Genomic DNA, 56,159 nt, shown 5'->3' on the forward strand with positions numbered 1-56,159 from the left:
CTTGCCTTCCGGCAACGCAATACGCACACCGTCTTCGAGCACGAGCGCCGTGCCGCGCGCGTCGCTCATCACCGTGCCCTCGGCGAAGTTCATCGAAGGCGAGCCGAGGAAGCTCGCCACGAACAGATTGCCCGGTTTGTCGTAGAGGTCGAGCGGGCGGCCGATCTGCTCGATGCGCCCCGCGTTCATCACGACGATGCGGTCGGCCATCGTCATCGCCTCGATCTGGTCGTGCGTGACGTACACCACCGTGTTGCGCAGACGCTGATGCAGCGCCTTGATCTCGGTGCGCATCTGCACGCGCAGCTTGGCGTCGAGGTTGGAAAGCGGCTCGTCGAAGAGGAACAGCGCGGGCTCGCGCACCACGGCGCGGCCCATGGCGACGCGCTGGCGCTGGCCGCCCGAGAGTGCGCGCGGCAGGCGCTCCAGGTAGCTCGACAGATTGAGCATTTTCGCGGCGGCTTCGATGCGCGGCTTGAACCCGTCCTCGCGCTCCTTGCGGATGCGCGGACCGAACGCGATGTTGTCGTACACCGACAGATGCGGGTAGAGCGCGTAGCTCTGGAACACCATCGAGATGTTGCGCTGCTGCGGCGGCAGCGCGTTGGCGCGCGTGCCGCCGATGGTGAGGTCGCCGCCGGAGATGTCTTCGAGGCCGGCGATCATGCGCATCACCGTGGTCTTGCCGCAACCCGAGGGGCCGACGAGCACGACGAATTCGCCGTCTTCGATGTCGAGGTCGACGCCGTGCACGACCTGGGTGTCGCCATAGCGCTTGTAGATGCCGTTCAGTTGTACCGCTGCCATGCTGTCCTCGTTTGCGTGAAGTCTTTTCAGGTCGCTCAGGTCAATGCGCCGCGCGCGCCTCAGAACGGATCGAGCGTCAGTTCGTTCGCCATCATCCGGTTGCCCGCCATGAGGCCCGCGTCCACGGGCAGCGCCACGCCCGTGATCACGCGCGCCTGCGGCGAGGCGAGAAACTGCACGGCGTCGGCGATGTCCTCGGGCGTGGCCACGTCGCCAAGCGGATACCACTTGCTTAGTTCTTCGAAGATCTTCGGATGCTGCTCGACACGCGCGCGCCACGCGGGCGTCTTCACCGTGCCGGGGCAAACGATGTTCGCGCGTATGCCGTGCGGGCCCAGCTCCATGGCGAGCGCCTTCGTGTAGCTCACGAGGCCCGCCTTCGCCGCGCTGTACGCGGGGTGGCCGAGCGCCGACAGGCCGTTCACCGAGCCGATCAGCACGAGCGCGCCGCGCCGGCGCTCGATCATCGAGGCGCGCACGGCTTCGACCGTGTAGTAGGTCCCGTTCAGGTTCAGGTCGATGTCGCGCCGCCAGCTCGCGGCGTCGGTATGCGCGAGCGTCGTGCCGAGCGCGCCGCCCGCGTTCGCCACGGCAACGTCCACCGGGCCGCGCGCCGCCACGCCGCGCTCTACGGCTGCGGTCACTGCGGACTGATCGCTCACGTCGGCGGCAAGCGGTTCGAGGCGCGCGGCACCCGCTTCGCCGAATTCGGCCGCGAGCTGTTGCACGCCCGCCGCGTCGCGGTCGAGCGCGAGCACCGTGTCGCCCGCTTCCAGAAACCGTTTGCACAGCGCGCGGCCTATGCCGCCGCTCGCGCCCGTCACCAGCACCACCCGGCTCATGTCGACTCTCCGTGCGGCCCGCCAGTCTTGCCGGAGAGCCTGAAAATTTCCTACATACGAATGACTAACCGTGGTCCGTATGCGGGTTTATACCGAGCGCGCCGCGCTGCTGCAGCGCATGAATTTCCCCTGTTTTACAGCATGTTATGCAAATTTCTGCGCTCGAAACAATATCGAGTTTACCAGGTGACAACGCTTTTTTCATCCTGTAGGATTTTTTCAAACAACGCAACCCAGCAGCCGGGTCAAGGCGGCGGCACTAGTGGAAAAAGCGCAGGAACAACCACCAAGGAGAAAGAGAATGTCGTTTCAGGCACGTGCAACCACCATGCTCGGCAAGCTCGCCGTCGCGCTAGCGTTCGCCGGCATCACCGCCGCGGCGCACGCCGATACGGTCCGCGTGACCGTCGCCCACTACAGCGACGCCACCGCCCCGTACTTCGAGAAAATGGCCAAGCAGTTCGAGGCCGCCAATCCCGGCATCACGATCAAGATCGAAGACGTGAACTGGGACTCGCTGCAACAGAAGCTGCAAACGGACATCTCCGGCGGCGCCAACGCCGACCTCGCGATCATCGGCACGCGGTGGCTGCTCGACTTCGTGAAGGACGACATTGCCGAGCCGCTCGACCCGTACATGGACGCGAACTTCAAGGGCCGCTTCATCGGTCCGTTCCTGGCCCCGGGTCAAATCAACGGCAAGACCTACGGCCTGCCGATCGCCGCTTCGGCGCGCGCGCTGTACTACAACAAGGACATGCTCGCTTCGGTTGGCTATCCGCAAGGCCCGAAGACCTGGAACGACGTGATCGACGCCTCGAAGAAACTGAAGGCGAAGGGCATTGCGGGCTTCGGTCTGCAAGGCAAGGAAATCGAAACCGACGTGTATTTCTACTACGCGCTGTGGACGCACGGCGGCGAAGTGGTGGGCAAGGACGGCAAGGCGGCATTCAACTCGCCGGCTGGCGTGAAGGCCGCGACGCTCTACAAGAGCATGATCGACGAAGGTCTCACGCAGCCGGGCGTGACGGGCTACAGCCGTGAAGACGTGCAGAACCTCTTCAAGCAGGGCCGCGTGGCAATGATGATCTCGGCGCCGTTCCTCGCCAAGCAGTTGCAGAAGGAAGCACCGAACATCAAGTACGGCATCGACCCGATCCCGGTAGCCACGACGCCCGCCACCTACGCGGTGACCGACTCGATCATGATGTTCAAGAACTCCAAGGTGAAGAAGAGCGCCTGGAAGTTCCTGGACTTCCTGTTCACGAAGGAACCGCGCGTGCAGTTCACGAGCACGGAAGGCTTCCTGCCGACCACCAAGGCTGAAGCGAGCGACCCGGCTTTCCAGAATCCGGACACGCAAGCCTTCATCGCGCTGCTGCCGCATGCGAAGTTCGCGCCGACCGTGACGGGCTGGGAAGACACCGCCAAGGCCGTGACCAACGCGATGCAGTCGGTCTACCTCGGCAAGGCCAAGCCGGCCGATGCGCTGAACCAGGCGGCCACCGAAGCGAACAAGTCGCTCGGCAAGTAAGTCTGGCAAACAAGCCTTGATGGCAACCCCGGCGCGCCCGAACTTTCCGGCGCGCGCCGGAGCGCCTCAGAACCGACGTTTCGAAGCACTGACGATTCGACATGACTACGGGTCCCCTGAAGCCCTCGCCCGCCACAGCACCGGCCGGCGATGCCCCCGACCGATCACGCGCACGAACCCGCATGAGCCGACAACCCCGCGCCGTTTCCGCGCCCCGCGCGCCCTGGCTCCTGATCGTGCCGAGTCTCGTGCTCGCGCTCTTCATCATCAGCTATCCGATCTTCAACATCGTGTATCAGTCGCTGCACGATGTGTCGCGCTTCGGGCAGATTCGCGACTTCAGCGGCCTGCAGAACTTCTATAACGTGTTCGGCGACCCGGTGTTCATGAGCGCCCTGAGGAACACGCTGATCTGGACATTCTTCGTCGTGGTGGGGACGGTCGGGATTTCCGTGCCGGTCGCGCTCGTGCTCAATCAGGACTTTTACGGCCGCGGCATTGCGCGCACGATCGTCATGCTGCCGTGGTCCGTCTCGCTCACGATGACGGCCGTGGTCTGGCGCTGGGCGTTCAACGACGACTACGGCATGGTCAACGTCACGCTGCAACGCCTCGGCCTCGTTTCCGGGCCGATCCACTGGCTCGCGACGCCCGAGTATGCGTTCCCTGTCGAGATCTGCGTGGGCATACTCGTCTCGATCCCCTTCACGACCACGATCCTGCTGGGCGGCCTTTCCTCGGTGCCGGGCGATATCTACGAAGCCGCGCGCATCGACGGCGCAAGCGCCTGGCAGCAGTTCCGCCAGCTCACGCTGCCGCTGCTCAAGCCGTTCATCAACATGGCGGTCCTGCTGAACGTGATCTACGTGTTCAACTCGTTCCCGATCATCTGGGTGATGACGCAAGGCGGCCCCGACGACAGCACGCATATTCTCGTTACGTACCTTTACGAACTCGGCTTCCGGTTAGGACGACCTGGCGAAGCTGCCGCCGTCTCGCTCATCATGCTCGTCATCCTGTTCGCCTTCTCGGTGGTCTACCTGCGCCTGCAGGCAAAACGCGGCAGCGCCGAAGGAGACCTGGCATGAACCGCAAGCTCAAACGCTCGATCTGGTGCTGGCTCGCGCTCTCGCCGCTCGTCGTGGCCGTGCTGTTCCCGTTCGCGGTGATGTTCTTCACCTCGTTCAAGCCGGCTTCGGAAGTGTTCGTGTTCCCGGCGCGCTGGCTGCCCATGCAGTGGCGCTGGCAAAACTACGTCGACATGTGGCAGGCCGCGAACTTCGGCGTCGCGCTGCGCAACAGCATCGTGGTGAGCTGTCTTTCCACGGCGCTCGCGCTCGCCGTGAGCCTGCCGGCCGCCTACGCGCTCGCGCGCTTTCCGTTCCGCGGGCGCGGCCTGTACCGCCAGTTCCTGCTCGTCACGCAGATGCTCTCGCCCATCCTGCTCGTGGTCGGCCTGTTCCGGCTCGCCGCGATGATTCCGTACGGCGACGGCAATCTCGTCGATTCGAAGATCGGCGTGATCGTCTCTTATGCGGCGTTCAATATCGCGTTCGCCGTGTGGATGCTGTCGTCGTATTTCCAGACTGTGCCGCGCGATCTCGAAGAATCGGCGTGGCTCGAAGGCTGCAGCCGCACGGGCGCCGTGTTCCGCGTGTTCCTGCCGCTCGCGGTGCCGGCCGTGGTGGTCACGGCGATCTTCACGTTCATCAGCGCGTGGAATGAGTTCGCCGTGGTCTACACGCTGATCCGCTCGCCCGAAAACAAGACGCTCACGGTGCAGGTCACCGACATGGTGGCCGGCAAATACACAGTGGAATGGCAACTCGTCATGGCGGCGACGCTCGCGGCCACGCTGCCGGTGTCCGTGGTGTTCGCCTGGCTGCAGCGCTACATGGTGAAGGGGCTCGCGCTAGGCGCGGTGAAGTAACAGGAAGTCTCGCGCCTACTTGCCCAGCTCATGGCCGATCACGCCGCCGGCCACGGCACCGCCCACGGTGCCGACCGCGCTGCCGTTGGTGGCCCGGTTGCCGATATAGCCGCCCGCGGCGGCGCCGCCCAGCGTGCAGGCTCCCGTGCCCGCTGCGGTGAGCACGACGGTGATGACGAGTGAGGCGCGCGCGGCGCTTAAGCGTCGTAGCCAGTTCATCGCCGATTCTCCTGATCGATGGTCCTGGCTTTCATGCCAGCAAGCATCGTGCCGCGCCGGCTTTCAGCCGTGGTGCAGGTGCAGCAGGATCAGCGTGAGCGTGACGAGCGAACCGAGCGTGGAATGCAAAATGGTGCGCGAAGTGACGTGCGCCTCGCGCCGGTAGTACTCGGCGAGCATGAACGGGCCGGTGCCCGTGGGCAGCGCCGCGAGCAACACCGCGATCTCCACGAGCTGGTCAGACAGCCCGAATACGCGATCGGCCAGCCACCACGTGAGCAGCGGCTGCGCGACGAGCTTGCAGAGCGTGAGCCACCACGACGACTCACGCGGCGCCTCGCCGCTCCCGCGGCGTTCGGCGAGAAAGAGCCCGAGGCTGACGAGCGCACACGGGCTCGCCGCGCCGCCCAGCAGCTTGAGGAACGTTTCCGCGCTGGCAGGCAGCGTGACATGCGCGGCCGAAACGACCGCCCCCAGCGCCGGCGCGACCAGCAGCGGATTGCGCAGGAGCGAGCGCACGACCTTGATGGCGAGCCGGTGCGGACGCCGCTCGCTTTGCAGTCCCGTTTCGATCAGCACGATGGCGATGGCGAACAGCACACAGACCACGAGGATCGTCGCGATGGTCGTGGGCGTGAGGCTCGACGGCCCGAAGGCGATCATGCACAGCGGGAAGCCCACGTAGCCGGTATTCGGATACGCGGCAGCAAGCCCGTCGATGCTCGCATCCGCAAGCGGGCGGCCGAGGAACACGCGCGCGCCCACCACGGCGACGAACACGGCGAGCCCGGCAAGACCGAATGCAGCAACGAACGCCGGCTGATAAAGCTCGTGCCACGTTGCATGCGCAAGGATATCGAAGAGCAGCGCGGGAAGCGCGAGCCACACGACGAAGCGGTTCAGCTCGGAAGCCGCAGCGGGGCCGAGGACATTCGTGCGACGGCAGGCGAAGCCCGCGAAAATGAGGCCGAAAACCGGCAGGAGAATGGAAACGGCAGAAAGCATCGGGATTCGTGAATGCAAAGCGCGCGGGAGTGCCGCGCGCCAGGGTCAAACGGAAGACGAACCGTTCCGCTAATCCATCGCCGCGTGACTCGTATCGACGGTGGCGGCGCTCGGGCCGGTGCGGATCAGAAAGAGCAGCGGAATCACGAGCAGCGTCGCCACGAACATCATCTTGAAGTCGTTCAGATACGCGATCATCTGGGCTTGCTGCGTGATCGACTGGTTGAGCAAGGCGAGATCGTACCGCGAACCGCTTTCGAGCATCTGCTGAACCGCCGGATTGAACGGCGTGATGTTTGCGGCGAGGTCCGAGTGCGCGACCTGCGCACCGCGCGTGACGAAAGTCTGCACGATCGAAATGCCGATACTGCTGCCGATGTTGCGCATGAGGCTATAGGTGGCCGTGCCATCCGCGCGCAGTTGCGGTGTCAGCGTCGAGAACGTCAGCGCGGAAAGCGGCACGAACACGAAGCCGAGGCCAAAGCCCTGCACCACGCCCGGCCACACGATATCCGAGGGCGACAGCACGAGCGTGTACTGCATCATCTGCCAGAGCGCGTAGGCGGAGATCACGAAACCGAACAGCAGCATGATGCGCGCGTCCACGCGTTTCAATATGCGTCCCGCTATCAGCATGGCGACCATGGTGCCCGCGCCGCTCGGCGCAGTCACGAGCCCGGTGGTCGCGACCGGATAGCCCATGAGGTTCTGCAGCATGGGCGGCAGCAGCGCGCGCGTGGCGTAGAGCACCGCGCCGATCACGAAGATGAAGAGCGTGCCCGTGGCGAAGTTGCGGTCCTTGAGCAACTGGTAGCGAAAGAACGTGCCGGGCCCCGAAGTGGCCGTATGCACGACGAAGAACGCAAAGGCAATGACCGCCACCAGCGCTTCGATGCGGATCTCCAGCGAGCCGAACCAGTCGAGCTGCTCGCCGCGGTCGAGCAAGGCCTGCAGCGCGCCGATGGCGAGCGCAAGCGTGGCGAAGCCGAACACGTCGAAGCGCTGCGTGCGGCCGGGCACGCGCGCGGGCATGAAGGTCGAGACGCCAAAGAACGCAAACAGGCCCACCGGCACGTTGATGAAGAACACCCAACGCCAGTTGTAGCTGTCCGTGAGCCAGCCGCCCAGCGTCGGCCCGAGCACGGGGCCGACCATCACGCCCATGCCCCACACGGCCATGGCCTGCCCCTGGCGCTCGCGCGGATTGATGTCGAGAAGAATGGACTGCGAGAGCGGCACGAGCGACGCGCCGAACACGCCCTGCAGCAGCCGCGAAGCGACGATCTCGCCGAGCGTTTCGGAAAGCCCGCACAGCGCCGAGGCCACGGTGAAGCCCGCAATCGCCACGCCAAGCAGCCGCTTGACGCCGTAGCGGTCGGCGAGCCAGCCCGTGAGCGGCGTGGCAATGGCGGCCGCGACGATATACGAGGTGAGCACCCAGGTGATCTCGTCCTGGGAGGCAGACAGCGTGCCCTGCATGTGCGGCAGCGCGACATTGGCGATCGTGCTGTCCAGCGTCTGCATCAGCGTGGCGAGCATGATCGAGAGCGTGATCATGCCGCGATTGAGCGGGGCTTCCTTGCCAGCGTCTGCCCGATGCTGCGCGGCGGCGCCGTCCTGCATGACTGCGGTCATCGTGCGATTAGCGTGATTGGGGGGGCGGAGCGCGTCAAATTAATAAGCCTGCTTATTATACGACTCGCACCCGCCGACGCAATCGGTATCGCCAGGCAGGGGACGCTCGTGAGAAGGCGCGAGCCGTGCGCCCGTATAATCGCGCGATGACTACCGACCTCGAAAAGCGCTTTGGCTTCCTGGTCGTCGACGTGGGCCGGCTCTATGGCAAACGTTACGACGAGCTTGCGAAGTCGTCGCTCGAACTCACGCGCGCGCAGTGCCGCATGATCGCGTACCTCGCGCACTACGGCGACATGAACCAGGCGCGCCTCGCCGAACTGCTGGAAGTGGCGCCCATTTCCGCAGGGCGGCTGCTCGAGCGCATGGAAGAAGGCGGCTGGGTCGTGCGCACGCCCAACCCGGACGACCGCCGCGAATTGCTGGTGAGCCTGACGCCCAGGGCGGCAGGCGTGCTCACGGGCGCACGCCGCGTGGGCGACGAAGTCCAGGCGGAAGCCCTGGCGGGCTTCACGCCTGAAGAAGCCGAGCAGTTCGGCACGATGCTTCAGCGGGTGCGCGCCAATCTCGGCGCGCTGGTGGAACGGTAACCCGCAGCGATAGCTCGCGTTATCGCAGCCGCACGAGCGTGGACTTGAGTTCCGTGTACTTCTCGAGCGCGTGCAAAGACTTGTCGCGACCGTTGCCGGATTCCTTGAAGCCGCCGAACGGGAAGTTCATGTCCCCGCCTTCGTCGTAGCAGTTCACCCACACCGTGCCCGCGCGCAGCCTGCGCGAAATCTCATGCGCGTGCGTGAGGTTCGCGGTCCAGACGGCCGCCGCGAGCCCATAGTCACTGTCGTTGGCAATGCGCACCGCTTCGTCGATCGTGCTGAACGTGATGACCGACAGCACCGGCCCGAAGATCTCCTCGCGTGCGATCTTCGTGTCGTGATGCGTATCGAACACCGTGGGCTCCACGTAGAAGCCGCCACCCTCGGCATTGACGCGTTCGCCGCCGGTCAGCAGCTTCGAGTCCTTGCGGCCGGCCTCGATATAGCCAAGCACCCGCTCCAGCTGAATCTTGTCGATGATCGCGCCCATCGACACCTCCGGATCGAGAGGATTGCCAGGCTTATAGGCCTTCGCGGCCTCGACGAGCTTCGCAAGGAATACGTCCTTGATCTCGTGATGGACCAGCAGACGCGAACCCGCCGTACACATTTCGCCCATGTTGTAGAAGATCGCGCCCGCCGCCGCGCGCGCCGCACGGTCGAGATCCGGGCAGTCGTGCAGCACGATGTTGGGCGACTTGCCGCCCAGCTCGAGCCACACGCGTTTGAGGTTCGACTGGCCCGCGTACTGCATGATCTGCTTGCCCACGTTCGTCGAGCCCGTGAACGCGATGCAGTCCACGTCGCGATGCAGGCCGAGCAGCTTGCCGGGCTCTCCGCCACCGGGCAGCACGTTGAACACGCCCGCCGGAATGCCGGCCTCGTGTGCGAGTTGCGCCACGCGAATGGCCGTGAGCGGCGACTTCTCCGAAGGCTTGAGCACAACGCTGTTGCCCGCCGCGAGCGCGGGTCCGAACTTCCACGAGGCCATCAGGATCGGGAAATTCCACGGCACGACGGCAGCGACCACGCCAATGGGCTCGCGCGTGACGAGGCCCACGAGATGATGATCGGCGGGCACGACTTCGCCGCCCACCTTGTCGATGGCTTCCGCGAACCATTCCACGCAATAAGCTGCGCCCGGCACATCCACGGTCGTCGTGTCGCCAATGGGCTTGCCTGCGTCGAGCGTTTCGAGCAGCGCGAGTTCGTCGAGATGCTCGCGCATGAGCGCGGCCCAGCGCAGCAGAACGGCCTTGCGCGCACGCGGATTCAGGCCGGCCCAAACCCCTTCGTCGAACGCGCGCCGAGCGGCGCCCACCGCGGCATCGACATCGGCTGCGCCGCAATCGGCCACGCTGGCGAGCACGCGGCCGTCGATCGGGCTCACGCAATCGAACGTGCGGCCCGAATACGCATCGCGATACGCGCCGTCGATGAATGCGCGGCCTTCGATCGAAAGCGTCGCGGCCTTGTCCTGCCAGTAAGTGAAAGTTTTCTTTTCCATCAGGATGCCTCAATGATTTGCGATCCACCTCGCATGCCGCAATGCGGCATCAGGTGAAACGGGTTCGCGCGATCAGGGAGTCAGAAGGTGGGCGGCGAATTGGCCGACACCACTTCGCAGACTTCGTTCGCGCTGGGATTGCGAAACCGGTGCGGGAAGCGGCTTTCGAAGTAGTAACTGTCTCCGGGGTCGAGCAGCCAGGTCGTGCCGTCTACGGTCAGCTCGAGTTGTCCGGCGACCACCACGCCGCCTTCGTGCCCCGCGTGCGCCAGCATTTCAGGGCCGGTATCGGCAAGCGGCTGATAGACCTCGCGCATGATGCCCATGTTGCGATCTTTCACATTCGCGCCGGCCAGATAGAACTCGATCGACGCGTTGCCGAGGTTCGGCATTTCGCCGCGCCGCGACACGACTTCTGTCCCTTCGGTCAGGTCGAATGTGAAGAATTCGGCGAGGCTCATCGGAATGCATTCGAGCAGTTTCTTGAGCGAGCCCACAGAGGGACTGACGCGACTTTGCTCGATCAGCGAGATCGCACCATTGGTCACGCCTGCGCGCTTGGCGAGTTCGCGCTGCGACAAGCCATAGCGTTTGCGGACATAGCGCAGGCGCGTGGCGACTTCGGATGACACAGAGGCGGACTCGGACACGATGAAGGACCGTTGGCAGTGAGCGCGCGTAGACAGGGCGCGGTGGACGTGTTGAATATTCTAATCAGTTTGCTTTATTTTGCGTCAGTACAAACCCCTGTAAGTTATTCGAAATATAAGTGCAGGAGCCGATATTTCGCACAGCGTGCTATTTCACAAGGCTCTCGGGGAAAGTGCTGACATCAAAAACTTGAAAAAATAATTGACGCCCTTTTTGACTCGTATATGCTGAACTACAGGTCGAACACAACATCGTTTCTGCCGCATTGCAACGCAAAAAGCGCGTTTTATGCGAGAAACATAGCGAGTCGGCTCAGTTTGGAAAGCAATACATCGATGTCGTTCAATGTTTAATGCATTACTCAAATTGGCGACCTTGAATGCTTGAACCAAACGCCTTTTTCAACGCAACCAGTCGAGTGTTATTGTGAGAGTCCGTGGCCCTCTGGTGAGGTGGGATCGTAGTCATGCGAGGTGTCTTCGCAGTGACTGCACCGCCATCGCCGACGGCAGTAGCGGCAGGCTTGCCTCTCGCCTGTTCCTGTCCGTCTTCACGATCCTTTCCCGCCGCTCTGTGCGGCGTCACAACTCGGTCTCCGCACGCGCCTTCATTGCCGTCCACACGGACGAAGTCGCGTCGCTTCTGCCCTAGCGCCTCTCCCTCCCGCGCCGTTCGTTTTCTTCGCCGTCGTTGGTTCGCGAAGTGTCCTGTCGCGCCTTCGCGATATGGCTGCGCACGCCTGAACACCGTCGCGCCTCACAACGGCAAGAAACGAACCGCCTACATGATCTCCACGCGCAGCGCCATCCGTTAGCGCCGCCGCGCGGAGCACACAGGGTTTGTAGTTTTGCGTCCCGCAAGGCTGCAAGGTCATGTCACGCCCGTAGCGCCGACACCTGGCGCACGGGCAAGCAAGCGAATCATTAGTCATGCGAACCAGACCAGTAGTTGGCGTTACTGCCGACCGCACGATGATGGGACCGCACGCGTCACATGTTGCCGGTGAGAAGTACATCGCCGCGGCTGTGGATGGAGCAGGCGCGCTCGCATTCGTGCTGCCCGCCCTGGGCGAGCGGCAGGCGGCGGCCGACATTCTCGAAGCCGTGGACGGACTGCTTTTCACGGGCAGCTATTCGAACGTCGAGCCGCATCGTTATGGCGGCGCGGCGAGCGAGAGCGGCACGCTGCACGACCCCGCTCGCGACGCCACCACGCTGCCGCTCATGCGCGCCGCGATCGAGGCCGGCGTGCCGGTGCTCGCCATCTGCCGCGGCTTCCAGGAGATGAACGTGGTGTTCGGCGGCACGCTCCATCAGCAGGTGCACAACGTTGCGCGCTACGACGACCATCGCGAGAACAAGGACGATCCGCTCGACACGCAATACGGTCCGGCGCATGCGTTGAAGCTCGTGGAAGGCGGTGTGCTGCAACAGCTTGCGGGCGGCGCGCGCGAAGCCCGCGTGAATTCGCTGCACGGTCAGGGCATCGAACGGCTGGGCGCGGGCCTCGTGGCCGAGGCATTCGCACCCGACGGCCTTATCGAAGCCGTGAGCGTCGCGAACGCACCCGGTTTTGCACTTGGCGTGCAGTGGCACCCCGAATGGAAGTACGCCGACGACGCACTGTCCACCGCCATCTTCCGCGCGTTCGGCGAAGCCTGCCGCAACCACATGCTGGCCCGAATACCGGGCGGGGCCGGACTCGACGTGGCGCATGCGCCGCGCGCCGCCCACGCCTGATGCCGGCCCATACAGAACAGAGAGAAAGATCATGCATGAAATCGACGAATTCCTGAAAAAGCATCACATCACCGAAATCGAAGCCATCATCCCCGACATGGCGGGCATTGCGCGCGGCAAAATCATCCCGCGCAGCAAGTTCGAATCGGGCGAGTCCATGCGCTTGCCGCAAGCCGTGATGATCCAGACCGTGACCGGCGACTATCCCGAAGACGGCAGCCTCACGGGCGTCACCGATCCCGACATGGTGTGCGTGCCCGACCCGTCCACGATTCGCATCATTCCGTGGGCCGTCGATCCCACCGCACAGGTGATCCACGACTGCGTGCACTTCGACGGCTCGCCCGTCGAAATTTCGCCGCGCCGCGTGCTGCGCCGCGTGCTCGAACTCTACGAGGCCAAGGGCTGGAAGCCCGTCATTGCGCCGGAGCTCGAGTTCTATCTCGTCGACATGAACAAGGATCCGGACATTCCGCTCACGCCGCCGATCGGTCGAACGGGCCGTCCCGAAACGGGCCGCCAGGCGTACTCGATCGAAGCGGTGAACGAGTTCGATCCGCTGTTCGAAGACATCTACGAGTACTGCGATATCCAGGACCTCGAAGTCGACACGCTCATTCACGAAGTGGGCGCGGCGCAGATGGAGATCAACTTCCTGCACGGCGATCCGCTCAATCTTGCCGACCGCGTGTTTCTCTTCAAGCGCACGGTGCGCGAGGCGGCGCTGCGCCACCACATGTACGCCACCTTCATGGCGAAGCCCATGGAGAACGAGCCAGGCTCGGCCATGCACATCCATCAGAGCCTCGTCTCGGCGGAAAGTGGCCAGAACCTCTTCACGGGTTCGGACGGCAAGCCGACGGACATGTTCTACGCGTATATCGCGGGACAGCAGAAGTACACGCCCGCACTGATGCCGATCTTCGCGCCGTACATCAACTCGTATCGTCGCCTTTCGCGCTTCATGGCAGCGCCGATCAACGTGGCATGGGGCTACGACAACCGCACGGTGGGCTTCCGCGTGCCGTACTCGTCGCCGGCCGCGCGCCGTGTGGAAAACCGCATTCCGGGCGTGGACACTAATCCGTACCTCGCGATCGCCGCGACGCTCGCCGCCGGCTACCTCGGCATGACGCAGCACCTCAAGCCCACGGAACCGCTCGTGAGTGACGGCTATTCGCTGCCCTACCAGTTGCCCCGCAACCTGGAAGAAGGCCTCACGTTGATGAGCGCAAGCGAACCGCTCATGGGCATCCTCGGCGAGAAGTTCGTGCGCGCCTACCTCGCGCTCAAGGAAACCGAATACGAAGCGTATTTCCGCGTGATCAGCTCGTGGGAACGCAAGCACCTGCTGCTGCACGTGTAAACGAAAGGAGACACAGCAATGAGCTATCGAATCGACGCCCCCGCCAGCGCGCTGCAGGAAGTGCCGACGACGCTACGCGCGCAATCCAGCCGAACGACGCGCTCGACGAGCGAGTACCGCGCGCTCGACGCCGCGCATCACATTCACCCGTTTTCGGACATGGGCTCGCTCAACAAGACGGGCAGCCGCGTGATCGTGAAGGCGAAAGGCGTGTACCTGTGGGACTCGGAAGGCAACCAGATCATCGACGGCATGGCCGGGCTCTGGTGCGTGAACGTAGGCTATGGCCGCAAGGAACTGGCCGACGCCGCCTACGAGCAAATGCAGGAACTGCCGTTCTACAACACGTTCTTCAAGACCACGCATCCGCCGGTCATCGAATTGTCGGCGCTGCTCGCACAGCTTTCGCCCGAGCCGTTCAACCACTTCTTCTATTGCAACAGCGGCTCCGAAGGCAACGACACGGTGCTGCGCATCGTGCATCAGTACTGGCTCACGCAAGGCAAGTCCTCGAAGAAGGTCGTCATCTCGCGGCGGAATGCGTATCACGGCTCGACCATTGCGGGCGGCACGCTGGGCGGCATGGGCTACATGCACGAGCAGATGCCCTCGAAGGTCGAGAACATCGTGCACATCGACCAGCCGTACTTCTATGGCGAAGCGCAAGGCAACATGTCGCCCGAAGAATTCGGCCTCGCACGTGCACAACAGCTCGAAGCGAAGATTCTCGAAGTGGGCGCGGAAAACGTGGCCGCCTTCATCGGCGAGCCATTCCAGGGCGCGGGCGGCGTGATCTTCCCGCCCTCGACCTACTGGCCGGAAATCCAGCGCATCTGCCGCAAGTACGACATCCTGCTCTGCGCCGACGAAGTGATCGGCGGCTTCGGCCGCACCGGCGAATGGTTCGCGCATCAGCACTTCGGCTTCGAGCCCGATCTCATCACGATGGCCAAGGGCCTCACGAGCGGCTATGTGCCGATGGGCGCAGTGGGCATTCACGACCGCATTGCGAAGGCGCTCATCGAGAACGGCGAGTTCAATCACGGCCTCACGTACTCGGGGCATCCGGTCGCCGCCGCCGTAGCCGTGGCGAACCTCAAGCTGCTGCGCGACGAAGGCATCGTCACGCGCGTGAAGAACGACACCGGCCCGTACTTCCAGCAACGCCTGCGCGAGACGTTCGCCAATCATCCGATCATCGGCGACATCTCGGGCGCGGGTCTCGTGGCGGGCCTGCAGCTCGCCGAGGACCCGAAGGCGCGCAAGCGCTTCGCGAATGGCGGCGAGGTGGGCACGCTGTGCCGCGACTTCTGCTTCAACGGCAATCTCATCATGCGCGCCACGGGCGACCGCATGCTGCTCTCGCCGCCGCTCGTCGTCACGCGCGGCGAGATCGATGAAATCGTGTCGAAGGCGAAGAAGGCCGTCGACGCAACTGCGCAACAACTGGGTCTCTCTTAACGCGACTTGTCCACGGCGGGCGGCGCAACGGGGTGCTGGGCCTCCCGCCGATCTTCATCTTCAGGGGAAAGCAACATGAGTGTTAGTCATCTTCGTCATGCGGTCGCGATCGCGGCCCTCGCAGCGTGTGCCGGCCTCACGGCCCTTCCCAGCGCGCCAGCGCACGCGGCCGACGGCGATCTGAACGTCTACAACTGGTCCGACTACATTGCGAAAGACACGATCCCGAATTTCGAAAAAGAAGCGGGCATCAAGGTCAAGTACGATAACTACGACAGCGACGACACGCTGCAGGCCAAGCTGCTGGCCGGCAGCTCGGGCTACGACATCGTCGTGCCCACCTCGAATTACATGGCCAAGCAGATTCAGGCCGGCGTCTACCAGAAGCTCGACAAGTCGAAAATCCCCAACCTCGCGAACCTCGATCCCGTGCTCATGCACATGATTGCCGACGCCGACCCAGGCAATCAGTACGGCGTACCCTGGGCGTTCGGCACCGACGGCATCGGCTACAACAAGCAGGCAGTGGAGAAGGCGCTCGGTCCGAACGCGCCGGTCGACAGCTGGGCACTCGTGCTCGATCCGCAAAATCTCTCCAAGCTCAAGGGCTGCGGCGTGTCGTTCCTCGACCAGGCCGTGGACGTGTTTGCCGCGACGCTGCAATACATGCACAAGGACCCCAACAGCACGAACCCGGCGGACTATCAGGCCGCATTCGAAGTGCTGAAGAAAGTCCGCCCGTACATCACCCAGTTCAATTCGTCGGGCTATATCAACGACCTCGTGAACAACGATATCTGCGTGGCCGTGGCATGGTCGGGCGACGTCGGCATCGCGCACCGCCGCGCCGAGGAAGCCAAGCGCTCGTACGACGTCAAGTTCTCGAACGTGAAGGAAGGCGGCCTGCTGTGGTTCGACGTGATGGTCATACCCAAGGACGCACCGCACCCCGAAAACGCGATGAAGTGGATCAACTACATCTCGGATCCGAAGGTCAACGCGCAGATCACCAACGAAGTGTTCTACCCGACGGCGAACAAGGCCGCGCGCCAGTTCGTCACGCCGGCAGTGGCGCAGGACGCGACGGTGTACCCGTCGGAAGACGTGCTCAGGAAGATGACGCTGATGAAGCCGATGCCGGCCGACATCCTGCGCCTCGAAAACCGTCTGTGGGCCCAGTTGAAGACCGGCCACTGACACGCTGATTCCCCCCTGAAGGAAACAAGAAGGAGACGACGCGGAAGAGGGATCGCTCGACCCCTCTCCGCCTGAAGTGCGCAATTCCGAAGTCAGGCCGCGCAGCGCCGCCCCCCGTTATTGACGACGCGCGCGAGCCTTTCCCGAGCTCCGTTCGCAGTACTAAGTCGCGAGTCGCGCCAGCGCCCCGTGCGGGCCGGCTCGCGCCTGAAAAACGTGTACTGCGATCAGAAAGGAACCAAGGTCAGATCATGAATTCGACGTCCAAAGTCAACGCCCCAGAAGCTTCGCGCGCCAACGCGACCCCGGCCAGGAACGATGCGTTCGTTCGTATCGAAAACGTCGTCAAGAAGTTCGGCGACAGCACCGCCGTGGACAACGTGAACCTGAACATCGCCAAGAACGAGCTGTTTGCGCTGCTCGGCAGCTCGGGCTGCGGCAAGTCCACCCTGCTGCGCATGCTCGCGGGCCTCGAAACGGCCACCTCGGGCCGCATCTTCGTCGATGGCGAAGACCTCGCGTCGCTGCCGCCGTACCGCCGCCCCGTCAACATGATGTTCCAGTCGTATGCGCTCTTCCCGCACATGAGCGTGGAGTCGAACGTCGCGTTCGGTCTCAAGCAGGAAGGCGTGCCGAAGAACGAAATTCGCGAGCGCGTGGCCGACGCGCTCAACCTCGTGCAGATGGGCCGTTACGCGAAGCGCAAACCCCATCAGCTTTCGGGCGGCCAGCAGCAGCGCGTGGCGCTTGCGCGCTCGCTCGTGAAGCGCCCCAAGCTCCTGCTGCTCGACGAACCGATGTCGGCGCTCGACAAAAAGATCCGCCAGAAGACCCAGCTCGAACTGGTGAACATCATCGAGAAAGTCGATGTCACCTGTGTGATGGTCACGCACGATCAGGAAGAGGCGATGACCATGGCCAACCGCCTCGCCGTGATGAGCGAAGGCCGCATCGTGCAGATCGGCTCGCCCGGCGAAGTCTACGAGTTCCCCAACAGCCGCTTCTCGGCCGAGTTCATCGGCTCGACCAACCTGTTCGAGGGCAAGGTCGTCGAGGACGAACCCGATCACATCTTCGTGGAAAGCGAAGACCTCGAAACGCGCATGTACGTGAGCCACGGCGTCAGCGGCCCGCTCGGCATGCCCGTGGGCATTTCGGTGCGGCCGGAGCGCGTGCGCGTGACGCGCGAGAAACCAGGCACGCCGCACAACTGGGCGCGCGGCGTGGTCACGGATGTCGCCTACATGGGCAGCTATTCGCTCTATCACGTGCGCCTGCCGGGCGGCAAGGTGGTCGTCTCGAACCTCTCCAGCTCGCACCTCATGAACGAGGGTGCGCCCGCCTGGAACGACGATGTCTACGTGTCCTGGTCGCCGGCCAGCGGCGTCGTGCTCACGCAGTAAGGAGACCTCCATCATGAGTACCACTATTCCCGCCACGCCCGGCTCCGGCCGGGCAGCCGCAGACGCTCGCCGGGGCGCGCTCGCGCGCTTCTTCTCCCGCTTCGTGCCTTCGGGCCGCACCGCCGTGATCGGCGTGCCGTTCATCTGGCTCACGCTGTTCTTCGCGCTGCCCTTCGTGCTCGTGCTGAAGATCAGCTTCGCCGACCAGGTGATGGCTGTACCGCCCTACTCGAATCTCGTCGAGATGAAGGACGGCGTGGTGCACTTCGCGCTGCAACTCGGGCACTATGCGTTCCTGCTGCAGGACAGCCTGTACATCGCCACGTACATCAGCTCGCTGAAGATGGCGGCAGTCTCGACGATCTTCTGCCTCTTGATCGGCTACCCCATTGCGTACTACATCGCGCGCTCGAACCCGGCCACACGCAACCTGCTCATGATGGCCGTGATGCTGCCGTTCTGGACGTCGTTCCTGATCCGCGTGTACGCGTGGATCGGCATTCTCAAGGACGACGGCCTGCTCAACCACGCGCTGATGGCCATCGGCCTGATCCACACGCCGCTGCGCCTCTATCACAGCGACGCGGGCGTCTACATCGGCATGGTCTATTCGTACCTGCCCTTCATGGTGATGCCGCTCTATGCGCACCTCGTGAAGATGGACCTCACGCTGCTCGAAGCCGCCTACGACCTCGGCGCGAAGCCCTGGGTGGCGTTCACGCGGATCACGCTGCCGCTCTCGAAGAACGGAATCATCGCGGGCAGCCTGCTCGTGTTCATTCCCGCCGTGGGCGAGTACGTGATTCCCGAACTGCTCGGCGGTGCCGACACGCTCATGATCGGTCGCGTGATGTGGGACGAGTTCTTCAACAACATGGACTGGCCGATGGCCTCCGCCGTCACCGTCGCGATGGTGCTGCTGCTGCTCGTGCCGATGGCTCTCTTCCAGCACAACCAGGTCAAGGAACTGGAGGACCGCAAATGATCAAGCCTAATCGCGCACTCTCCGCAGGGGTGCTCACGCTCGGCATGCTGTTCCTGTATATCCCGATCGTCAGCCTCGTGGTGTATTCGTTCAATGAGTCCAAGCTCGTCACTGTATGGTCGGGCTTCTCGCTGAAGTGGTACGCCGCCCTGCTGCAGGACGACGAACTGCTCAGCGCCGCGTGGCTGTCGCTGAAAATCGGTCTGATGACGGCGTTCGCCTCTGTCGCGATCGGCACATGGGCCGGCTACGTGCTCGCCCGCATGGGCCGCTTCAGGGGCTTCGCGTTCTTCGCGGGCATGATCAACGCGCCGCTCGTGATTCCCGAGGTCATTCAAGGCATCTCGCTGCTGCTCCTCTTCGTCGCAATGGAGCAGCTCCTCGGCTGGCCAAAGGGCCGTGGCGTACTGACCATGTGGATCGGCCACGTGATGCTGTGCGTGTCCTATGTCGCGATCATCGTGCAGTCGCGCGTGAAGGAGATGAACAAGTCGCTCGAGGAAGCCGCGCTCGATCTCGGCGCCACGCCGCTCAAGGTGTTCTTCGTCATCACGCTGCCGCTCATCTCGCAGGCCCTGCTCTCGGGCTGGCTCCTCTCGTTCACGCTTTCGATCGATGACCTCGTGCTTTCCGCGTTCCTCTCCGGGCCGGGCTCGACCACGCTGCCGCTCGTCGTGTTCTCGCGCGTGCGCCTCGGGCTGAACCCGGAGATGAACGCGCTCGCCACGCTCTTCATCAGCGCGGTGACGATCGGCGTGATCGCCGTGAACCAGCTGATGAGCGCGCGCGAGAAGAAGCGCATGCGCGACATGCAACTCGCCTTCGTCCAGCCCGATGCCGCCGAAGCCATCACGCCAACCGCCGCCCCTGCCGGCGCGGTGGGTGCGCCGATCGGACGGCGCGCGGCGTGACGAGCAATCCATAAGAAGCCATATGCGACCCGTGCGGGTGGCGGCGCGCGCCGCCCGCCGCGCCCCAACCACACGCCGAAGTATCTGCAATAACGACCAACAAGGAGAATTCCAATGAAGAAGAAGTTAATCTGTCTGCTGGTGGCCGGGGCGTTGCCAGGGCTCGCTTTTGCCGACTCGACCAGCGAACAGATCAAGGCCCTGCAGGAACAGCTCAACGCCCTGCAAAAAGAGGTCAAGTCCCTGAAGACCGAACTGGCGCAGTCGAAGAGCACCGGCAAGGTGGTAGCCGCAGCACCCGTGACACCCGTAGCCGCAGCAGCGCCGGTCGACATCAGCTCGCCCGATTACGGCAAGGCGCAGGCGAACCTGACCAACGACCAGGTCGATGCGATGAAGCAGCAGATCGCGAACCAGCAGCTCAAGGTCGATTCGCTCACCGACGCCGCCAACACCGGTCCGCTCGCGGGCCTGTCGATCACCGGCTACATCGACCCGACGTACATCTACAACCGTGCACCGGGCACCTCGTCGTTCCTGTTCGCGAACCACACGGGTTCGTATAACTACTTCAACAGCACGTTCGGCGATGTCTATCTCGACATCAAGAAGACCTTCGGCGTGGGCCCGATGGCGCCTTCGGCCGAAATCACGCTCATGCCGAACCGCGGCAATGGCATCACGCTGCTGCAGAACGAGCACGGCGAGATCGGCAACAACATCCTGAACACGGCAGTCGTTACCGTGCCGGTGACTTCCACGGGCACGTTCGTCGCCGGCCTCATGCCGAGTTTTGGCGGCTACGAGGTGCAGCAGTCCAACCAGATGCTCACGCTCACGCATAACCTGCTCTACGACTTCTCCGATCCGGGCAGCTACGTGGGTATCGGCTGGAACTACACACCGGGCGGCAGCCAGTGGGCGTTCAAGTTCATGATCGGCAACGAGCAGTACCGCACCAACGGCGCGGTCGTGCAGACGGGCCAGAATGCGCTGGGAGACCCGATCACCACGAGCAACAGGATCCCGACGTTTACGGCACGTGCCGACTACACGTGGTCCAGCGCACTCGATATTGGCGGCTCGTTCAACATCGGCCGCCAGACGCTGCCGAGCGCGTTCGATTCGACGACGGGTCAGGCCGTGTACGGTGTGGGTGGCCAGGCATCGAGCTCGGGCGGCTACTTCTTCTTCGGCGAAGTGGACGCAAGCTACACGCTAGCGGACATCCAGTACAACGCCGAAGTCGATTACGGCCAGCAGCAGCGCGCGGCATTCAACGGCGGCAACGCGCAGTGGTACGGCTTCTCGCTGCTCGCGCACCGCAAGTTCTTCGCGCCAGTGGTGGGCCGCATGGGCGTGACCGCACGCTACGACCTGCTCGCGAACGGCAAGAACGGCGGCGGCGGCGGCGGTATCGTGCTCAACTCGAACGGCATGGATACGGCCAACGGCTTCGGCATTGGTGCGGACTGCCTGGCGAACTCGAAGGCCGGCGGCGGCTTCGGCTTCGAGTGCAAGGGCGCGACACGCCAGGACGTGGCGCTCGACCTGCTGTTCTTCCCGACGCAGCAGATCCAGGTGAAGGTGGAATATCGCCACGACTGGGCCACGCAGCGCGTTTTCCTGAACAGCGACGGCTCGTACAGCAAGAGCAACGACTTGCTGGGCGCGCAGTTCATCTACTCGTTCTGATGAAGTCGCGGCGGGCGCCGGCCTCGTGCTGCCGCCCGCCGTTTCCTGATTCGCTTTCCCTATGCTCAAATTCGCCAACCAGCCTCATGCCCCGTCCTGGTACGCGGCCACCGCCAACGAGACCACCGCGCACCCGGTGCTCGAAGGGGCGCTCGATGCCGATGTCTGCGTGGTCGGCGCCGGCCTCACGGGCGTTTCGGCTGCGCTGAATCTCGCCGAACGCGGCCACCGCGTCGCGCTCGTGGAAGCCTCGCGCGTGGGGTGGGCCGCAAGCGGGCGAAACGGCGGACAGTTGATCGGCGGTTTTGCCTGCGATATCGACACGTTCGCGCAGTTCATGCCCGAAGCCGAGGTCCAGCAGATCTGGGACATGGGTCTGGAAACGCTCGACATCGTGAAGCGGCGCGTCAAGCAGCACAACATCGACTGCGCGCTCACGGCAGGTTATTTCACCGCCGCGAACAAGGCACGCGACGTCGATGCGCTCAAACGCTGGCGCGACGAGGCGGCGCAGCGCTTCGGCTACGACCGCTTCCAGTACGTGGACGGCGACGGGGTGAGCCGCTACGTGGCGTCGTCGCGCTATCCGGGCGGCCTCTACGATCCCGATAGCGGGCATCTGCATCCGCTCAACTACACACTCGGGTTGGCGCGCGCGGCAGTCATTGCAGGCGCGCGCGTGTACGAAAACAGCCCCGTCACGCGACTGCGCGAAGAGAACGGCGCGCACGTGGTCGAGACCGCGCGCGGCAACGTGCGTGCGAAATTCGTCGTGCTCGCCTGCAATACGTTTCTGGGCGATCTTGCACCGGCGCTCGCACGCAAGATCATGCCCGTCGGCACCTATGTGATCGCCACCGAAAAGCTCGGCGCCGAACGCATGAAAACGCTGATGCCCGCGCAGGCTGCCGTATGCGACAGCCGCTTCGTGCTCGACTACTTCCGTCCCGCTGCGGACACGCGCCTGCTCTGGGGCGGCAAGGTGAGCTATTCCACCTTCGCGCCGCCCAATCTGGGCGAAGCCATGCGCCGCGACATGCTGAAGACGTTTCCGCAACTCACCGATGTGAAGGTGGACTACGCGTGGGGCGGGTACGTGGATATCACGATGAACCGCGCGCCGCACTTCGGCCGCCTCTCGCCCACGGTGTATTTTGCGCAGGGCTTCTCGGGCCACGGCGTGAACGTCACGGGACTCGCGGGCACGCTGATCGCCGAGGCAATCCACGGCCAGGCCGCGCGCTTCGACCTGTTCGGCAAGATCCGTCACCGCGATTTCCCCGGCGGCGCTACACTGCGAACCCCTGCCCTCGTGCTCGCGATGGCGTGGTATCGAATGAAGGACCTGCTTTGATGACACTCGACCTCGACGCCCAGGCGGACGCCCTCGCCCGCCACTCGTACTACGAAGCCACCGCGACGCGCCCCGCCGCCGACGACCCCGTGCTCGAAGGCACGCTCGACGCCGACGTGTGCGTGATCGGCGCGGGCTTCGCCGGGCTCTCGGTCGCGCTCGAGTGCCGCGCACGCGGCCTTTCGGTCGTGGTGCTCGACGCCCATCGTCCCGGCTGGGGCGCCTCGGGCCGCAATGGCGGGCAGACGCTCGTGGGCTTCGCGAAAGACGAAGTGCTCGAAAAGCAGCTCGGCGCGCAGGGCATACGCGCGGCGTGGGCGCTCTCCATCGAAGGCGTGAACCTCGTGCGCGAGCGCATTGCGCGCTATGGCATCGATTGCGACTTCACGCCGGGTTATCTGACCGTCGCAACGAAAACGAAGCGCGTGCCCGATCTACGCGCGTGGATGGACGCCGCACGCACGCGCTGGGGCTACGATCGACTCGAATGGCTCGACACCGACGCCACGCGCGCACGGGTGGCGTCGCAGCGCTACATCGCGGGCGTCTACGATCCGGTCTCGGGGCATCTGCATCCGCTCAAGTACTGTCTTGGCCTCGCCGCCGCCGCGCGTCGCGAAGGCGCGCAACTCTTCGCGCATTCGCGTGCGCTCGAAGTCGTGCGCGGCGCCCGGCCCGTCGTCAGAACGGCACACGGCGAAGTACGCTGCCGCTTCGTGGTGTCGTGCTGCAACGCCGCGCCGGGTGGCGTGCTGCCCGGCAGCGTGGCCGCGCGCATCGCGCCCATCGCCTCGTACATCATCGCGACAGAGCCGTTAGGCCGCGAGCTGGCCGACTCGTTGATCGCACAACGTTCCGCCGTGTGCGACAACAACTTCTTTCTCGACTACTTCCGTGTCTCGGCCGACCACCGCATGCTGTTCGGCGGCCGCGCCGACTCGACCGGCGCCGCGCCCGAACGCCTTACAGCGGCCATGCAGACGCGCATGAGCGATACCTTCCCGCAGCTCGCGGGCGCGCGCGTGGAATACGCGTGGGGCGGCTTCGTCGATGTCACGCGCAACCGCGCGCCCGACTTCGGCGCGATCGACCCGAATTATTACTATGTGCAAGGCTTTTCGGGGCACGGTGTGGCGCTCACGGGCATGGCAGGGCGTCTCGTTGCGCAGGCCATCGTCGGCGAGCGCGCTTCGTTCGATCTGTTCGCGCAGCTGCGGCACGCGCGCTTCCCCGGCGGCCCCGCGTGGCGGCGGCCCGCGCTCGAAATCGGCATGCTCTACCACCGCGTGATGGAAATGTTCTAACGCGGCACGCCCTGCACGTTCTGCCGGCCTGTTATACCCTTGCGAAAGTCCGCCGCCCTCGCGCGGCGCACGCACTTCCTCTGCTTGAAACGCCTATTCGCAAGGAGCACCAGCAATGGATTACGTCAGGTTCGGCTCGACAGGGCTGCAGGTTTCGCGTCTTTGTCTCGGTTGCATGACCTACGGCGTGGCCGAGCGCGGCACGCACCCGTGGACGCTCGGCGAGGACGCCAGCCGCCCGCTCATCCGCCAGGCGCTCGACGCCGGCATCAACTTCTTCGACACCGCGAACACCTACTCGGACGGTACCTCGGAAGAAATCGTCGGGCGCGCGCTGCGCGACTTCGTCAAGCGCGACGACATCGTGCTCGCCACGAAGGTCTACAACCGCATGCGGCCCGGCCCGAACGGCCAGGGTCTGTCGCGCAAGGCCATCCTCACGGAAATCGACCATAGCCTCAAGCGCCTCGGCACCGACTACGTCGATCTCTACCAGATCCATCGCTGGGACTACAACACGCCCATCGAAGAAACGCTCGAAGCGCTGCACGATGTCGTGAAGGCCGGCAAGGCGCGCTATATCGGCGCTTCGTCCATGCACGCGTGGCAGTTCAGCAAGGCGCTCTACACCTCGCGCCTGAACGGCTGGACCGAGTTCATCAGCATGCAGGACCACGTGAATCTGCTCTACCGCGAGGAAGAGCGCGAAATGCTGCCGCTGTGCACCGATCAGGGCATTGCCGTGATGCCGTGGAGCCCGCTCGCACGCGGCCGCCTCACGCGCGACTGGAACGAATCGAGCGAGCGCGAGGCCACCGACAAGTTCGGCAAGACGCTCTACGGCGCCGATGCAGATAAAGCCATCATCGATGCGGTTGCCACCATCGCGCGGGCGCACGACGTCCCGCGTGCGCAGGTCGCGCTCGCGTGGCTGCTGCATAAGCCCGCCATCACGTCGCCGATCATCGGCGCGTCGAAGCCGCAACACATCGAAGACGCCGTCGCGGCGCTCTCGCTCAAGCTCTCCGACGAAGAGATCAAGACACTCGAAGCGCCCTATCTCCCGCATGTGATCGCGGGCCATCAGTAAGCGATGCAGCCGCCGGCAGACGTTCGCGCACGATGCGCGCGAGCGTCTGCATGAGCGTGTCGGCAACCTGCGGCGGCGTTTCCGCATAGCCGAGCAGGAAGCCGTTGTAGCGCGTGGCGTCGGGTGCATCGACGCAATACGCGCTCAATGGCGACAGATGCAAGCCGTGTGCACGCGCGGCTTCGCTCACCTCGGCGTCGGCGAGCGGCGCGTCGAGGCGTACGCTCAAATGCATGCCGCCCGCGTCCGCCGACACCGTCATCACGCCGGCAAGATGTTTGTCGATGGCGGCGACCAGACCGTCGCGGCGCTCCTCGTAGAGCTTGCGCATGCGCCGCAAATGGCGCGCGTAACGCCCGCTTTCGATGAATTCCGCCAGCGCCAGTTGTTCCGCCACGCGCCCCTGGCGCACGAGCGTGTGGTGCGCCTGCGCGAACTGCGCGGCCACACGCTGCGGCACGATCATGAAGCCGATGCGCAGCGCCGGAAACAGCGTCTTGCTGAACGTGCCGAGATAGATCACGGGCGCGTCGTCGGCGAGGCCCTGGATCGACGGCAGCGGCGGCCCGTCGTGGCGCAGCTCGCTGTCGTAGTCGTCCTCGACGATCCACGCGCCGCATGCGCGCCCCTGCTCGATCAGCGCGAGCCGCCGCTCGAGGCTCAGCACGCAGCCCAGCGGATACTGGTGCGACGGCGTGAGATAAACGAGTCGCGGCGGCCGCTCGCGCCAGTCCTCGGGGCGCGCCGCCATGCCCGCCGCATCCACGCTCATCGGCACGAGTTGCAGCCCCGCGGCCGTGAACGCCACACGCGCGCCGAGGTAGCCCGGATTTTCGATCCACGCGCGCTCGCCCTCGTCCGCGAAGAGACGCGCGCACAGGTCGAGGCTCGACTGCGTGCCGTCCGTGACGAACACCTGGTCGGGCTGGCAGCGCACGCCGCGCGACACGCGCACATATTGCGCAATGGCCTGGCGCAGCGCGGGCATGCCCGCGCTGTCGCCATAGCCGAGATCGTGCGCGCGCAACTCGCGCAGCGCGCGTTCGACCGCCGTGCGCCATTGCGCGTAGGGAAACGCGTCGAGCGCGGGCACGCCCGGGCGCAACGCCTTCGCACCGTGGCGGCCCGAGCGGCGCGGCGGCAGTTCGCGCACGCGGCGCGCTAGCGCAGGCACGGGATCTTCGCGCTGCGCGGTCTGGGCCGGCGTTGCCGCGGCACCGGCGCTGACCGCGTTGACGATCGAACCGTGGCGCGTCGCGCTGACGAAGCCCTCTTCCACGAGCCGCTCATAGGCATAGAGCACCGAATTGCGCGCGATGCCGAGCTGCTCCGCGAGCGCGCGGCTCGACGCGAGGCGCGTGCCGCGGCCAATGTCGCCGTCGAGAATCGCGCGGCGCAGGCTCTCGTAAAGCAGGTCCTGCTGCGTGAGCTTGCGCACGGCGCGCTTCGCATAGGCCGTCATCATCAACGCGTAGTCCAAACCCGTGGCTCCATTGTTTTTGGTTTCGGTGGGACTAACAATGGTGCCACAAGTCGCTTACGCTTGGGAGTTTGGGATGCCCTGCCAACAAGGAGAAGATATGATCGACACGACGCTTCAAGTCCGCGCCGTCGCACCCGACGATTTCGCCGCATGGCTGCCGCTCTGGGACGGCTACAACCGCTTTTACGGCCGCTTCGACGCCACCGCATTGCCGGAACACATCACGCGCACGACCTGGTCGCGCTTCTTCGACGGCTACGAGCCCATGCACGCATTCATCGCCGTGCGCGGCGAACGCGTGCTCGGCCTCGTGCACTTCATCTATCACCGCAACACGATTCTGGAAGGGCCGATCTGCTATTTGCAGGATCTCTTCACCGTGGAAGACGCGCGCGGCCAGGGCGTGGGCCGCGCGCTGATCGAGGCCGTGTATGCGCACGCGAAGGCGTCGAATTCGTCGCGCGTGTACTGGCACACGCACGAGACGAATCACACGGCCATGCGGCTCTACGACGACGTGGCCGTGAAGCCCGGCTTCGTCATGTACCGCAAGGACGTTTGATGAGGCAGGTGAAGCGCCTCAGGCAAGATCCTTGAGCAACGAGGCGCGCACCTCGCCGTCGATGGTCTGCGTCGGCACGCGGTAATTCGGATGATCGCAGCCTATCGTGAGCGCGGCGCCTTCGCGTAACCGCGTCTTCATCTGCGGCGTGAGTTCGAAGCGGACGAAATGCACCGCCGAGGTCTTTTCGTCGTTCTCGCGTTCGAGGTCCTCGTCGGCGATCGCGTAGACGGGCGCCTCGCCATCCACCTGGACGAACACCTTGTCCTCGATGCCGATCAGCCGCGCCAGCGCCGCGCGCCGCTCGACTTCACTCTCGTATTCGAGCTGCAAGGTCGCTTTCAGGTTGCCGCCGTCGGGCACGAGCGGCAGATAGGCCGCGAGTTCGCCCTGAATGCCGTCTTCGTCGAAGATCTTTTCGATGTGCAGCATCTCCTGGATCTGGTAGCGAATCGTGGTCTCGTCCTCGAACAGGAACGTGAGGTGATTGCCGAGCGGCACCACGCGCTGCTTCTTGTGCTCGATGATGCGTTTGCGCATATCGCCCCGCACCCTGGCGTAGGCTTCCAGCGTCAACAGCGAATTTCTCGCGATCGTCATGAGTCGTGCCTCGTGAATGTTGCGGGTTGGCGTCGGGACCTAAATGCCATAGGCGCGGCGCAGCAAGGTAATGGGGTGAGCGAGCGGCGGCTCGCCTAGCTGGTTCTCTTCGATGCCCTGCGCAATGTGATGCCCCGCGAGCTGGCAATCGGACGAGATGAAATTTGGCCCGGCCTGGCCTGGCGCGGCCTGCCCCATCTGCTTGAACACGGGCGTGCCGATCTTCATCGACATGGCATGGAATTCCTTCTTCACGCCAAACGTGCCCGCGTGGCCCGAACAGCGCTCGACCACGGTCACTTTCGTTTCGGGCACGAGCGAAAGCAGGTCGAACGTCTTGCGGCCGATGTTCTGCACGCGCGCATGACACGGCACGTGATACGACACGTTGCCAAGCGGCGCACGGAAATCGGTCTTGAGCAGGCCGTCGCGATGACGCGCCACGAGGTACTCGAACGGATCCCAGAACGCGTCGCTCACCGCTTTCGTGTCGGCGTCGTCGGGGAACATCAGCGGCAGCTCATGCTTGTACATGAGCACGCAGCTCGGCACCGCGCCGATCAGCGCATAACCTTCGCGCGCGTAACGCGCGAGCATCGGCATGTTCTGCGCCTGCTTGTGCGCCACGCCCTCCAGATTGCCCTGCTCCAGCAGCGGCATGCCGCAGCACCACTCGCTCTTCACCAGCTCGTAGGGAATCTCGTTGTGGTCGAGCACCGCGAGCAGATCGTGGCCGATGCCGGGCTCGTTGAAGTTCACGTAGCAGGTCGCGTAAATGGCGACCTTGCCCGGCGTGCGTTCGCCGTCGCGCACCTCGCTCGAGGCCGCACGCTTGGCAACGTTACGAAACTTGTGGGTGGCGAAGTCGGGCAGCCACGCCTTTCGATCGACGCCCAGCATGTCTTCCATTGCGCCGCGCATCGCCTTCGTGTGGTTGATCGCGTTGACCGTTTGCGTCACGACGGGAATGCCGGCGATCTGGCCGAGCGCGTCGGTATTCGAGAGCACGCGGTCACGCAGCTTCACTTCGCCCTTGCGATAGTGAACGGCCTTGGCGCGCAGCATCAGATGCGGAAAATCCACGTTCCACGGATGCGGCGGCACGTAGGGGCACTTCGTCATGTAGCAGAGATCGCACAGATAGCACTGGTCGACAACCTTGTCGAACGACGCCTTGTCGACGTCGTGCGCTTCGCCGCTATCGGTTTCATCGACGAGATCGAACAGCGTGGGAAACGCACCGCAGAGCGACACGCAGCGCCGGCAGCCCGCACAGATATCGAACACGCGCGCGAGTTCCGTATCGAGCTGGGCCTGGTCGTAAAAAGCGTCGGAGCGCCAGTCGAGCGGATGGCGGGTCGGCGCTTCGAGACTGCCTTCCTTGTGGGGCATGACGTCTCCTTCTTTTATTTATCAGCCAAATACGCGGCCAGGTGGGCGCGCGCGAACGCGCACCGGTGCTTGCCCGGCACGCGAAACAAAAAGCGCGCGTCATGGGTGCGTGCCGTCAGGCACGCGGCAATGCCCGACCCGCCTCAGTCCGCCAGCACGTCCAGCGCCTTCGTATAGCGGTTGGCGTGGCTGCGCTCCGCCTTGGCGAGCGTCTCGAACCAGTTCGCGATTTCGTCGAAGCCTTCGTCGCGCGCGACCTTGGCCATGCCGGGGTACATGTCGGTGTATTCGTGCGTTTCGCCCGCAATGGCCGCCTGCAGATTCAGACGCGAGGTGCCGAACGGCAGCCCGGTTGCCGGGTCGCCTACCGCTTCCAGATATTCGAGGTGGCCGTGCGCGTGGCCGGTTTCGCCTTCGGCGGTCGAGCGAAACAGCGCCGCGACATCGTTTTGTCCTTCTACGTCGGCCTTGGCTGCGAAATACAGATAACGGCGGTTGGCCTGTGATTCGCCGGCAAATGCATCCTTGAGGTTCTGTTCCGTCTTCGAGCCCTTTAGCTGTGCCATCTATGCCTCCATCGTTCGACCTGAAATGTGGGGACGCGACGCAATTCGCCTCGTGCAATGCAGCATGCGTGGGCGACTTCGGCGCACTATCAATCTAGGTTGTGGCGTTTGCGTTCCCAATTGTGAATTTCAATCCCGGCGATAGCGTAGCCGGGTTTACGCGGGCCGAAATGCGCATAAACGGGGCGGGTCCAGGCACGCGCCATGCGCGCGACGTTCTGTCCTGCACTCTTCACTTTGCGCGCGCGCGGAGTCGTCCTAGACTTTGAAATTGCCGACGCGCCCGATTAATTTTGCGGAGATGCCATGCGACTTACGATCCTGATCAACGGTTCCGATCCGACCGTCAATCACGACTATGCAGTGCTCTGGCTCGACACCGACCAGCAACGCTGGTCCCGCGAGTCTCACGAAGGGATCGACCTGCCAGAATGGGGTGAATTGCGCGACGTGAATGGTGTCACGTCGCTGTGCGCACCGCTCGAAAACGAGCCGCTGTGCACGCTGCGCGGCCTGCATGTGAACCGCCGCCAGGAAATCAGTTCAGCACACGGCGACGCGACATGGTCGTGCGAAACCTCGCACTCGCCGATGGAAGGCCAATGGCGCCTTCAGGCGGTGGACCGCCAGATGGTCCGCGCCGAGCATTCGCTTTTTGCAGGCTGAGTCGTGGTTGATGATTTGACCGATTGAATGCAGGCGGCATCATTTGCCGCCTCGCTCCTTGCGCAGCAACGCAACGCTGCCGCGCTCATTGCATCTGTTTGTGCGTCACCTCTCGCTTGCGCCCGCCCTTGAGCGGGCGCGCGTTTTTTTGCGCCTGCATTTTTTCTCTCGCCTCCACGCGCGCCATGCGCCCGCTATACTTTCAGCCCGCTTGATCCCACCCCAGTCCAGCCTGTCCTCTCGATGAAGAAGCTGTTTGCCTCGCTTGTTACCTCCCTGCTGCTCGCCGCCGCGAGCCACGCAATCGCCGCACCGGCCTGTTCGCAATTCGTGCCCGACGGCCAGTTCCCGACGCTCACGAATCAGCGCATGGCGCCGAAAACGCGCATGCTCTGCTATTCGGATTTTGTCGTGCTGCATTCGGGCGTCACGCACGGGCCGCTGTGGTCGGCCGAGCATCTCACGCGCGACCACCTCGAAGCCGCGAAGGACATGACGCGCACGAACCGCTTCTTCGAAGACGACCGCCTGCCCGAAGGCGAAGGCGCGACGCTCGCCGACTACAAGCGCAGCGGCTTCGACCGCGGCCACATGAGCCCGGCGGGCAACCGCTGGAATGCACAGGCGATGGCGGAATCGTTTTCACTCGCCAATATCGTTCCGCAGAATCGCGACAACAACCAGCGCCTTTGGGCCCATATCGAAAGCGCCGTGCGCAAGCTCGCGTCGAAGTATGGCGAAGCCTATGTCGTGACCGGCCCGCTGTTCACGGGCGCACAACTCCAGACGATCGGCGCGACGCGCGTGCTCGTGCCGACGCAGATCTTCAAGGTCGTGTACGTGCCTTCTCAGCAGCTCGCGTTTGCGATCGTCGCGGACAATACGGCTGTCGACCGTTACGACGTGCGCTCGGTGCGCGATCTCGAAGCGCAGAGCGGCATTTCATTCCCCGGAATTCCGGCGAATGTCGCGGCGAAGGAAAAAGTTTCGTTCAATGGCCGCGGCTTTGCCGTGAGCAAATGGGGCTGGTAGGCGCGCCCCCCATTACGCATCAGGAGGATCACAAAGTGTTCGACGCATATGCAAACGACAACGACGTGCTCAACGTGCAAGGCGACGCGCTCACGCTCACGAACGGCACGACGCGCGTGACACTCGCCGGCACGCTGGAACTCACGCGCGACAAGCGCGGGCTCGCCGCCGCGCTGGCGCTGAAGGCGGCGCTCGACGACGTCGTGAAGACACTGCAGGCCGACCCGCACCTGCCCGCGAAGGTCGCCGACGAGCCGGACCAGAAGCCCGGCGTCGTCGACAATCCGTTCAACTGATCACGCTCATGCGAAGCGCATGCTTTAGAACGGCTTGCCTTCGCTCTCGCTCCAGGCGCGCGCCATGAGCGTGTTCGAGGGCAGCGTTTCGTCGAGCAGCTTCTTCGCGCTCTGCGCGCCCGCGATCGGCAGGCCGGTGGGATCGATCGCGCCGATCTGCGCGAGCACCGAAGCCTGATCCCAGTAGATGTGCTCGTTATAGAGCTTGTTGCCGCGAAAGCAGATCACGGCGAGCATCGGCACTTCGAAGTATTTGCCCGTGGGCGCGAGGCCCGGCAGCAGCCAGTCGATCTCGCGGTCATGCGTGCAGCAGAAGATGAACTCGTCCACCACGCGGTCCGAGCCGATCGTGCGCGAGATCGGGATCAGGCGCGTGTCCTCCGGGTTCGAATGCACGAAGTGGTGCGTGTAGAAGCGCTTGAGCTCGTCGTGGCCCACGCCGCCCGTCATCGTCGGAATGTGGTTGACGTAGGGCTGCGCGACCATGGTCGGCATCACGTCGCTCGGGTTGCGCGCGACGAACTCGTGGTAGCAGTGCTCTTCCCACAGCGCGTTGAAGTCGTAGATCGGGCCGAGCACCCGGCGCAGCATGGCGAGCGTGCGCGAGTAGGCCATCATCGTGGCCGGCTTGTCGTACGTCGAGCGGGAAGACGAAGCGAACGCGTGATCGCAGCCAGGGTACGTATACAGCTCGACGCCAGGCTTGCCCGCCAGCGCCTGCGCGATGCGCTCGCGCGTGGCGGCGTCGCAGTGGGCGTCGTCGGCGCCGAAGTGCAGCATAAGGGGGCACGTGATGCGCGCGGCTTCGTCCAGATCGTTTTCGAGGCCCACGGCGTAATAGCCGATCGCGCAATCGACATCGGTGCGCGTCGCGCTCAGGTACGCGAGCTTGCCACCCAGGCAGAATCCCACCACGCCGACCTTGCCGCGGTGCTGCGGATGCGCGCGCAGCGCACCGAGCGTTTGCGCCACGTCCTGCATCGCGAGGTCGACGTCGAAGCGCTCGTAGAGCGAGAACGCCTTCTGCGCGTCGGCGCCTTCGTAGCCAAGATCGACGTTCGGCTCCAGACGCCAGAACAGGTCCGGCACCATCACGACGTAGCCTTCCTCGGCATAGCGGTCGGCGAGCGCGCGCATGTAGCCATTCACGCCGAAGATCTCCTGCAGCAACACGAGGCCGGGGCCGCTGCCCTCGGGCGGCAGCGCCGTGTAGGCGCGGAATTCGCCGCCGTCGTGCGACTTCACCTGAGTCCATTGTCCGTTCATTGGGGCTGTCTCCTCTTTTCGGTCTGATTAGCTGCCGTAGATTAGCGTCGATCTCGCGCCGCTGCAGCGCGTCGCACCATTCACGCCGCGCCGAAGCCGCCCGCCGCCGCGAGCGGCGGCAGCGCCGCCTCGCCGCGTATCCACGCGTACTGCGCCAGCTCGGCCATTTCCTTGTCGCCGCGGCTGTCGCCATACGCATAGAGCGTGGCGGGCGCGTTCGCCCCCCACCACGCACGCAGCCGTGCAACCTTCTCCGGCCCCCAGCAGTTGTTGCCCGCCAGATGGCCCGTGTATAGGCCGTCGCGCCATTCGAGCTCGCTCGAAAGCACGGTGCCGATGCCGACCGTCTTCGCCCACATGCGCAGATAGATCGACGGCGACGCGCTCACGAGCACGACCTCATGTCCGAGCGCCTGGTGTTCGGCCACGCGGGCGAGCATCTCGGGGCGCAGCAGCGCGGGGAGACGGCGCTCGACAAAGCGCTGCGCGGCAGCTTCGAGCACCTCGCGCCGCACGGCTCCCATCGCGGCGTACAGGAAGCGCGCCTTAGTGGGCCCGCGCGGCGACCAGCCGAGCGGAACGCCGATGAGCGACGGCAAACAGCGCAGCGCGGCGGCGGCGAAGCGGACGGGCCCGGCGGCGTCGAGCATGAACGCGCGAAAGCTGTCGGACGTGGTGATGGTGCCATCAAAGTCGAATGCGGCGACGACGCGGTCGTTCATGAAGCGGTATGGGCCTGGCGTGGATGGGAAAGGCGACGCGGCTGGGCGCGCCGAACGGGCGTCATTGTCGGCGCAAACGCGATCCTGCTGCAACGCGGCCCAGGCGCGCTCTTTGATGTTGACGTAATGCATCAACATGTATCGATATGGACGTGCATGGATGCCGAAGCATCAGCGTCATTGCGCGTTCGACGCCAGACCCGCGGCATCGACGATTTCGATTTCGCCGTAGCGCAACGCGAGCCACCCCTCGCGCTCGAACTGGCGCAGGATCTGGTTCACCGTTTGGCGCGAGAGCGCGAGCATCAGCGCGAGATCCTCCTGCGGCACGTTGATCACGCGGCGCGCTCGCGGCCCGCCTTGCGTGCCGGCCGCCTCGCCGTACTCGTTCGAGAGCAGCAGCAACCGGCGCGCCACGCGCGCGGAAGCGCCCAGCAGCGCGGTTTCCTCGATCGCGTCGAACGCGAGACGCAGTTTTTGCGCGAGCAGCAGGCCAAACGCGTGCCAGTACGCCGGCGTTGCCTCGAGCAGCGCCACGAGCGCCGCGCGCGGCACGTGAAAGAGCGTGGAATCGCGCTCGGCGTAGGCGTCGTGCGTGCGCGCGCCGCCGTCGAAGAGCGCGATCTCGCCGAACCAGTGCGCGGGCCCGACCACGGCGAGCAGCGCCTCGCGGCCCGCTACGCTCGCCGCCCCGACGCGCACCGCGCCTTCCAGCACGCAGTAGAGACCGTCGTCGGCGTCGCCGCGCATGAAGAGGCGTTCGCCCGCCTGCAGCGTGCGCAGGCGCCCCGCCGCGCGCAACGCCTCGCGCAACGGTTCGGGCGCGCCGCGAAACCACGCGCTGCGCTCGAGCGCGGCGACGGACGGCGAACTGGCGGTGATGGACGGGACGGAACGTGAAGGCATCGGGACAGGGTGAGCGGGGCCAGGCGAGTCACAAAGCGGCGCAATTGTCGGCTAGCCGAAGGTTTGCGCTCGTCAGCCCGACGATCATAATGATTTTGGAGACAGAGAGACACCCATGAGAAACCTGACCGAGCAACTCACCCAGTACGCGGCCTATCACCGCGACGCGCGCAACATCGGCACCCATTTCGTCGGCATTCCGCTCATCGTGCTCGCGCTCGCGGTGCTGCTGTCGCGCCCGGTGATCGTGCTCGGGCTGCCGGTTCCGGTCTCGCCCGCGTGGCTCCTGTTCGGCGCCGCGACGCTCTACTACCTCGTGCTGGACGTGCCGCTCGGCCTCATGATGGCGGTCGTTTCCGTCGCGTGCGTGGCCTTCGGCGCCTGGCTCGCGCAGCAAGGCACCGCCGCGTGGCTGGGCGGCGGCGTGGGACTGTTCGTGGTCGGCTGGATCTTCCAGTTCGTCGGGCATATCGCGTGGGAGCATCGCAAGCCGGCCTTCGTCGACGATCTCATCGGCCTCATGATCGGCCCGCTCTTCGTGCTCGCCGAAGCGCTCTTCAGCCTCGGCTGGCGCCCGGCGCTGCGGGCGGCGATTGAGGCGAAGGTGGGCCCTACGCGTATCAATCCGCCGCGCGCCCAGGCAGCGCGGCAGTAAGCGGCCGTCGCAAGATCCTCAGCGTTCGAACCGCACGAGCCGCGCCGCGTGCACCGCCGTGAGCGCGACGGCGAGCCAGATCGGCACGTAAGTCCCGAGCTGGCGCATGCCCAGGTGCTCCCCGAGCAGCGTCACCGAAACGATCACGAGCAGCACCGGCTCGACATAGCCGAGGATGCCGAACAGCGCCATCGGCAGCAGCCGGCTCGCCTTCAGGTACGACGCGAGCGCGACGGTGCTGAGCACGCCGAGTCCGGGCAGCAGCACGAAGGCGAGGAACTTGTGCGCGTCGAGCAGCGCGAGCGAGCCGCCCGCACGCACTTCGATCACCGCCACCGGCACGAGCAGCAGCATCTCCACGGCGAAGGTGACGAGCGAGTCCGCGTGAATCTTGCGGCGCAGCACGAAGTACGGCGGATAGCCGAACGCGACGAGCAGCGTGGGCCACGAGAACGCGTGCGTCGCCCACAGCTCGTGCGCCACGCCGACGGCGGCGCACGCCACGGCGAGCCATTGCAGCGGTTCGAGGCGCTCGTGATAGTAAAAGCGCCCCACCAGCACCATGATCAGCGGCAGCAGGAAATAGCCGAGCGACACTTCCAGCATGCGCCCGTGCAGCGGCGCCCACAGAAACACCCACAGCTGCGAGCCCAGCAGCGCGGCGCTCGCCACCAGGGCAAGCGCGGTGCGCGGCTCCTTCACCATACGCGCGACGAGCGCGCCCAATTGCGGCGCGCGCTTGCGCAGCACCAGCAGGGCCAGCGCGCCGGGCGCGGTCCAGATCACGCGCCACGCGAAAATATCGAGGCCGCCGAGCGGGGCGAGCAGGAGCGTATAGGCCGACATCAGCGCGAACAGCGCCGAAGCGCCCACGGAAAGCGCAATGCCGCGCCCGGGTTCGTACTGGTTCATCGCGATGTGCGGGGACGGAAAGCGAGAACGGCGGGATTGCGAGCGGCGCGGTGCGTAGATTTCGCACGCGCGGGTAAAAAGGTTGTCATTTGAATTGGCTATTGAATAAGGCGCGGGCCGGCGAAAGCGTCGGCGAGACCGCATTCTAGTCGCGTTTGGGCGGCCGCAGGCGGCGCAAACCCACGCCGGACAAGGCGGGCACACGCCGTGCGCGCCTTGCGCCCTGGTGCAGGCCGAGCGATTTTGTCCGGCAGATCACGCCACGATGGACTAGAACGTAAGTCTCGCCACGCCAGCCCGCCGTCGCCTTAACCGGCTGCCATTCGCGGCTGGAATTCGCGGCTGGAATTCGCTTCGACGAGCGAGATTTCACCGGGGCCGCTGGAGCCGTGCCCGGCTTATCCCGGAGCGCCACGCCAACGCCCGCCGCCGCGATTCACGACGCCGTCCCCAACGTCCAACGCCCCCTGGAGCCCGCATGCCATCTTCTGCGCCCCGCCCCGCCGTTGCCGACCCCGCCGGTGCATTCGCCCTTTCGCCCGCCGCCAGCACATTCGCCGCTGAAGTGCGCGCCGGGTTGACGCGCTCGCCGCAAAAGGAACTGCCGTCGAAATATTTGTATGACGAAGTCGGCTCGGCCCTCTTCGAGGTCATCACCGTGCTGCCCGAATATGGCGTCACGCGCAGCGAGGAGCGTCTGCTCACGCGCTACGCGTCCGAGATCGTCGAGGCGCTGCCCTCCGACGTGAAAGTCGCCGAACTCGGCAGCGGCAGCGGCCGCAAGACGCGCCGCATTCTCGAAGCGCTCTGCCGCAAGCGCCCCACGTCGTACTGCCCGATCGAGATCTCGCGCACCGCGCTGCAGCTGTGCCGGCGCGAGCTGGCCGACATCGAGCGCATTTCGATCGTCGGCTACGAGCGCGACTATCTCGCCGGACTTTCCGAAGTGAGCCGCCAGCGCAAAGAAGGCGAGCAACTGCTCGTGCTCTTTCTCGGCAGCACGATCGGCAACTTTGCGCGCCTCGCGGCCACGCGCTTCCTGCGTGACATCCGCGCGATGCTGCGCCCCGGCGACACGCTGCTGCTCGGCACCGACCTCGTGAAACCCGTCGACACGCTGATCGCCGCCTACGACGACGCCATCGGCGCCACGGCCGCGTTCAACCTGAACCTGCTGTCGCGCATCAACCGCGAGCTGGACGCCGACTTCGACCTGCACGACTTCGAGCACGTCGCGCGCTTCAATCCGGACGTGCGCAGCATCGAGATGCATCTGCGCGCGAAGCGCGACGTGCACGCCGAGGTGCGCTCGGCGAATCTCACGGTCGAGATCGGCGCAGGCGAGACGATCTGGACCGAGAGCAGCCACAAGTACCACGCCGACGAAATCCCGGCGATCGCCGCCGACGCGGGCTTCGAATGCACGCGTCAGTGGGTCGAAAAGGACTGGGGATTCGCGGAGAGCCTGCTGGCCGTGAAGTAAGCGGCGTCCGATATTAGTCCGAAACGAAAAAGCGGTGCGCCAGATGCCTGGCGCACCGCTTTTTTATCGGGCGATGCTCAATGCTGCTCGAAGCGCTCGTAGCGTTTTTCGGTCAGGCGTTCCTCGCTTTCCACCGAACTGACGCGCGCGGCCGGCGGCCCGTGACGCAGCCACGACAGCATGCGGTCCACCTGGTTCGCCGTGCCCTGGATCACGGCTTCGACCGAGCCGTCCTCCATGTTCGCGACGTAGCCGCGAATGCGCAGCGCGTGCGCCTGGCGCACCGTCGCGTGACGAAAACCCACGCCCTGCACCGTCCCGTGCACGCGCACGTAGTACGTTTCGAGGCGCGTATCCAGATCCGGTTCGCTCATTGTTCGTTTCTCCATGCAGGCTTTACGGTCGGCATTGTAGACGCCAACGCGCGCACGCGCCGGGCCCGCGCCACGTACAATCCGTGCCACGCCGCCGCGCCAATACCGAACATGGAAACGACCCTGCAATGACCGACACCTCCCGAGCCAACCGCGATCTCGTGCTGATCACCGGCGCGTCCGGCTTCGTCGGCTCGGCCGTCGCCCGCATCGCGCAGGAAAGGGGCTATGCCGTGCGCCTGCTGGTGCGCGCGACGAGCCCGCGCAAGAACCTCGAAGCGCTCGACGCCGAGATCGTCACCGGCGACATGCGCGACGCCGCCTCGATGCGCCGCGCGCTCGATGGCGTACGCTATCTCTTCCACGTGGCCGCCGACTACCGCCTGTGGGCGCCCGATCCGCACGAGATCGAGCGCGCCAATCTCGAAGGCGCCGAAGCCACCATGCGCGCGGCACTCGACGCAGGCGTGGAGCGCATCGTCTACACGAGCAGCGTGGCCACGCTCAAGGTCACGAGTTCGGGCAACTCCGCCGACGAAACCTCGCCGCTCACGCCCGAGCAGGCCATCGGCGTGTACAAGCGCAGCAAGGTGCTGTCCGAGCGCGCCGTGGAGCGCATGATCGAGCGCGACGGCCTGCCCGCCGTGATCGTCAATCCGTCCACGCCGATCGGCCCGCGCGACGTGAAGCCCACGCCCACGGGCCGCATCATCGTCGAAGCGGCCACCGGCAAGATTCCCGCGTTCGTCGATACCGGCCTGAATCTCGCGCACGTGGACGACGTGGCGAACGGCCACTTCCTCGCGCTGGAACGCGGACGCATCGGCGAGCGCTACATCCTCGGCGGCGAGAATCTGCCGCTGCAGCAGATGCTCATCGACATTGCCGGCATGGTGGGCCGCAAGCCGCCCACGATCGCGCTGCCGCGCTGGCCGCTCTATCCGCTTGCGATGGGCGCGGAAGCCGTGGCGCGCTTCACGAAGCGCGAGCCGTTCGTGACCGTCGATGCGCTCAAGATGTCGAAAAACAAGATGTATTTCACGTCCGCGAAGGCGGAACGCGAGCTGGGTTATCGCGCGCGGCCGTATCGCGAGGGCCTCAAAGACGCGCTCGCATGGTTCCGCGAGGCCGGCTATCTGAACGCCCGATGAGGGCAGCTGAGGAAACTGTTACAACTTTTCTTGCGACATGCGTACAACGCCTGAAGGGCAATGCACGCGAGCTGCGGGTAAAATCCCCGGTCTTACCTGAGAAGCTCGCATGAATCTTCAAGACCAGATTGGCGTGCTCGAAGCGGGCGTCGATCAGCTCCTTCAGGCCGCCGCCGCCGCGCACGCACCGCGCGCCGATGAACGCGCCGCCGCCGTTCCCCAGCAGGACACTCCCGTTGCAAGCAGCGAAGCGGAGCAAGCCGTCGCTGAGCAGCCGCACACCGTTGCCGTCGAGACGGCCGCGGAGGCTGCCAATGCCGCCGCCGCAGAACCCGTTGAAGCCGCCAATGCAACCGTGACCGACACTGCCGAAGCCATCGAACCCGCGGCCGTTGCGGCCCAGGCTGCGCCTGCGCAGCCCGAATTGCACGTGGCGCGCCCGTCGCAAAACGAAATCACGCTGTCGATCGGCGGCCAGACGGTGACGCTCAACGCGCTGCAAGTCGGCCAGATGATCGAGGAGCTGTCGAACGCGCGCGCCTCGATGCAGCCCGAACCGCCGCCCGGCATTCCGCAAGGCTGGCGCTTCGCATCGACGAAGAATCCGATGATGGCCGTGCAGAAACAATCGAACGGCGACCGCCTGCTGGTGCTGCGCCACACGGGCCACGGCTGGGTGCCGTTTACGTTCTCGCCCGACATCGTCGTGCAGATGTACATGATGCTCACGCAACGCTGACGCGCGAGCGGACATCGTCAAAACAAAAAAGCCGTCGAAACCGACGGCTTTTTTCATTGGCTGCTTCTCGCGAGAAGCGCTTCAACGCCCCTGCACCGGCGCCTGCACGCGCGCCTTCCACTGACCGCCCTTGCCGCGCCAGAACCGCCACGCCGAAGCGAACGTCGCGCCCACGTAGAACAGCGCGACGAGCGGCAGGAACGGCGCCCACAGCGGCGAGCGCCGGTAGTAGGCGAGCATGGGCGAGTAGGCGCAGCACATCAGCGCCCAGGCGAGCCACGCGGGCCAGCCATGCGGCCCGAGCACGAGCGCGACCACGGGCGGCGCGAGATAGATGATCGTCATGCCGAGCAGCGTGCCCGCGAGCTGCCACGCCGAGTAATGCAGCTGCGTGAACGCCGTGCGCGCGATCATGTTCCAGATGTCCTTCCACGAATCGTACGGGCGCAGCGACACGCTCTTCGCGGCAACGTCGAGGCGGATCGGGTGATGCCCTTCGCCGCGATGCTTGATGCGCGCGGCCAGGCTGCAGTCGTCGATCAGCTCGGCGCGAATCGACTCGATACCGCCCGCCTCTTCGAGCGCCTGGCGGCGCACCAGCATGCAGCCGCCGGCCGCGGCCGCCGTGCGGTTCTTCGGGTTGTTGACCCACGAGAACGGATAGAGCTTCGCGAAGAAGAACACGAACGCCGGGATCAGCGCCTTTTCCCAGAAGGAATCGCAGCGCAGCCGCACCATCAGCGAGACGAGGTCGCGGCCTTCGGCCTGGGCGCGCACGACGAGCTGCGCGAGCGCTTCGGGCGGATGGCCGATGTCGGCGTCGGTGAGGAGCAGATAGTCGGCGGGCAGCTTGAGCGTGCGCACCGCCTCGATGCCCTGCGACTGCGCCCACACCTTGCCCGACCAGCCCGCCGGCAGCGGCTTGGCCGTAATCACGCTGAGCTTTTCCGGGCACTGCAGCGCGAGCGCGGCGGCGCGTGCGGCTTCCGCGGTGCCGTCGGTGCTGTGGTCGTCGATCACGATCACGTGAAACTCGCCGCCGTAGTTCTGCTGGAGCAGCGAGGTCACGGCCTCGCCGATCGCATCGGCCTCGTTGCGCGCCGGCACCACGGCGCATGCGGCAGGCCAGCCGGCCGCGGGCTCGACGATCGGCAGCGGCGCGGCCGGGCGCGCGCGCCAGAAACCGCCGCGCCCGAACAGCAGCACGAGCCAGATCAGCAGCGAGAGACAGGAGACGGCAAACAGAATGGTCGTAGTCATGCGTTGTTACTCTCGATCGAAGAGGCGCGCACGCCCACGCGGCGCGACAGCCACATGGCCGCTGTGCGCAGGAGCACCACGGCCCAGTCGGGTGCGCGCAGCGCAGGCCGCGCGCGGAACACATCGTAGCCGCCGCGCTCGATGATTTCGAGCACGCGCAGTCCGCCATGCACGACGCTGCACAGCTCGAGGCCGAAGCGCCCCGGCACGCGCAGCGCGAGCGGCGCACCGCTCACCATCAGCGCCCGCGCGCGCGCCACCTCGTGCGCCATCAGCGCGCGCCAGGCGTCGTCCACCCTGCCGGCGGCAATCTGCGCTTCGGTCACGCCAAAGCGCTCGCGGTCGGCGAGCGGCAGGTAAATGCGGCCGCGCGCCCAGTCGGCGCTCACGTCCTGCAAGAAGGTGACGAGCTGCAAGGCGGTGCAGATCGCGTCGGAATCGGCCAGATTCTCGGGCGTCGCCGCGTGGATCAGATGCAGCATCAGATGGCCGACCGGGTTCGCCGAGCGCCGGCAAAAGTCCAGCAACTCGAAGCGGTCGGCATAGCGCGTCGTGTCGATATCCTGATCGAACGCCGCGACGAGGTCGTAAAACGGTGCGAGCGGCAGGCGGCACTCGCGCACCACGTCCGCGAGCTGCGCGAACAGCATGGGGTGCACGCGCGCGGGGCGGCCTTCGGCCACGGCGTTCAGGCCTTCGCGAAAGTCGGCGAGGCGCGTGTGGCGTTGCCCGGGGCTCCAGTCGCCTTCGTCCGCGATGTCGTCGAGCGTGCGCGCGACGTGGTAGATCACGCCGACAGGCGCGCGCAGCGCCTTCGGCAGCAGTACGCGCGCTACCGGAAAATCGTCGTAGTGGTCGGGTTCCATCAAGGCGTCCAGAATGGGGTCGTATCCCCGGGCGCCATCCAGTCGACCCGCGGGACGCCACATTTTAAGGGTTCCCGGAGTATGTTGCACCGCGCAACGTCCGGACGCCCGCTCCCGGCGCCGTGCTGCGCCGCGTGCGCGGCGCGCGTTGCGCAGGCCGTGGGAGCGCCACGCAGCGGGCTTTTCGAGATAAATTGGGGCGCTGACCGGACTGCACCGTCGCGCGCACGCCGCACCCGCGCGTGGTCCACACAGCAAACGAAAGGCGAAGGGGTTAAAATGCGCGTCTGGTTTTTACTCCGTCACCCCTTTGGCGGATTTTTGCATCTTTAATAATAGACAGCCGCCGGCGATCAGGTCATTTTTACCAACTTGCTCGTTTTGTGCGGCAGTCGGAGTTCGCCACCCTATGCGAGTGATCCTTGCCCAACCCCGCGGCTTTTGCGCGGGGGTTGTCCGCGCTATCGAAATCGTCGATCGCGCACTGCAGAAACACGGCGCGCCGGTCTACGTGCGCCATGAAATCGTCCACAACCGTCACGTGGTCGAAAACCTGCGCAACAAGGGCGCGCGTTTCGTGGAAGAGCTCGACGAAGTGCCGGAAGGCGCCGTGGCGATTTTCAGCGCCCACGGCGTGGCCAAGACCGTGGAACGCGCCGCCGAGGAACGCGACCTCGACGTGCTCGACGCCACCTGCCCGCTCGTCACGAAGGTTCATGTGCAGGGCCGCCAGTACGTCGCCGCGGGCCGCACGCTGATCCTGATCGGGCACGCCGGCCACCCTGAAGTGGAAGGCACGATCGGCCAGATTCCCGGCACCGTGCTGCTCGTGCAGAGCGAAGCCGATGTTTCGAAGCTCGATCTGCCGCTCGATGCCCCGCTCGCGTACGTGACGCAAACCACCCTTTCGGTGGACGACACGCGCGGCATCATCGACGCGCTGCTCGCGCGGTTCTCCGACATCGTCGGCCCGGACACGCGCGACATCTGCTACGCGACGCAGAACCGCCAGGCAGCGGTGCGCGAACTGTCGGATCAGGTGGAGGTTCTGCTCGTCGTCGGCGCGACGAACAGCTCGAACTCGAATCGTCTGCGCGAGATCGGCAGCGAAACGGGGGTGCCGAGCTACCTCGTCGCCGACGGCTCGGAAGTGAAGGCCGAATGGTTCGCCAATGTGCAAACGGTCGGCATCACGGCCGGCGCATCGGCGCCCGAAGAAATGGTTGAGAACGTCATTGACGCGCTGCGCGCGTTGGGGCCTGTCGAGGTGTCGACGATGGCGGGCCGTGAAGAAAAAGTCGAATTCAAGCTGCCGTCGAAGCTCTTGCAACCGCTCGTCGCGCGCGAAGTTTAAGGAGGACACGCTTTGTCTATTCCGCTGCTACAAAAAGTCCGCGTTGGCTCGTACATCTTCCGCCAGCATTTCAGCGGCAACAAGCGCTACCCGCTCGCGCTCATGCTCGAGCCGCTGTTCCGCTGCAATCTCGCCTGCAATGGCTGCGGCAAGATCGACTATCCGGATCCCATCCTGAACCAGCGCCTGTCGCTGGAGGAATGCCTCGAAGCCGTCGATGAGTGCGGCGCGCCGGTCGTTTCCATCGCAGGCGGCGAGCCGCTGCTGCACAAGGAAATGCCGCAGATCGTGAAGGGCATCATGGCGCGCAAGAAGTTCGTGTATCTGTGCACGAACGCGCTGCTCATGGAAAAGAAGATGGACGACTACCAGCCGAATCCGTACTTCGTCTGGTCGGTGCACCTCGACGGCGACCGCGAAGCGCACGATCACTCGGTCTCGCAGGAAGGCGTGTACGACAAGGCCGTCGCGGCCATCAAGGAAGCCAAGCGCCGCGGCTTCCGCGTGAACATCAACTGCACGCTGTTCAACGACGCCGTGCCCGAGCGCGTGGCGAAGTTCTTCGACACGGTCGGCGAGATCGGCGTGGACGGCATCACGGTGTCGCCGGGCTATGCGTATGAGCGCGCCCCGGACCAGCAGCACTTCCTGAACCGCGACAAGACCAAGAACCTGTTCCGCGAAATCTTCAAGCGCGGCAACAACGGCAAGAAGTGGTCGTTCAGCCAGTCGAGCCTGTTCCTCGACTTCCTGGCCGGCAACCAGAGCTACCAGTGCACGCCGTGGGGCAACCCGGCGCGTACGGTGTTCGGCTGGCAAAAGCCGTGCTATCTGGTCGGCGAAGGTTACGTGAAGACCTTCAAGGAACTGATGGAAACCACCGACTGGGACAAGTACGGCACGGGCAAGTACGAGAAGTGCGCGGACTGCATGGTCCACTGCGGCTTCGAGGCCACCGCCGTGATGGACACGGTTGCGCATCCGCTCAAGGCCGCGCGCATCGCCCTCTCGGGCCCGCGCACGACGGGCGCGTTTGCGAAGGACATCCCGCTCGAAGGCGCGCGTCCGGCTGAATACGTGTTCTCGCGTCACGTCGAGATCAAGCTCGAAGAGATCAAGAACTCGGCCAAGACCAAGAAGCCGGTTACGGTCGCCGCTAGCTAAAGCGGTTTCCGCCACGGGCGGATGAAACGCAAAAAGGGCGCAACGGTTTTAGCCGTTGCGCCCTTTGTCTTTTTTGTCACTTCGCGCTGAACGGCGACACCGTTGCGTTCGTCGCTGTGGTCGTGCTCGCCGCCGCCGGCGTCCACCGGTACACCACCGCGCTCGAAGCGTTGTAGTTGTCCTTCGTCACGACATACTCGCCGGTCGAGCGCAGATACGCGCGCAGACCGTACATCGAATCCACGTCGTTGCCCACGTACACCGCGTTCGCGTTGCTATTGATGAGCGTCGTGTCGATCGCACCCGTGGTGAGGTTGAACGCGTCGATGTTCGGTACGGTGTGCACGTAGCCCACGAACAGATAGTTTCCGGCCGCCGCAATCGATTTGGGATTCGCACTCGTGAGCGTGATCACCGGATTCGGCGCGCTCGTATTGCCGGCGAGCCAGCCGTGATACACCTCGACGCGCGTGCCGACCGCCGTCCAGTCGGTGATGCTGGCGTCCTCGCCGGTGAGGATCATCGTGTCGCTTTCGGGCAGATACACGATGCGGGTGAGCCGCGAGATCGTGGCGGGAATCGGCGTGGTAATCGCGGCGCCCCAGAGCGGCTTGCCGGTCGAATCGAAGCCCGTCAGCGGATAGTGGGAAATCACGTTGGTCTTGTCGAGGCCGACCCACAGGTCGCCCTTGCTGTCGAGACAAAAGCCGTTGCGCACCGGGGCCGTCGTACTGAACGCCGCCCCCGGCAACGTGTAATCCGGAATGGCGATATAGCCGCTCGCCGCGTTGAAGTGGAAGAAGTAGAACGTATCGGGGTTCTGGCCGCCCGCCACGAGAATGCGCTTGCCGCTCACGCTCGCCACCTGCGCGAAATGGTTGCCGCGACCGGCGTCGGCGAGATTGATGCGCGGATCGGACGGATACGTGATCGGGTCGATGGTGTTGGCCACAAAGGTGCCGCCAGCCGTGCCCGAATAGATATTCATGCCGCCGTAGAACAGTGCGCCATCGGTGCCCGGATCCGGCGCCGCATTGCCTTCGAAGTTGAGCGACTGGAGCTTCCAGCGCAGCGTGCCGGCGCCGTCGTAAGCCTGCAGATCGGTGCCGCCGTTGCGGCCGAGGTCCCACGAGCCGCCCCACGGATTGTTCAGCACGTACAGCGTGCCCGCGGAATCCTTGCCGATGCCGACCACGCGCGTAAAGCGCTTGTCGCCCACCTGGCCCTTGATGCCTGAGGTCGTGTCGAGATAGCCGCCCAGCACGCCGAACGTGCCGGTTTGAGACGGCGTGCCCGCGACGCTGAAGGTCTTGATGTTCATGTCGGGACCCGAGTCGCCGATCATCAACTGCGAGGTCTGCGCATCGAAATACAGCGACGACGGCCGCGCCGTGGACGCCAGCTGGATGGTGTTCAGGAGCTGACCGCCGGCGCCGAACTCGAGCACGGCGCCCGCGCTCTTCTGCGCGACCCAGAGGTTGCCGCTCGCGTCGAGCGTCAGCGCGCCCGGGCCCGCCACACTGATATCGCGCTGCCAGACGCCGTCCGTGGTGTACACACGCACGCGGTTGCCGGGGCAATCGCTCACGTAGAGCAGCGAGCCCGAAGTCGCGAGTCCGGTGACGACATCGGCGAGCTTTTCGGTCGTATCGGCGCTCACGGGGATCAGCAGGTCGCGCGCGCCGCTCGTGCGGTTATAGCGCCCGACGTTGCCGCTGCCATACGCGGCGTTGTACTGCATCGCGACGAACAGCGAAGTCGCGTTGCCCGTGATCGCGCCGCCCTGGAAGTCGCCGTGCCCGCCGATCGAGCCGAGGCTCTGGCCGTTCTGGTAGATCGCCACGCCGCCTTCGTTTTCATCCCACATCGACGACGTGTAGATGACGCCTTCGGGCGCGACCCACATCGAGCGGGCCACGTTGCCCACGTGCGTCGCGTTGGTGCCGTAAGTGTTCGCAATCCAGTCGGTTGAGTATTGCGCTTCGCAAACGGGCGCAGCCGTTGCGGTGAGAGCGGCCGCCAGCCAGGCTGCGCCGATTCGATGCAAGATCATGAAAGATTCTTTGATTCGTACACCTTACGGTGCAACAGTTGAAGATGCGGTGCTGCCCACGCGGCAAACGCGCAGGCCGATTCCCGACGATTCGCATCCGTGCGCACCGCCGCGTGCGGCGTCATGCGTCGAATTGGTGTGGAACTTCGTCAGAGTTAACGGCAGCCGCCCTGCGGGAATTGAGCGCTTTTTGAGCGAACACCGAGCCGCGAAGTTTACAGGCGTAAAAAAAGGCGCGACGGCCTTCGCCGTCGCGCCTCTTGCTGAACGTATCCGCTCAGTCGGGGGTCAGCAGCACTTCCCCGCGCCCGACCCATAGCGGGCGTTTTGCCGCTCGCGGAAAAACTCCTCGTAAGTCATGACCGGGCGCTCGGGATGCGTCTCGCGCGCATGCGCGACGTAGCCCTCGTAGTCCGGCAAACCGACCATCAAACGCATGGCCTGGCCGAGATAGCGCCCGGCCGTCTGTACGTTGTCGCGAAGTCCCGAGAACATGATGTGCTCCGTTCAGTAACGTCGATCAATGCACGCGATTCGTCACAGCTGCCGCGCCGCCAGCCGGCATCGCCTGATACGGCGTTTCCTGCACGGTCGGACGGTCGATGCGGCGCGCACGCGCAATCGCGATCAGGCCATACACGACGATGCTGACCACCACGAAGATGAACAGGCCGGAGAGCGCGGCATCGACGTAGTCGTTGAAGACCATGCGCTGCATCTGCTCGAGCGACTTGGCGGGCGCGACGATCTTGCCTTCCGCGATCGCCGCCGAGAGCTTCTGTGCGTGCGCGACGAAGCTCACCTTCGGGTTGCTGTCGAAAATCTTCTGCCAGCCCGCCGTGAGCGTGCAGATGAGGAGCCACACCGTGGGCAGTGCCGTGACCCATGCGAACTTCTCGCGCTTCATCTTGAAGAGCACGACGGTGGCGAGCATCAGCGCGATACCGGCGAGCATCTGGTTCGAGATGCCAAACAACGGCCACAGCGTATTGATGCCGCCCAGCGGATCGACCACGCCCTGGTAGAGGAAGTAGCCCCACGCGGCCACGCACAAGCCCGTGGCGATCAGGTTGGCCGGCAGCGACTCCGTGCGCTTGAGCGACGGGTGGAACGTGCCGAGCAGGTCCTGCAGCATGAAGCGGCCCGCACGCGTGCCCGCGTCGACGGCGGTCAGGATGAAGAGCGCCTCGAAGAGGATGGCGAAGTGATACCAGAACGCCATCATCGCCTCGCCGCCCACCACCTGGTGCAGGATCTGCGCCATGCCCACGGCCAGCGTCGGGGCGCCGCCGGCGCGCGCGACGATGGTCGTTTCGCCCACGGCCTGCGCGGTGTGCGTGAGCATGTCCGGCGTGAGCACGAAGCCCCAGTGACCCACGGTTGCCGCGACGGCGTCCGGCGTCGTGCCGAGCACGGCGAGCGGCGCGTTCATCGCGAAGTACACGCCCGGCTCGATCACCGAGGCGGCCACGAGCGCCATGATCGCGACGAACGATTCCATCAGCATCGCGCCGTAACCGATGAAGCGCGCGTTGGTTTCGTTGTCGAGCAGCTTGGGCGTCGTGCCCGACGAGATCAGCGCATGGAAGCCCGACACCGAGCCGCACGCGATCGTGATGAAGAGGAACGGGAACAGGTTGCCCGACCAGACCGGACCCGTGCCGTCGATGAACTTCGTGAAGGCCGGCATCTTCAGTTCCGGCGCGACGATCAGAATGCCGATCGCGAGCGCGAGAATCGTGCCGATCTTGAGGAACGTCGAGAGGTAGTCGCGCGGCGCGAGCAGCAGCCACACCGGCAGCACCGAAGCGACGAAGCCATAGCCGATCAGGATCCACGTGAGCTGCGTGCCCGTGAACGTGAACCAGGCTGCGAGCGTGGGCGAATCGTGTACGTGCTGGCCGAAGGCGATGGAAGCCATCAGCAGTACGAAACCGATGATCGAAATCTCGCCGATCTTGCCCGGGCGGATGTAGCGCACGTAGAGGCCCATGAAGATCGCGATGGGAATCGTCGCGGCCACCGTGAACGTGCCCCACGGCGAGTTCGTGAGCGCCTTCACCACGATCAGCGCGAGCACCGCGAGGATGATGATCATGATGAGGAAGGTGCCGAACAGCGCGATCACGCCGGGCACCGGACCGAGTTCCATCTTCACGAGGTCGCCCAGCGAGCGGCCGTCGCGGCGCGTGGAAAGGAACAGCACCACGAAGTCCTGCACGGCGCCCGCGAACACCACGCCCGCGAGAATCCACAGCATGCCGGGCATGTAGCCCATCTGCGCGGCCAGCACCGGACCGACGAGCGGACCCGCGCCCGCGATCGCCGCGAAGTGATGGCCGAACAGCACGAACTTGTTGGTGGGCACGTAGTCGAGCCCGTCGTTGTGGCGCACGGCCGGCGTCATGCGCAGGCCGTCGAGCTGCAGCACCTGCGTGGCGATGAAGCGGCTATAGAAGCGATACGCGATCAGATAGACGCACACGGCGCAGATCACGATCCACAGTGCGCTGATTCGCTCGCCGTGCGCGAGCGCGATAGTGCCGAACGCGAACGCGCCAAGCAGCGCGACCAGCGTCCAGACGACAAAACTGGATGTCCGACTCATGCGGTGTCTCCATTGTGTTTTTAGCTTTGTGTCCGGCATCGGAACCGGACCCTTGCGCGCCGTCCACAGCATCGTGGCGATGGCGGCGCATGCATGACGCATTGCGCCATGTCGTGGGCGGTAGTATTCGCTTTCAGACCGTCAGCCACAACCGGACAACTACGTAAGCGCGCTACGTAGAACTACGTAGGGGAGGCAACAATTCGTTGCGCACGCAACGACAATCGCGACCCACCGCGCAACGTGTCGCGCAAGGACACCCTCTTGCGCGGCGCGTGAATTTGGCGCCTGTGCCGCGCCCGCCCGGTTATGCTTGCAGTCTCAGCTTCCGAACACCGTCATGCCCGCCCCATTTTTCTTCGCCGACCGGCGCCTGAAGACGAAAATCTTCCTGCTCGCGGTCGTGCCGTTCCTCGCCGCCATTGCCGGCATCGGGATCGGCGTGCGCCAGCAGGCCACGCAGCTCGCGCAAACGCAGCACGCGACCATGCAGAGCGCCTATCTGTCGAGCAAGGAGATCGAGCTGCGCCACTACGTGGAGCTGGCCACGAGCGCCATCGCGCCGCTCTACGCGCCCGAGGAAAACGCCAGCGACGCGTTGCCCGCGCCCGAGAGCGAAGCCGACCGCCAGCTAGCGGCGCTAGCCGTGCTGCAGAAGATGGACTTCGGCCCCGACGGCTATTTCTTCGTCTACGACATGCACGGGCGCTCGCTCATGCATCCGCGCGAACCCGCGCTGGTCGGCCAGGATCTCTGGAACCTGCGCGACCCGCAGGGTGCGCTCACGATCCAGCAACTGATTGCCGCGGCCCAGCGCGGCGGCGGCTACGTGCGCTATATGTGGCACCGGCCGTCCACGGGCAAGCTCGCGCCCAAGCTCGGCTACGTTGTGCCGCTGCCGCGCTGGGGCTGGATGATCGGCACCGGCATCTATCTCGACGACGTCGATTCCACGCTCGCGCACATCGACGAGCGCGCCTCCGCGAATATCGAGCACACCATTCAGTGGCTCGGCGTGATCGCACTCGCGGGCGTGCTCGTCATCGCGCTCGGCGCGCTCGTGCTCAACGTGAGCGAGCACCGCAGCACCGACGCCAAACTCAAGCGCCTCGCGCAGCAGGTGGTCGAGTCGCAGGAGCAGGAGCGGGCGCGGCTCTCGCGCGAACTGCACGACGGCATCAGCCAGATGCTCGTTTCGGTGAAGCTGCTGCTGGAGTCGGCGCTGGCACGCTTCGAGCGCGGCGAAACGCGCGTGCCCGCCGCCGAAGCGTCGCTCGCCACCGGACTCTCGCGGCTTTCCGACACGCTGCGCGAAGTGCGCAGCATCTCGCACGCACTGCGCCCCTCGATGCTCGACGACCTGGGCCTCGCGGCCGCGCTCGAGCAACTCACGCGCGAGATGGCCGAGCAAACGGGCATCGAGATCGCCTTCACGCAGGCCGCGCCGAAGCCGGCGAGCCGCAAGGCGCCAGTCCTCACGCTGCCGGACGCCGTCAACACCGTGCTCTTTCGCATTGCTCAGGAAGCGCTCACCAACATCGTGCGGCACGCGCAAGCGGCACGCGCCGCGCTCACGCTGGAAGTCGCCGCGAGCGGCGTGACACTCGCCATTGCCGACAACGGCCGCGGCTTCGACGTGGCGCACGCGCTGGTCGACCCGCGCGCCGGTCTGGGCCTGCGCAACATGCGCGAACGCCTGGAGTCGCTCGGCGGCCGCCTCGACATCACCTCGCAGCCCGGCCATACGCTCGTCACCGCGTGGGTGCCTATTGCGTCGAATGCGGCGTCAAATGCAGCGCCCAATACAGCATCCAAAGCCGCTGTATCAGGAACACCGAAATGACGATGACGAATGCAAACGTGAACGACTCGACCGGCCCGGGCGCGAGACCCGCGCGCCTCGTCCTCGTGGACGACCATCCGCTCGTGCGCGACGGCCTGCGTGCACGGCTCGAAGCCGTGCCGGGTTTCGAGGTGGCGGGCGAAGCCGGCAACGCCGACGAGGCCATCGCGCTCGCCGCGTCGCTCGAACCCGATCTCGTGCTGATGGACGTGGGCATGGCCGGCGTGAACGGCATCGCGCTCGCGGGCATTTTCCATGAACGCTTTCCGGCCATCCGCGTCTTGATGCTGTCGATGCACGACAACGTCGAATACGTGACCGAGGCGGTGCGCGCGGGCGCGAGCGGCTACGTGCTCAAGGATTCGCCGGCCACCGAGATCATCCGCGCGATCGAGGCGGTGCTGGCCGGGCGCACGTATTTCAGCGCGGGTTTGAGTGCGCGCATGATCCAGGCGTCGGCGCGCAGCACCCCCGTCGAGCGTCTCACGCCGCGCGAGCGCGACATTCTCGACGCGCTCGCGCAAGGACTCTCGAGCAAGCAGATCGCGCAGCGCGAGGGGCTTTCGGTGCGCACGGTGGAAACGCACCGGCTCAACCTCAAGCGCAAGCTGGAGATCGAAGGCCAGGCGGAGTTGATCAAGTTCGCGGTGGAGCACCGCAGAAAGTAAAACGGGCGCTCCGGCTTACCCGGAGCGCCCGCGACGTCACGGTGCGTGTGCAACCACCGATCGACGATCGACGTGCGGTGCTCAGCTGCGTGCGTTGTGGTCGACGAGGAACTTGATGAGGCCGTCGATGCCGCCCTTGGCGATCTGGTCGGCAAATTGCGTCTGGTAGACCTGGATCAGCCAGGCACCCATCATGTTGATGTCGTAAATCTTCCAGCCGTTGGGCGTTTGCGCGAGACGGTAGTCGATGGCGTCGTCGCCGCCGTTGCTGATCACGTGCGACTGCACCACGGTGTCTTTCGCGCCCGCACCCGTGTTCGAAGGCGAGAACTTGAAGGTCACCTGGGTATCGCGCAGTTGCGAGAGCGACGAAGCGTAGGTCTTCACGAGCAGGAGTTGAAATTGCTCATACAGCTTCTGCTGTTGTTCGGGCGTGGCCGTCGCCCAGGGCTTGCCAACGGCGATCCGCGTGGTGCGTTTGAAGTCGGTGGCGGGAACGAAATGGGTCTCGACCACCTGGGTGATCTTGTTCATGTCGCCGCCGCGCGCCTGCGGGTCGGCCTGCATCGCCTTCACGGTGCCTTCCACGGCGGCCTTGACGACAGCGTCCGGCGTGGTCTGCGCGAACGCGGCGCCCGAAACACCCGTGAAACAGGCGGCGACGAAAAATGCGGTCAGGTAACGTTTCATACGCTCTTCTGGAACAGTGAAATTCAGGCGCCGGTACAGTGCGACTCAGTGCGTGCGGTCAAGTGCAAGTGCAATCACGTAAGCAAGTGCAATCACGTAACCGTCGCGCCGCCGGCTGAGCCAGTATAACGGCTTTGGCAGATGCGCTGCCGGGGCGCCGCCTCGAGCCCAGGTGTGCATGACCCGCGCCGGGACGGGCGGGGCCGGTATACTTGTGCGTTTCGCGTCAAAGAACCTAATTGACAGGGCCCCCTCGCCTGTATGCTGAAGCCATTCATCATTAGCCTCGTCGCCTGGTCGGTGCGCCGCGCGGCGTGGGTGATCACACTCGCGATCGTGCTTGCCGTGCTCTCCGGCGTGTACGTAGCGAAGCATTTCAAGATCAATACCGACGTCAGCGGTCTCGTCGAGAACACAGCCCAATGGGCCGCGTTGAGCGAAGCCAAGGACAAGGCGTTCCCGCAGCGCGCGAGCTCGCTGCTCGTGGTAGTCGAAGCCGACGCGCCCGAGCTCGCCGACGCCGCCGCCGACAAGCTCGCGCAAGCGCTCAAGGCCGACTCGCGCGAATTCAGCGCTGTCTCGCAGCCCGCGGGCGGCCCGTTCTTCCAGCACAACGGCCTGCTGTTCCCGTCCACGGCCACCGTGCTCTCGACCACGGGCCAGCTCGTGCAGGCGCGCCCGCTCGTGAACCAGCTCGCAAAGGACCCGAGCCTCGCGGGTCTGGCCGGCACGCTCACGACCACGCTGCAACTGCCGCTCACGATCGGCCAGATCAAGTTGCCGCAAATGGCGAATCTGCTCGGCAGCGCCGCCACCGTCGTCGACGAGGTGCTCGCCGGCAAGCCCGCGGCGTTCTCGTGGCGCGCGCTCGTCGACAAGGACGCGGCCACGAAGCCCGCGTTCGCGTTCATCACCGTGCAGCCGGTGCTCAACTTCGCCGCGCTCAAGGCGGGCGCGAACGCGTCGGAGGCGATCCGCGCGACCGCCGACTCGCTTCATCTCGACAGCGAATTCGGCGCGCGCGTGCGCCTCACGGGCGAACAGCCGCTCGCCGACGACGAGTTCGCCTCGGTGCAGGACGGCGCCGCGCTCAACGGCGTGATCACGCTCGTCGTCGTGCTCGTGATCCTGTGGCTCGCGCTGCGCTCGGGCAAGCTGATCGGCGCGACGCTCATCACGCTCGTGATCGGTCTCGTCATCACGGCCGCGCTCGGCCTCATGATGATCGGCTCGTTCAACATGCTCTCGGTCGCCTTCATGGTGCTGTTCGTGGGGCTAGGGGTCGATTTCGGCGTGCAGTTCGGCGTGAAGTATCGCGAGGAGCGCTATCAGGACGAGCGGCTCGACGCCGCGCTCCTCAAGACCGCGCGCACCATCGGCGTGCCGCTCACGCTGGCCGCGATCGCCGTGGCCGAAAGTTTCTTTTCCTTCCTGCCGACCGCCTACAAGGGCCTCTCGGAACTCGGACAGATCGCGGGCGTGGGCATGTTCGTGGCGTACGTCTGCAACATGACGGTGCTGCCGGCGCTCATCCGCGTATTCAATCCGAGGGGCGAGCGCGCCTCGCCGGGCTTCGCGTTCCTCGCGCCCGTCGACAGATGGCTCGCCGAGCATCGCAAGCCCGTGCTGATCACCACGCTCATCATCGTGGTGGGCGCGACGCCCTTGCTGCTGCATCTGCGCTTCGACTTCAATCCGCTGCATCTTAAGGATCCGCATACCGAGTCGATGGCGACGCTGCTCGCGCTCAAGAACTCGCCGGTCATCTCGATCAACGACGTGAGCGTGCTCGCGCCGTCGCTCGAAGAAGCCGACAAGATCGCCGCGCGGCTCTCGAAGCTGCCGGAAGTGGCGCGCGCCACCACGCTCAGCTCGCTGATTCCCGACGATCAGCAGCAAAAACTCATGCTGATCTCGAGCGCCGCGCAGCAGCTCCTGCCCGCGCTCACGCAGCAGCCGTCCTCGCCCGTGACCGACGAAGTGCGCGTGCAGACGCTCAAGCGCGCGGCCAACCAGCTTTCGCTCGCCGCGAGCGACCATCCGGGGCCGGGCGCGGCCGAGGCGAAGCATCTGTCCGACGCGCTCACGAAGCTCGCGAACGCGAGCCCGGCTACGCGTGACCGCGCGGAAACCGCCTTCAGCCTCACGCTCAAGCTCGCCTTCGCGCAGCTCGCGCGCCTGTTGCAGCCCTCGGAAATCACGCGTGAGAACCTGCCGCCCGAGATGGTGCGCGACTGGGTGGCGCCGACCGGCCAGGCAATCGTGGACATCGCGCCGCGCGTGCCGCCGGGCGTCGATTCCAACGACGACGTGATGCTCGCGCGCTTCGCGCACGCGGTAAAGGCGGCGGAGCCGAACGCGATCGGCGGGCCGATCTCGATCCTGCACTCGGCGAACGTGATCATCCTCGCGTTCTTCCAGGCAGCGGGGTGGTCGGTGCTGCTCATCACCGCGCTGCTCTGGATCACGCTGCGCAATTTCGGCGACGTGCTGCGCACGCTCATTCCTCTGCTGGTATCGGCGCTCGTGACGCTCGAACTGTGCGTCGTTTTTGGAATTCAGCTAAATTTCGCCAACATCATCGCGCTTCCCCTGATGCTCGGCGTCGGCGTCGCGTTCAAAATCTACTTCGTGATGGCCTGGCGCGCGGGGCAGACCGGCCTCCTGCATTCGAGCCTCACACACGCGGTGCTTTTTTCCGCCGCGACCACGGCCACGGCGTTCGGGAGCCTGTGGCTATCGCATCATCCGGGCACGTCGAGCATGGGCAAGCTGCTCGCACTGTCCTTGTTCTGTACGCTAATAGGCGCCGTGGTGTTCCAGCCGGTGCTGATGGGCAAGCCGCGCGCAAAACGCGCGAGATCGGAAACTCAGGGGATCGACCAATGAAGAAGAATCAAGCCGCGCTCACCATGGCGGCGGCGAGCCTGGCGCTCCTCGTGACGTCGGGTTGCGCCACGGGCCCCGACCGCAAACCGGGCGATCCGTTCGAGCCCGCGAATCGCGCAATCTTCACGTTCAACGACAAACTCGATACCTACGTCGCGCAGCCGGTTGCCAAGGGCTACCAGAAGGTGACGCCGCAGCCGCTGCGTCAGGCGATCACGAACTTCTTCTCGAACATCGGAGACGTCGACAACCTGGCGAACAACTTGCTGCAGCTGAAGATCACTGACGCCGTCCAGGATCTGATGCGCATCGCGATGAACACGACTTTCGGTCTGGGCGGCCTGATCGACTTCGCGACGTTGGCGGGGCTGCCCAAGCATCATCAGGACTTCGGCCTCACGATGGGCCATTACGGCATGCCGGCCGGTCCGTATCTCGTGCTGCCGCTGTTCGGGCCCAGTTCGGTGCGCGACGGCATCGGCATGGCCGTGGACGTCAAGTTCAACGTCATCAACTACTTCGAGCCGGCGGTGCGCAACCCGATGTATCTCGCGCAGTTCATCAGCGCGCGTGCGGACCTGCTGGGCGCAACCGACCTGCTCAAGCAGGCCGCGCTCGACCCGTATTCGTTCGTGCGCGACGCCTACCGCCAGCAGCGCGAATCGCTGATCCGCGGCTCGCGAGGCAACAATGCGCCGCTGCCCAACTATGGCGAGCCGGGCGACGAGCCC

Annotated in this window: 52 protein-coding genes (2 of these 52 running past the window's edge); 30 read left to right on the forward strand and 22 right to left on the reverse strand. The window is 65.1% G+C overall.

Annotated elements, in window-relative coordinates:
- On the reverse strand, nucleotides 1–807 hold the 5' portion of the coding sequence (locus tag AB4Y35_RS01075; RefSeq protein ID WP_368703014.1) for an ABC transporter ATP-binding protein. The gene continues 255 nt to the left of window position 1, outside the view; the window shows 807 of its 1,062 coding nt (coding positions 1–807); its start codon is at nucleotides 805–807; the stop codon falls past the left edge of the window.
- Nucleotides 808–866: 59 nt separating this feature from the next.
- Nucleotides 867–1,649, reverse strand: a complete 783-nt coding sequence (locus AB4Y35_RS01080) for an SDR family oxidoreductase (protein ID WP_368703015.1) — start codon at nucleotides 1,647–1,649, stop codon at nucleotides 867–869.
- Nucleotides 1,650–1,950: 301 nt separating this feature from the next.
- Between AB4Y35_RS01080 and AB4Y35_RS01085 the strand changes: the two genes are divergently transcribed.
- The 3 genes from AB4Y35_RS01085 to AB4Y35_RS01095 all read left to right on the forward strand — a co-directional run bounded on the left by AB4Y35_RS01085 (nucleotide 1,951) and on the right by AB4Y35_RS01095 (nucleotide 5,113).
- On the forward strand, nucleotides 1,951–3,183 hold the full coding sequence (locus AB4Y35_RS01085; protein ID WP_324140994.1) for a sugar ABC transporter substrate-binding protein: 1,233 nt from the start codon (nucleotides 1,951–1,953) through the stop codon (nucleotides 3,181–3,183).
- Between the two features lie 182 nt (nucleotides 3,184–3,365).
- Entirely contained in the window at nucleotides 3,366–4,271 is a 906-nt protein-coding gene (locus AB4Y35_RS01090; RefSeq protein ID WP_368703016.1) for a carbohydrate ABC transporter permease, read from the forward strand.
- Nucleotides 4,268–5,113: a carbohydrate ABC transporter permease gene (locus tag AB4Y35_RS01095; RefSeq protein WP_324140996.1), complete on the forward strand. Its 846-nt coding sequence runs from the start codon at nucleotides 4,268–4,270 to the stop codon at nucleotides 5,111–5,113. Before AB4Y35_RS01090 ends, AB4Y35_RS01095 begins: the two co-directional genes overlap by 4 nt.
- Before the next feature lie 15 nt (nucleotides 5,114–5,128).
- Here the strand turns inward: AB4Y35_RS01095 and AB4Y35_RS01100 are convergent, their stop codons facing one another.
- The 3 genes from AB4Y35_RS01100 to AB4Y35_RS01110 form a co-directional block, all read right to left on the reverse strand.
- Nucleotides 5,129–5,332, reverse strand: a complete 204-nt coding sequence (locus AB4Y35_RS01100; protein WP_368699019.1) for a glycine zipper 2TM domain-containing protein — start codon at nucleotides 5,330–5,332, stop codon at nucleotides 5,129–5,131.
- A 63-nt stretch (nucleotides 5,333–5,395) separates the two neighbouring features.
- Nucleotides 5,396–6,337 (reverse strand): AEC family transporter, encoded by a 942-nt coding sequence (locus tag AB4Y35_RS01105; protein WP_368703017.1) that lies wholly within the window; start codon nucleotides 6,335–6,337, stop codon nucleotides 5,396–5,398.
- Nucleotides 6,338–6,406: 69 nt separating this feature from the next.
- Nucleotides 6,407–7,894, reverse strand: a complete 1,488-nt coding sequence (locus AB4Y35_RS01110) for a DHA2 family efflux MFS transporter permease subunit (protein ID WP_368703815.1) — start codon at nucleotides 7,892–7,894, stop codon at nucleotides 6,407–6,409.
- Nucleotides 7,895–8,118: 224 nt separating this feature from the next.
- On the opposite strand from AB4Y35_RS01110, the gene AB4Y35_RS01115 reads away from it, so the two are divergent.
- Nucleotides 8,119–8,562 (forward strand): MarR family transcriptional regulator, encoded by a 444-nt coding sequence (locus tag AB4Y35_RS01115; RefSeq protein WP_342919094.1) that lies wholly within the window; start codon nucleotides 8,119–8,121, stop codon nucleotides 8,560–8,562.
- A gap of 19 nt (nucleotides 8,563–8,581) precedes the next feature.
- On the opposite strand, the gene AB4Y35_RS01120 is transcribed toward AB4Y35_RS01115, so the two are convergent.
- Nucleotides 8,582–10,072: an aldehyde dehydrogenase gene (locus AB4Y35_RS01120; RefSeq protein WP_368703018.1), complete on the reverse strand. Its 1,491-nt coding sequence runs from the start codon at nucleotides 10,070–10,072 to the stop codon at nucleotides 8,582–8,584.
- An 80-nt stretch (nucleotides 10,073–10,152) separates the two neighbouring features.
- The gene (locus AB4Y35_RS01125; protein ID WP_368688655.1) at nucleotides 10,153–10,704 is read right to left on the reverse strand and encodes a cupin domain-containing protein; all 552 of its coding nucleotides are present in this window, start codon (nucleotides 10,702–10,704) and stop codon (nucleotides 10,153–10,155) included.
- A 445-nt stretch (nucleotides 10,705–11,149) separates the two neighbouring features.
- On the opposite strand from AB4Y35_RS01125, the gene AB4Y35_RS01130 reads away from it, so the two are divergent.
- The 12 genes from AB4Y35_RS01130 to AB4Y35_RS01185 all read left to right on the forward strand — a co-directional run bounded on the left by AB4Y35_RS01130 (nucleotide 11,150) and on the right by AB4Y35_RS01185 (nucleotide 25,228).
- Nucleotides 11,150–11,374, forward strand: coding sequence for a hypothetical protein (locus AB4Y35_RS01130; protein WP_236596917.1), 225 nt, complete (start codon nucleotides 11,150–11,152; stop codon nucleotides 11,372–11,374).
- Between the two features lie 278 nt (nucleotides 11,375–11,652).
- The gene (locus AB4Y35_RS01135) at nucleotides 11,653–12,462 is read left to right on the forward strand and encodes a gamma-glutamyl-gamma-aminobutyrate hydrolase family protein (RefSeq protein WP_368703019.1); all 810 of its coding nucleotides are present in this window, start codon (nucleotides 11,653–11,655) and stop codon (nucleotides 12,460–12,462) included.
- Between the two features lie 31 nt (nucleotides 12,463–12,493).
- Nucleotides 12,494–13,828, forward strand: a complete 1,335-nt coding sequence (locus AB4Y35_RS01140; protein ID WP_133185707.1) for a glutamine synthetase family protein — start codon at nucleotides 12,494–12,496, stop codon at nucleotides 13,826–13,828.
- A gap of 18 nt (nucleotides 13,829–13,846) precedes the next feature.
- Complete coding sequence (locus AB4Y35_RS01145) at nucleotides 13,847–15,289, forward strand: aspartate aminotransferase family protein (RefSeq protein ID WP_368703020.1); 1,443 nt, start codon at nucleotides 13,847–13,849, stop codon at nucleotides 15,287–15,289.
- Between the two features lie 75 nt (nucleotides 15,290–15,364).
- Complete coding sequence (locus tag AB4Y35_RS01150; RefSeq protein WP_368703021.1) at nucleotides 15,365–16,486, forward strand: polyamine ABC transporter substrate-binding protein; 1,122 nt, start codon at nucleotides 15,365–15,367, stop codon at nucleotides 16,484–16,486.
- Nucleotides 16,487–16,737: 251 nt separating this feature from the next.
- On the forward strand, nucleotides 16,738–17,889 hold the full coding sequence (locus tag AB4Y35_RS01155) for an ABC transporter ATP-binding protein (RefSeq protein WP_368703022.1): 1,152 nt from the start codon (nucleotides 16,738–16,740) through the stop codon (nucleotides 17,887–17,889).
- Between the two features lie 13 nt (nucleotides 17,890–17,902).
- Nucleotides 17,903–18,874 carry an ABC transporter permease subunit gene (locus tag AB4Y35_RS01160; protein WP_368703023.1) on the forward strand — a complete coding sequence of 324 codons (972 nt, stop codon included), beginning with the start codon at nucleotides 17,903–17,905 and terminating at the stop codon, nucleotides 18,872–18,874.
- Nucleotides 18,871–19,785, forward strand: coding sequence for an ABC transporter permease subunit (locus AB4Y35_RS01165; protein WP_368703024.1), 915 nt, complete (start codon nucleotides 18,871–18,873; stop codon nucleotides 19,783–19,785). The genes AB4Y35_RS01160 and AB4Y35_RS01165 overlap by 4 nt, the downstream gene beginning before the upstream one ends.
- A 114-nt stretch (nucleotides 19,786–19,899) precedes the next feature.
- The gene (locus AB4Y35_RS01170) at nucleotides 19,900–21,480 is read left to right on the forward strand and encodes a DUF3138 family protein (RefSeq protein WP_368688660.1); all 1,581 of its coding nucleotides are present in this window, start codon (nucleotides 19,900–19,902) and stop codon (nucleotides 21,478–21,480) included.
- 61 nt (nucleotides 21,481–21,541) lie between these two features.
- Nucleotides 21,542–22,834, forward strand: a complete 1,293-nt coding sequence (locus tag AB4Y35_RS01175) for an NAD(P)/FAD-dependent oxidoreductase (protein ID WP_368703025.1) — start codon at nucleotides 21,542–21,544, stop codon at nucleotides 22,832–22,834.
- On the forward strand, nucleotides 22,834–24,138 hold the full coding sequence (locus tag AB4Y35_RS01180) for an NAD(P)/FAD-dependent oxidoreductase (protein WP_368703026.1): 1,305 nt from the start codon (nucleotides 22,834–22,836) through the stop codon (nucleotides 24,136–24,138). Before AB4Y35_RS01175 ends, AB4Y35_RS01180 begins: the two co-directional genes overlap by 1 nt.
- Before the next feature lie 115 nt (nucleotides 24,139–24,253).
- Nucleotides 24,254–25,228: an aldo/keto reductase gene (locus AB4Y35_RS01185; RefSeq protein ID WP_368703027.1), complete on the forward strand. Its 975-nt coding sequence runs from the start codon at nucleotides 24,254–24,256 to the stop codon at nucleotides 25,226–25,228.
- Here the strand turns inward: AB4Y35_RS01185 and AB4Y35_RS01190 are convergent.
- Complete coding sequence (locus AB4Y35_RS01190; RefSeq protein WP_368703028.1) at nucleotides 25,176–26,708, reverse strand: PLP-dependent aminotransferase family protein; 1,533 nt, start codon at nucleotides 26,706–26,708, stop codon at nucleotides 25,176–25,178. The genes AB4Y35_RS01185 and AB4Y35_RS01190 overlap by 53 nt on opposite strands.
- 100 nt (nucleotides 26,709–26,808) lie before the next feature.
- Between AB4Y35_RS01190 and AB4Y35_RS01195 the strand changes: the two genes are divergently transcribed.
- Entirely contained in the window at nucleotides 26,809–27,273 is a 465-nt protein-coding gene (locus tag AB4Y35_RS01195) for an N-acetyltransferase family protein (protein ID WP_368703029.1), read from the forward strand.
- An 18-nt stretch (nucleotides 27,274–27,291) separates the two neighbouring features.
- On the opposite strand, the gene AB4Y35_RS01200 is transcribed toward AB4Y35_RS01195, so the two are convergent.
- The 3 genes from AB4Y35_RS01200 to AB4Y35_RS01210 form a co-directional block, all read right to left on the reverse strand.
- Complete coding sequence (locus AB4Y35_RS01200) at nucleotides 27,292–27,873, reverse strand: DUF3501 family protein (RefSeq protein WP_368703030.1); 582 nt, start codon at nucleotides 27,871–27,873, stop codon at nucleotides 27,292–27,294.
- A 39-nt stretch (nucleotides 27,874–27,912) separates the two neighbouring features.
- Nucleotides 27,913–29,265, reverse strand: coding sequence for a heterodisulfide reductase-related iron-sulfur binding cluster (locus tag AB4Y35_RS01205; protein ID WP_368703031.1), 1,353 nt, complete (start codon nucleotides 29,263–29,265; stop codon nucleotides 27,913–27,915).
- Nucleotides 29,266–29,408: 143 nt separating this feature from the next.
- The gene (locus tag AB4Y35_RS01210) at nucleotides 29,409–29,831 is read right to left on the reverse strand and encodes a rubrerythrin family protein (RefSeq protein WP_069261580.1); all 423 of its coding nucleotides are present in this window, start codon (nucleotides 29,829–29,831) and stop codon (nucleotides 29,409–29,411) included.
- A 306-nt stretch (nucleotides 29,832–30,137) separates the two neighbouring features.
- On the opposite strand from AB4Y35_RS01210, the gene AB4Y35_RS01215 reads away from it, so the two are divergent.
- From AB4Y35_RS01215 to AB4Y35_RS01225, 3 genes are all read left to right on the forward strand, one after another.
- Nucleotides 30,138–30,497: a DUF3564 domain-containing protein gene (locus tag AB4Y35_RS01215; RefSeq protein ID WP_042268533.1), complete on the forward strand. Its 360-nt coding sequence runs from the start codon at nucleotides 30,138–30,140 to the stop codon at nucleotides 30,495–30,497.
- Nucleotides 30,498–30,740: 243 nt separating this feature from the next.
- A complete protein-coding gene (locus AB4Y35_RS01220; RefSeq protein ID WP_368703032.1) occupies nucleotides 30,741–31,529 on the forward strand; it encodes a DNA/RNA non-specific endonuclease in 789 nt (262 codons plus the stop codon).
- A 35-nt stretch (nucleotides 31,530–31,564) separates the two neighbouring features.
- Entirely contained in the window at nucleotides 31,565–31,825 is a 261-nt protein-coding gene (locus AB4Y35_RS01225; RefSeq protein WP_254320152.1) for a hypothetical protein, read from the forward strand.
- A gap of 24 nt (nucleotides 31,826–31,849) precedes the next feature.
- Here the strand turns inward: AB4Y35_RS01225 and AB4Y35_RS01230 are convergent, their stop codons facing one another.
- The 3 genes from AB4Y35_RS01230 to AB4Y35_RS01240 all read right to left on the reverse strand — a co-directional run bounded on the left by AB4Y35_RS01230 (nucleotide 31,850) and on the right by AB4Y35_RS01240 (nucleotide 34,695).
- Nucleotides 31,850–33,091 carry a dienelactone hydrolase family protein gene (locus AB4Y35_RS01230; protein ID WP_368696601.1) on the reverse strand — a complete coding sequence of 414 codons (1,242 nt, stop codon included), beginning with the start codon at nucleotides 33,089–33,091 and terminating at the stop codon, nucleotides 31,850–31,852.
- Between the two features lie 80 nt (nucleotides 33,092–33,171).
- Nucleotides 33,172–33,813: an HAD family hydrolase gene (locus AB4Y35_RS01235; protein WP_368703033.1), complete on the reverse strand. Its 642-nt coding sequence runs from the start codon at nucleotides 33,811–33,813 to the stop codon at nucleotides 33,172–33,174.
- A 177-nt stretch (nucleotides 33,814–33,990) separates the two neighbouring features.
- The gene (locus AB4Y35_RS01240) at nucleotides 33,991–34,695 is read right to left on the reverse strand and encodes a Crp/Fnr family transcriptional regulator (RefSeq protein ID WP_368703816.1); all 705 of its coding nucleotides are present in this window, start codon (nucleotides 34,693–34,695) and stop codon (nucleotides 33,991–33,993) included.
- A 139-nt stretch (nucleotides 34,696–34,834) separates the two neighbouring features.
- On the opposite strand from AB4Y35_RS01240, the gene AB4Y35_RS01245 reads away from it, so the two are divergent.
- The gene (locus AB4Y35_RS01245; protein ID WP_368703034.1) at nucleotides 34,835–35,374 is read left to right on the forward strand and encodes a DUF962 domain-containing protein; all 540 of its coding nucleotides are present in this window, start codon (nucleotides 34,835–34,837) and stop codon (nucleotides 35,372–35,374) included.
- A gap of 18 nt (nucleotides 35,375–35,392) precedes the next feature.
- Here AB4Y35_RS01245 and rarD read toward each other — a convergent pair whose 3' ends face one another.
- Nucleotides 35,393–36,286: an EamA family transporter RarD gene (rarD, locus tag AB4Y35_RS01250; protein WP_368703035.1), complete on the reverse strand. Its 894-nt coding sequence runs from the start codon at nucleotides 36,284–36,286 to the stop codon at nucleotides 35,393–35,395.
- A 478-nt stretch (nucleotides 36,287–36,764) separates the two neighbouring features.
- Here rarD and egtD point away from each other — a divergent pair, with 478 nt between their 5' ends.
- On the forward strand, nucleotides 36,765–37,769 hold the full coding sequence (egtD, locus tag AB4Y35_RS01255) for an L-histidine N(alpha)-methyltransferase (protein WP_368688674.1): 1,005 nt from the start codon (nucleotides 36,765–36,767) through the stop codon (nucleotides 37,767–37,769).
- A 77-nt stretch (nucleotides 37,770–37,846) separates the two neighbouring features.
- Here egtD and AB4Y35_RS01260 read toward each other — a convergent pair whose 3' ends face one another.
- Nucleotides 37,847–38,143, reverse strand: coding sequence for an acylphosphatase (locus AB4Y35_RS01260; RefSeq protein WP_069261571.1), 297 nt, complete (start codon nucleotides 38,141–38,143; stop codon nucleotides 37,847–37,849).
- 128 nt (nucleotides 38,144–38,271) lie between these two features.
- On the opposite strand from AB4Y35_RS01260, the gene hpnA reads away from it, so the two are divergent.
- Both hpnA and AB4Y35_RS01270 read left to right on the forward strand, forming a co-directional pair.
- Nucleotides 38,272–39,294, forward strand: a complete 1,023-nt coding sequence (gene hpnA, locus AB4Y35_RS01265) for a hopanoid-associated sugar epimerase (protein ID WP_368703036.1) — start codon at nucleotides 38,272–38,274, stop codon at nucleotides 39,292–39,294.
- A 109-nt stretch (nucleotides 39,295–39,403) separates the two neighbouring features.
- Nucleotides 39,404–40,033, forward strand: a complete 630-nt coding sequence (locus AB4Y35_RS01270; RefSeq protein ID WP_368703037.1) for a hypothetical protein — start codon at nucleotides 39,404–39,406, stop codon at nucleotides 40,031–40,033.
- An 81-nt stretch (nucleotides 40,034–40,114) separates the two neighbouring features.
- Here the strand turns inward: AB4Y35_RS01270 and AB4Y35_RS01275 are convergent, their stop codons facing one another.
- Nucleotides 40,115–41,293 (reverse strand): glycosyltransferase, encoded by a 1,179-nt coding sequence (locus AB4Y35_RS01275; protein ID WP_368703038.1) that lies wholly within the window; start codon nucleotides 41,291–41,293, stop codon nucleotides 40,115–40,117.
- Nucleotides 41,290–42,159, reverse strand: a complete 870-nt coding sequence (gene hpnC / locus AB4Y35_RS01280; RefSeq protein WP_368703039.1) for a squalene synthase HpnC — start codon at nucleotides 42,157–42,159, stop codon at nucleotides 41,290–41,292. The genes AB4Y35_RS01275 and hpnC overlap by 4 nt, the downstream gene beginning before the upstream one ends.
- Nucleotides 42,160–42,568: 409 nt before the next feature.
- On the opposite strand from hpnC, the gene ispH reads away from it, so the two are divergent.
- Nucleotides 42,569–43,513: a 4-hydroxy-3-methylbut-2-enyl diphosphate reductase gene (gene ispH, locus AB4Y35_RS01285; protein ID WP_254353571.1), complete on the forward strand. Its 945-nt coding sequence runs from the start codon at nucleotides 42,569–42,571 to the stop codon at nucleotides 43,511–43,513.
- 12 nt (nucleotides 43,514–43,525) lie between these two features.
- Nucleotides 43,526–44,677, forward strand: a complete 1,152-nt coding sequence (hpnH, locus tag AB4Y35_RS01290) for an adenosyl-hopene transferase HpnH (RefSeq protein WP_028202781.1) — start codon at nucleotides 43,526–43,528, stop codon at nucleotides 44,675–44,677.
- A 76-nt stretch (nucleotides 44,678–44,753) separates the two neighbouring features.
- Here hpnH and AB4Y35_RS01295 read toward each other — a convergent pair whose 3' ends face one another.
- The 3 genes from AB4Y35_RS01295 to AB4Y35_RS01305 all read right to left on the reverse strand — a co-directional run bounded on the left by AB4Y35_RS01295 (nucleotide 44,754) and on the right by AB4Y35_RS01305 (nucleotide 49,338).
- On the reverse strand, nucleotides 44,754–46,730 hold the full coding sequence (locus tag AB4Y35_RS01295; protein WP_368703040.1) for an SMP-30/gluconolactonase/LRE family protein: 1,977 nt from the start codon (nucleotides 46,728–46,730) through the stop codon (nucleotides 44,754–44,756).
- A gap of 288 nt (nucleotides 46,731–47,018) precedes the next feature.
- Nucleotides 47,019–47,225 (reverse strand): YbdD/YjiX family protein, encoded by a 207-nt coding sequence (locus tag AB4Y35_RS01300; RefSeq protein ID WP_069261565.1) that lies wholly within the window; start codon nucleotides 47,223–47,225, stop codon nucleotides 47,019–47,021.
- Between the two features lie 25 nt (nucleotides 47,226–47,250).
- Nucleotides 47,251–49,338 carry a carbon starvation CstA family protein gene (locus tag AB4Y35_RS01305; protein WP_368703041.1) on the reverse strand — a complete coding sequence of 696 codons (2,088 nt, stop codon included), beginning with the start codon at nucleotides 49,336–49,338 and terminating at the stop codon, nucleotides 47,251–47,253.
- A gap of 340 nt (nucleotides 49,339–49,678) precedes the next feature.
- On the opposite strand from AB4Y35_RS01305, the gene AB4Y35_RS01310 reads away from it, so the two are divergent.
- A complete protein-coding gene (locus AB4Y35_RS01310) occupies nucleotides 49,679–51,181 on the forward strand; it encodes a cache domain-containing protein (protein WP_368703042.1) in 1,503 nt (500 codons plus the stop codon).
- A 2-nt stretch (nucleotides 51,182–51,183) separates the two neighbouring features.
- The gene (locus AB4Y35_RS01315; RefSeq protein ID WP_368703817.1) at nucleotides 51,184–51,849 is read left to right on the forward strand and encodes a response regulator; all 666 of its coding nucleotides are present in this window, start codon (nucleotides 51,184–51,186) and stop codon (nucleotides 51,847–51,849) included.
- An 81-nt stretch (nucleotides 51,850–51,930) separates the two neighbouring features.
- Here the strand turns inward: AB4Y35_RS01315 and AB4Y35_RS01320 are convergent, their stop codons facing one another.
- Nucleotides 51,931–52,539 (reverse strand): phospholipid-binding protein MlaC, encoded by a 609-nt coding sequence (locus tag AB4Y35_RS01320; protein WP_368688682.1) that lies wholly within the window; start codon nucleotides 52,537–52,539, stop codon nucleotides 51,931–51,933.
- Between the two features lie 261 nt (nucleotides 52,540–52,800).
- On the opposite strand from AB4Y35_RS01320, the gene AB4Y35_RS01325 reads away from it, so the two are divergent.
- Nucleotides 52,801–55,428, forward strand: a complete 2,628-nt coding sequence (locus tag AB4Y35_RS01325; RefSeq protein ID WP_368703043.1) for an MMPL family transporter — start codon at nucleotides 52,801–52,803, stop codon at nucleotides 55,426–55,428.
- Nucleotides 55,425–56,159, forward strand: the 5' portion of a protein-coding gene (locus AB4Y35_RS01330) for a VacJ family lipoprotein (protein ID WP_368703044.1). It continues 324 nt past the right edge of the window; only the first 735 of its 1,059 coding nucleotides appear in the window; the start codon lies at nucleotides 55,425–55,427; its stop codon lies off the right edge, out of view. Before AB4Y35_RS01325 ends, AB4Y35_RS01330 begins: the two co-directional genes overlap by 4 nt.

The sequence above is a fragment of the Paraburkholderia sp. EG286A genome (assembly GCF_040965375.1).
In the GTDB taxonomy this organism is placed as follows: Bacteria; Pseudomonadota; Gammaproteobacteria; order Burkholderiales; family Burkholderiaceae; genus Paraburkholderia.

Coding starts and splice junctions, on each gene's coding strand:
- AB4Y35_RS01080 (WP_368703015.1), bottom strand. CDS start 1,649: ATGAGCCGGGTGGTGCTGGTGACGGGCGCGAGCGGCGGCATAGGCCGC.
- AB4Y35_RS01085 (WP_324140994.1), top strand. CDS start 1,951: ATGTCGTTTCAGGCACGTGCAACCACCATGCTCGGCAAGCTCGCCGTC.
- AB4Y35_RS01090 (WP_368703016.1), top strand. CDS start 3,366: ATGAGCCGACAACCCCGCGCCGTTTCCGCGCCCCGCGCGCCCTGGCTC.
- AB4Y35_RS01095 (WP_324140996.1), top strand. CDS start 4,268: ATGAACCGCAAGCTCAAACGCTCGATCTGGTGCTGGCTCGCGCTCTCG.
- AB4Y35_RS01100 (WP_368699019.1), bottom strand. CDS start 5,332: ATGAACTGGCTACGACGCTTAAGCGCCGCGCGCGCCTCACTCGTCATC.
- AB4Y35_RS01105 (WP_368703017.1), bottom strand. CDS start 6,337: ATGCTTTCTGCCGTTTCCATTCTCCTGCCGGTTTTCGGCCTCATTTTC.
- AB4Y35_RS01110 (WP_368703815.1), bottom strand. CDS start 7,894: ATGATCACGCTCTCGATCATGCTCGCCACGCTGATGCAGACGCTGGAC.
- AB4Y35_RS01115 (WP_342919094.1), top strand. CDS start 8,119: ATGACTACCGACCTCGAAAAGCGCTTTGGCTTCCTGGTCGTCGACGTG.
- AB4Y35_RS01120 (WP_368703018.1), bottom strand. CDS start 10,072: ATGGAAAAGAAAACTTTCACTTACTGGCAGGACAAGGCCGCGACGCTT.
- AB4Y35_RS01135 (WP_368703019.1), top strand. CDS start 11,653: ATGCGAACCAGACCAGTAGTTGGCGTTACTGCCGACCGCACGATGATG.
- AB4Y35_RS01140 (WP_133185707.1), top strand. CDS start 12,494: ATGCATGAAATCGACGAATTCCTGAAAAAGCATCACATCACCGAAATC.
- AB4Y35_RS01145 (WP_368703020.1), top strand. CDS start 13,847: ATGAGCTATCGAATCGACGCCCCCGCCAGCGCGCTGCAGGAAGTGCCG.
- AB4Y35_RS01150 (WP_368703021.1), top strand. CDS start 15,365: ATGAGTGTTAGTCATCTTCGTCATGCGGTCGCGATCGCGGCCCTCGCA.
- AB4Y35_RS01155 (WP_368703022.1), top strand. CDS start 16,738: ATGAATTCGACGTCCAAAGTCAACGCCCCAGAAGCTTCGCGCGCCAAC.
- AB4Y35_RS01160 (WP_368703023.1), top strand. CDS start 17,903: ATGAGTACCACTATTCCCGCCACGCCCGGCTCCGGCCGGGCAGCCGCA.
- AB4Y35_RS01165 (WP_368703024.1), top strand. CDS start 18,871: ATGATCAAGCCTAATCGCGCACTCTCCGCAGGGGTGCTCACGCTCGGC.
- AB4Y35_RS01170 (WP_368688660.1), top strand. CDS start 19,900: ATGAAGAAGAAGTTAATCTGTCTGCTGGTGGCCGGGGCGTTGCCAGGG.
- AB4Y35_RS01175 (WP_368703025.1), top strand. CDS start 21,542: ATGCTCAAATTCGCCAACCAGCCTCATGCCCCGTCCTGGTACGCGGCC.
- AB4Y35_RS01180 (WP_368703026.1), top strand. CDS start 22,834: ATGACACTCGACCTCGACGCCCAGGCGGACGCCCTCGCCCGCCACTCG.
- AB4Y35_RS01185 (WP_368703027.1), top strand. CDS start 24,254: ATGGATTACGTCAGGTTCGGCTCGACAGGGCTGCAGGTTTCGCGTCTT.
- AB4Y35_RS01195 (WP_368703029.1), top strand. CDS start 26,809: ATGATCGACACGACGCTTCAAGTCCGCGCCGTCGCACCCGACGATTTC.
- AB4Y35_RS01200 (WP_368703030.1), bottom strand. CDS start 27,873: ATGACGATCGCGAGAAATTCGCTGTTGACGCTGGAAGCCTACGCCAGG.
- AB4Y35_RS01205 (WP_368703031.1), bottom strand. CDS start 29,265: ATGCCCCACAAGGAAGGCAGTCTCGAAGCGCCGACCCGCCATCCGCTC.
- AB4Y35_RS01210 (WP_069261580.1), bottom strand. CDS start 29,831: ATGGCACAGCTAAAGGGCTCGAAGACGGAACAGAACCTCAAGGATGCA.
- AB4Y35_RS01215 (WP_042268533.1), top strand. CDS start 30,138: ATGCGACTTACGATCCTGATCAACGGTTCCGATCCGACCGTCAATCAC.
- AB4Y35_RS01220 (WP_368703032.1), top strand. CDS start 30,741: ATGAAGAAGCTGTTTGCCTCGCTTGTTACCTCCCTGCTGCTCGCCGCC.
- AB4Y35_RS01230 (WP_368696601.1), bottom strand. CDS start 33,091: ATGAACGGACAATGGACTCAGGTGAAGTCGCACGACGGCGGCGAATTC.
- AB4Y35_RS01235 (WP_368703033.1), bottom strand. CDS start 33,813: ATGAACGACCGCGTCGTCGCCGCATTCGACTTTGATGGCACCATCACC.
- AB4Y35_RS01245 (WP_368703034.1), top strand. CDS start 34,835: ATGAGAAACCTGACCGAGCAACTCACCCAGTACGCGGCCTATCACCGC.
- rarD (WP_368703035.1), bottom strand. CDS start 36,286: ATGAACCAGTACGAACCCGGGCGCGGCATTGCGCTTTCCGTGGGCGCT.
- egtD (WP_368688674.1), top strand. CDS start 36,765: ATGCCATCTTCTGCGCCCCGCCCCGCCGTTGCCGACCCCGCCGGTGCA.
- AB4Y35_RS01260 (WP_069261571.1), bottom strand. CDS start 38,143: ATGAGCGAACCGGATCTGGATACGCGCCTCGAAACGTACTACGTGCGC.
- hpnA (WP_368703036.1), top strand. CDS start 38,272: ATGACCGACACCTCCCGAGCCAACCGCGATCTCGTGCTGATCACCGGC.
- AB4Y35_RS01270 (WP_368703037.1), top strand. CDS start 39,404: ATGAATCTTCAAGACCAGATTGGCGTGCTCGAAGCGGGCGTCGATCAG.
- AB4Y35_RS01275 (WP_368703038.1), bottom strand. CDS start 41,293: ATGACTACGACCATTCTGTTTGCCGTCTCCTGTCTCTCGCTGCTGATC.
- hpnC (WP_368703039.1), bottom strand. CDS start 42,159: ATGGAACCCGACCACTACGACGATTTTCCGGTAGCGCGCGTACTGCTG.
- ispH (WP_254353571.1), top strand. CDS start 42,569: ATGCGAGTGATCCTTGCCCAACCCCGCGGCTTTTGCGCGGGGGTTGTC.
- AB4Y35_RS01295 (WP_368703040.1), bottom strand. CDS start 46,730: ATGATCTTGCATCGAATCGGCGCAGCCTGGCTGGCGGCCGCTCTCACC.
- AB4Y35_RS01300 (WP_069261565.1), bottom strand. CDS start 47,225: ATGTTCTCGGGACTTCGCGACAACGTACAGACGGCCGGGCGCTATCTC.
- AB4Y35_RS01305 (WP_368703041.1), bottom strand. CDS start 49,338: ATGAGTCGGACATCCAGTTTTGTCGTCTGGACGCTGGTCGCGCTGCTT.
- AB4Y35_RS01310 (WP_368703042.1), top strand. CDS start 49,679: ATGCCCGCCCCATTTTTCTTCGCCGACCGGCGCCTGAAGACGAAAATC.
- AB4Y35_RS01315 (WP_368703817.1), top strand. CDS start 51,184: ATGACGAATGCAAACGTGAACGACTCGACCGGCCCGGGCGCGAGACCC.
- AB4Y35_RS01320 (WP_368688682.1), bottom strand. CDS start 52,539: ATGAAACGTTACCTGACCGCATTTTTCGTCGCCGCCTGTTTCACGGGT.
- AB4Y35_RS01325 (WP_368703043.1), top strand. CDS start 52,801: ATGCTGAAGCCATTCATCATTAGCCTCGTCGCCTGGTCGGTGCGCCGC.